53 protein-coding genes and 3 pseudogenes are annotated in these 56,248 nt (G+C 72.8%); 25 read left to right on the forward strand and 31 right to left on the reverse strand.

From position 1 onward, the window contains the following. From AC07DA_RS18530 to AC07DA_RS18550, 5 genes and pseudogenes are all read right to left on the reverse strand, one after another. The coding region (locus tag AC07DA_RS18530) for a universal stress protein (protein ID WP_479129226.1) at positions 1-594 on the reverse strand (594 nt) is incomplete at its 3' end. Positions 595-741: 147 nt separating this feature from the next. Then, positions 742-915 (reverse strand): annotated as a pseudogene (locus tag AC07DA_RS18535) (SPFH domain-containing protein); the annotation flags it as partial. Further along, positions 914-1,096, reverse strand: a pseudogene (locus AC07DA_RS18540) (NfeD family protein); the annotation flags it as partial. The pseudogenes AC07DA_RS18535 and AC07DA_RS18540, both read right to left, overlap by 2 nt. Positions 1,097-1,398: 302 nt before the next feature. Next, positions 1,399-2,571, reverse strand: coding sequence for a WD40 repeat domain-containing protein (locus AC07DA_RS18545; RefSeq protein WP_479129227.1), 1,173 nt, complete (start codon positions 2,569-2,571; stop codon positions 1,399-1,401). Between the two features lie 640 nt (positions 2,572-3,211). Beyond that, positions 3,212-4,813 carry an MFS transporter gene (locus AC07DA_RS18550; protein WP_479129228.1) on the reverse strand — a complete coding sequence of 534 codons (1,602 nt, stop codon included), beginning with the start codon at positions 4,811-4,813 and terminating at the stop codon, positions 3,212-3,214. 244 nt (positions 4,814-5,057) lie between these two features. Here AC07DA_RS18550 and AC07DA_RS18555 point away from each other — a divergent pair, with 244 nt between their 5' ends. The 3 genes from AC07DA_RS18555 to AC07DA_RS18565 all read left to right on the forward strand — a co-directional run bounded on the left by AC07DA_RS18555 (position 5,058) and on the right by AC07DA_RS18565 (position 8,135). Then, positions 5,058-5,654 (forward strand): helix-turn-helix domain-containing protein, encoded by a 597-nt coding sequence (locus AC07DA_RS18555; RefSeq protein WP_479129229.1) that lies wholly within the window; start codon positions 5,058-5,060, stop codon positions 5,652-5,654. A gap of 129 nt (positions 5,655-5,783) precedes the next feature. Continuing rightward, entirely contained in the window at positions 5,784-6,677 is an 894-nt protein-coding gene (locus AC07DA_RS18560) for a class I SAM-dependent methyltransferase (RefSeq protein WP_479129230.1), read from the forward strand. Positions 6,678-6,929: 252 nt separating this feature from the next. Then, entirely contained in the window at positions 6,930-8,135 is a 1,206-nt protein-coding gene (locus tag AC07DA_RS18565; RefSeq protein ID WP_479129231.1) for a GTP-binding protein, read from the forward strand. 27 nt (positions 8,136-8,162) lie between these two features. Here AC07DA_RS18565 and AC07DA_RS18570 read toward each other — a convergent pair whose 3' ends face one another. Both AC07DA_RS18570 and AC07DA_RS18575 read right to left on the reverse strand, forming a co-directional pair. After that, positions 8,163-8,507 carry a hypothetical protein gene (locus AC07DA_RS18570; protein WP_479129232.1) on the reverse strand — a complete coding sequence of 115 codons (345 nt, stop codon included), beginning with the start codon at positions 8,505-8,507 and terminating at the stop codon, positions 8,163-8,165. Positions 8,508-8,695: 188 nt separating this feature from the next. Continuing rightward, the gene (locus tag AC07DA_RS18575; RefSeq protein ID WP_479129233.1) at positions 8,696-9,433 is read right to left on the reverse strand and encodes a VOC family protein; all 738 of its coding nucleotides are present in this window, start codon (positions 9,431-9,433) and stop codon (positions 8,696-8,698) included. Positions 9,434-9,825: 392 nt separating this feature from the next. On the opposite strand from AC07DA_RS18575, the gene uppS reads away from it, so the two are divergent. Both uppS and AC07DA_RS18585 read left to right on the forward strand, forming a co-directional pair. After that, the gene (gene uppS / locus AC07DA_RS18580; RefSeq protein WP_479129448.1) at positions 9,826-10,515 is read left to right on the forward strand and encodes a polyprenyl diphosphate synthase; all 690 of its coding nucleotides are present in this window, start codon (positions 9,826-9,828) and stop codon (positions 10,513-10,515) included. An 80-nt stretch (positions 10,516-10,595) separates the two neighbouring features. After that, positions 10,596-12,011 carry an oxygenase MpaB family protein gene (locus AC07DA_RS18585; protein WP_479129449.1) on the forward strand — a complete coding sequence of 472 codons (1,416 nt, stop codon included), beginning with the start codon at positions 10,596-10,598 and terminating at the stop codon, positions 12,009-12,011. A gap of 36 nt (positions 12,012-12,047) precedes the next feature. Here the strand turns inward: AC07DA_RS18585 and AC07DA_RS18590 are convergent. After that, positions 12,048-12,512 (reverse strand): annotated as a pseudogene (locus AC07DA_RS18590) (M15 family metallopeptidase); the annotation flags it as partial. A gap of 254 nt (positions 12,513-12,766) precedes the next feature. On the opposite strand from AC07DA_RS18590, the gene AC07DA_RS18595 reads away from it, so the two are divergent. After that, positions 12,767-13,336 (forward strand): DUF6328 family protein, encoded by a 570-nt coding sequence (locus AC07DA_RS18595; RefSeq protein ID WP_479129234.1) that lies wholly within the window; start codon positions 12,767-12,769, stop codon positions 13,334-13,336. Between the two features lie 24 nt (positions 13,337-13,360). Here the strand turns inward: AC07DA_RS18595 and AC07DA_RS18600 are convergent, their stop codons facing one another. Together AC07DA_RS18600 and AC07DA_RS18605 are read right to left on the reverse strand one after the other, a co-directional pair. After that, on the reverse strand, positions 13,361-14,338 hold the full coding sequence (locus AC07DA_RS18600; protein ID WP_479129235.1) for a CU044_5270 family protein: 978 nt from the start codon (positions 14,336-14,338) through the stop codon (positions 13,361-13,363). Next, positions 14,335-14,931 carry an RNA polymerase sigma factor gene (locus AC07DA_RS18605; RefSeq protein ID WP_479129236.1) on the reverse strand — a complete coding sequence of 199 codons (597 nt, stop codon included), beginning with the start codon at positions 14,929-14,931 and terminating at the stop codon, positions 14,335-14,337. Before AC07DA_RS18605 ends, AC07DA_RS18600 begins: the two co-directional genes overlap by 4 nt. A 427-nt stretch (positions 14,932-15,358) precedes the next feature. Here AC07DA_RS18605 and AC07DA_RS18610 point away from each other — a divergent pair, with 427 nt between their 5' ends. Then, the gene (locus tag AC07DA_RS18610; protein WP_479129237.1) at positions 15,359-15,739 is read left to right on the forward strand and encodes an ANTAR domain-containing protein; all 381 of its coding nucleotides are present in this window, start codon (positions 15,359-15,361) and stop codon (positions 15,737-15,739) included. Here the strand turns inward: AC07DA_RS18610 and AC07DA_RS18615 are convergent. Beyond that, positions 15,703-16,656, reverse strand: a complete 954-nt coding sequence (locus AC07DA_RS18615; RefSeq protein WP_479129238.1) for a helix-turn-helix transcriptional regulator — start codon at positions 16,654-16,656, stop codon at positions 15,703-15,705. The genes AC07DA_RS18610 and AC07DA_RS18615 overlap by 37 nt on opposite strands. A 557-nt stretch (positions 16,657-17,213) precedes the next feature. Here AC07DA_RS18615 and AC07DA_RS18620 point away from each other — a divergent pair. Continuing rightward, a complete protein-coding gene (locus tag AC07DA_RS18620; protein WP_479129239.1) occupies positions 17,214-18,140 on the forward strand; it encodes an SDR family oxidoreductase in 927 nt (308 codons plus the stop codon). A gap of 233 nt (positions 18,141-18,373) precedes the next feature. Here AC07DA_RS18620 and AC07DA_RS18625 read toward each other — a convergent pair whose 3' ends face one another. Then, positions 18,374-18,508, reverse strand: coding sequence for a hypothetical protein (locus AC07DA_RS18625; protein ID WP_479129240.1), 135 nt, complete (start codon positions 18,506-18,508; stop codon positions 18,374-18,376). Between the two features lie 119 nt (positions 18,509-18,627). On the opposite strand from AC07DA_RS18625, the gene AC07DA_RS18630 reads away from it, so the two are divergent. Next, positions 18,628-18,798 carry a hypothetical protein gene (locus AC07DA_RS18630; RefSeq protein WP_479129241.1) on the forward strand — a complete coding sequence of 57 codons (171 nt, stop codon included), beginning with the start codon at positions 18,628-18,630 and terminating at the stop codon, positions 18,796-18,798. A gap of 98 nt (positions 18,799-18,896) precedes the next feature. On the opposite strand, the gene AC07DA_RS18635 is transcribed toward AC07DA_RS18630, so the two are convergent. Together AC07DA_RS18635 and AC07DA_RS18640 are read right to left on the reverse strand one after the other, a co-directional pair. Continuing rightward, positions 18,897-20,798 (reverse strand): sensor histidine kinase, encoded by a 1,902-nt coding sequence (locus AC07DA_RS18635; RefSeq protein ID WP_479129242.1) that lies wholly within the window; start codon positions 20,796-20,798, stop codon positions 18,897-18,899. Beyond that, entirely contained in the window at positions 20,788-21,549 is a 762-nt protein-coding gene (locus AC07DA_RS18640) for a response regulator (RefSeq protein WP_479129243.1), read from the reverse strand. Before AC07DA_RS18640 ends, AC07DA_RS18635 begins: the two co-directional genes overlap by 11 nt. Before the next feature lie 109 nt (positions 21,550-21,658). Here AC07DA_RS18640 and AC07DA_RS18645 point away from each other — a divergent pair, with 109 nt between their 5' ends. The 4 genes from AC07DA_RS18645 to AC07DA_RS18660 all read left to right on the forward strand — a co-directional run bounded on the left by AC07DA_RS18645 (position 21,659) and on the right by AC07DA_RS18660 (position 25,863). After that, positions 21,659-22,258, forward strand: coding sequence for a hypothetical protein (locus tag AC07DA_RS18645; RefSeq protein WP_479129244.1), 600 nt, complete (start codon positions 21,659-21,661; stop codon positions 22,256-22,258). Beyond that, positions 22,248-23,804, forward strand: a complete 1,557-nt coding sequence (locus AC07DA_RS18650) for an efflux RND transporter periplasmic adaptor subunit (protein ID WP_479129245.1) — start codon at positions 22,248-22,250, stop codon at positions 23,802-23,804. Before AC07DA_RS18645 ends, AC07DA_RS18650 begins: the two co-directional genes overlap by 11 nt. 32 nt (positions 23,805-23,836) lie before the next feature. Beyond that, entirely contained in the window at positions 23,837-24,553 is a 717-nt protein-coding gene (locus AC07DA_RS18655; RefSeq protein WP_479129450.1) for an ABC transporter ATP-binding protein, read from the forward strand. A 140-nt stretch (positions 24,554-24,693) separates the two neighbouring features. Next, positions 24,694-25,863: an ABC transporter permease gene (locus AC07DA_RS18660; RefSeq protein WP_479129246.1), complete on the forward strand. Its 1,170-nt coding sequence runs from the start codon at positions 24,694-24,696 to the stop codon at positions 25,861-25,863. 197 nt (positions 25,864-26,060) lie between these two features. Here the strand turns inward: AC07DA_RS18660 and AC07DA_RS18665 are convergent, their stop codons facing one another. Then, on the reverse strand, positions 26,061-27,494 hold the full coding sequence (locus AC07DA_RS18665) for a hypothetical protein (protein WP_479129247.1): 1,434 nt from the start codon (positions 27,492-27,494) through the stop codon (positions 26,061-26,063). A 553-nt stretch (positions 27,495-28,047) separates the two neighbouring features. Then, positions 28,048-28,953 carry an NADP-dependent oxidoreductase gene (locus AC07DA_RS18670; protein WP_479129248.1) on the reverse strand — a complete coding sequence of 302 codons (906 nt, stop codon included), beginning with the start codon at positions 28,951-28,953 and terminating at the stop codon, positions 28,048-28,050. 148 nt (positions 28,954-29,101) lie between these two features. Here AC07DA_RS18670 and AC07DA_RS18675 point away from each other — a divergent pair, with 148 nt between their 5' ends. Further along, entirely contained in the window at positions 29,102-29,473 is a 372-nt protein-coding gene (locus tag AC07DA_RS18675) for a MerR family transcriptional regulator (protein ID WP_479129249.1), read from the forward strand. Between the two features lie 64 nt (positions 29,474-29,537). Here the strand turns inward: AC07DA_RS18675 and AC07DA_RS18680 are convergent, their stop codons facing one another. Continuing rightward, entirely contained in the window at positions 29,538-30,497 is a 960-nt protein-coding gene (locus AC07DA_RS18680; protein ID WP_479129250.1) for an AraC family transcriptional regulator, read from the reverse strand. Positions 30,498-30,610: 113 nt separating this feature from the next. Here AC07DA_RS18680 and AC07DA_RS18685 point away from each other — a divergent pair, with 113 nt between their 5' ends. Both AC07DA_RS18685 and AC07DA_RS18690 read left to right on the forward strand, forming a co-directional pair. Further along, a complete protein-coding gene (locus AC07DA_RS18685; protein ID WP_479129251.1) occupies positions 30,611-31,291 on the forward strand; it encodes an NAD(P)H oxidoreductase in 681 nt (226 codons plus the stop codon). Positions 31,292-31,942: 651 nt separating this feature from the next. Continuing rightward, positions 31,943-32,821, forward strand: a complete 879-nt coding sequence (locus AC07DA_RS18690) for a LysR family transcriptional regulator (protein ID WP_479129451.1) — start codon at positions 31,943-31,945, stop codon at positions 32,819-32,821. A 46-nt stretch (positions 32,822-32,867) separates the two neighbouring features. Here the strand turns inward: AC07DA_RS18690 and AC07DA_RS18695 are convergent, their stop codons facing one another. From AC07DA_RS18695 to AC07DA_RS18745, 11 genes are read right to left on the reverse strand one after another with little or no spacing between them, the layout of a single operon-like run. Then, positions 32,868-34,448, reverse strand: coding sequence for an AMP-binding protein (locus AC07DA_RS18695; RefSeq protein ID WP_479129252.1), 1,581 nt, complete (start codon positions 34,446-34,448; stop codon positions 32,868-32,870). A 12-nt stretch (positions 34,449-34,460) separates the two neighbouring features. After that, positions 34,461-35,018: a flavin reductase family protein gene (locus AC07DA_RS18700; protein WP_479129253.1), complete on the reverse strand. Its 558-nt coding sequence runs from the start codon at positions 35,016-35,018 to the stop codon at positions 34,461-34,463. Further along, positions 35,005-35,883 carry a hypothetical protein gene (locus tag AC07DA_RS18705; protein ID WP_479129254.1) on the reverse strand — a complete coding sequence of 293 codons (879 nt, stop codon included), beginning with the start codon at positions 35,881-35,883 and terminating at the stop codon, positions 35,005-35,007. The genes AC07DA_RS18700 and AC07DA_RS18705 overlap by 14 nt, the downstream gene beginning before the upstream one ends. Continuing rightward, the gene (locus tag AC07DA_RS18710) at positions 35,880-36,482 is read right to left on the reverse strand and encodes a 4'-phosphopantetheinyl transferase family protein (RefSeq protein WP_479129255.1); all 603 of its coding nucleotides are present in this window, start codon (positions 36,480-36,482) and stop codon (positions 35,880-35,882) included. The genes AC07DA_RS18705 and AC07DA_RS18710 overlap by 4 nt, the downstream gene beginning before the upstream one ends. Continuing rightward, positions 36,479-37,591 carry an acyl-CoA dehydrogenase family protein gene (locus AC07DA_RS18715; protein WP_479129256.1) on the reverse strand — a complete coding sequence of 371 codons (1,113 nt, stop codon included), beginning with the start codon at positions 37,589-37,591 and terminating at the stop codon, positions 36,479-36,481. Before AC07DA_RS18715 ends, AC07DA_RS18710 begins: the two co-directional genes overlap by 4 nt. Beyond that, positions 37,588-37,851: an acyl carrier protein gene (locus AC07DA_RS18720; RefSeq protein ID WP_479129257.1), complete on the reverse strand. Its 264-nt coding sequence runs from the start codon at positions 37,849-37,851 to the stop codon at positions 37,588-37,590. Before AC07DA_RS18720 ends, AC07DA_RS18715 begins: the two co-directional genes overlap by 4 nt. 39 nt (positions 37,852-37,890) lie before the next feature. Further along, entirely contained in the window at positions 37,891-38,742 is an 852-nt protein-coding gene (locus tag AC07DA_RS18725) for a hypothetical protein (protein WP_479129258.1), read from the reverse strand. Continuing rightward, positions 38,739-40,064, reverse strand: coding sequence for a TrpB-like pyridoxal phosphate-dependent enzyme (locus tag AC07DA_RS18730; RefSeq protein ID WP_479129259.1), 1,326 nt, complete (start codon positions 40,062-40,064; stop codon positions 38,739-38,741). Before AC07DA_RS18730 ends, AC07DA_RS18725 begins: the two co-directional genes overlap by 4 nt. Then, a complete protein-coding gene (locus AC07DA_RS18735) occupies positions 40,061-40,342 on the reverse strand; it encodes an acyl carrier protein (protein WP_479129260.1) in 282 nt (93 codons plus the stop codon). The genes AC07DA_RS18730 and AC07DA_RS18735 overlap by 4 nt, the downstream gene beginning before the upstream one ends. 33 nt (positions 40,343-40,375) lie before the next feature. After that, positions 40,376-41,626 carry a glutamate-5-semialdehyde dehydrogenase gene (locus tag AC07DA_RS18740; RefSeq protein ID WP_479129261.1) on the reverse strand — a complete coding sequence of 417 codons (1,251 nt, stop codon included), beginning with the start codon at positions 41,624-41,626 and terminating at the stop codon, positions 40,376-40,378. Beyond that, entirely contained in the window at positions 41,619-42,338 is a 720-nt protein-coding gene (locus AC07DA_RS18745; protein WP_479129262.1) for a thioesterase domain-containing protein, read from the reverse strand. Before AC07DA_RS18745 ends, AC07DA_RS18740 begins: the two co-directional genes overlap by 8 nt. Before the next feature lie 337 nt (positions 42,339-42,675). On the opposite strand from AC07DA_RS18745, the gene AC07DA_RS18750 reads away from it, so the two are divergent. From AC07DA_RS18750 to AC07DA_RS18790, 9 genes are all read left to right on the forward strand, one after another. Then, complete coding sequence (locus AC07DA_RS18750) at positions 42,676-43,992, forward strand: KamA family radical SAM protein (RefSeq protein WP_479129263.1); 1,317 nt, start codon at positions 42,676-42,678, stop codon at positions 43,990-43,992. 8 nt (positions 43,993-44,000) lie between these two features. Further along, on the forward strand, positions 44,001-45,242 hold the full coding sequence (locus tag AC07DA_RS18755) for a pyridoxal phosphate-dependent aminotransferase (protein WP_479129452.1): 1,242 nt from the start codon (positions 44,001-44,003) through the stop codon (positions 45,240-45,242). A gap of 17 nt (positions 45,243-45,259) precedes the next feature. Then, positions 45,260-45,526, forward strand: a complete 267-nt coding sequence (locus tag AC07DA_RS18760; RefSeq protein WP_479129264.1) for a phosphopantetheine-binding protein — start codon at positions 45,260-45,262, stop codon at positions 45,524-45,526. Next, on the forward strand, positions 45,523-46,704 hold the full coding sequence (locus AC07DA_RS18765) for an acyl-CoA dehydrogenase family protein (RefSeq protein WP_479129265.1): 1,182 nt from the start codon (positions 45,523-45,525) through the stop codon (positions 46,702-46,704). Before AC07DA_RS18760 ends, AC07DA_RS18765 begins: the two co-directional genes overlap by 4 nt. Continuing rightward, entirely contained in the window at positions 46,697-48,244 is a 1,548-nt protein-coding gene (locus AC07DA_RS18770) for an amino acid adenylation domain-containing protein (RefSeq protein WP_479129266.1), read from the forward strand. The genes AC07DA_RS18765 and AC07DA_RS18770 overlap by 8 nt, the downstream gene beginning before the upstream one ends. Then, positions 48,238-49,515: an aminotransferase family protein gene (locus tag AC07DA_RS18775; RefSeq protein WP_479129267.1), complete on the forward strand. Its 1,278-nt coding sequence runs from the start codon at positions 48,238-48,240 to the stop codon at positions 49,513-49,515. Before AC07DA_RS18770 ends, AC07DA_RS18775 begins: the two co-directional genes overlap by 7 nt. Next, positions 49,512-50,774 (forward strand): ATP-grasp domain-containing protein, encoded by a 1,263-nt coding sequence (locus tag AC07DA_RS18780; protein WP_479129268.1) that lies wholly within the window; start codon positions 49,512-49,514, stop codon positions 50,772-50,774. Before AC07DA_RS18775 ends, AC07DA_RS18780 begins: the two co-directional genes overlap by 4 nt. Then, on the forward strand, positions 50,767-52,020 hold the full coding sequence (locus AC07DA_RS18785) for an ATP-grasp domain-containing protein (protein WP_479129269.1): 1,254 nt from the start codon (positions 50,767-50,769) through the stop codon (positions 52,018-52,020). Before AC07DA_RS18780 ends, AC07DA_RS18785 begins: the two co-directional genes overlap by 8 nt. A gap of 94 nt (positions 52,021-52,114) precedes the next feature. Continuing rightward, a complete protein-coding gene (locus tag AC07DA_RS18790; RefSeq protein ID WP_479129270.1) occupies positions 52,115-53,386 on the forward strand; it encodes an MFS transporter in 1,272 nt (423 codons plus the stop codon). 49 nt (positions 53,387-53,435) lie between these two features. Here AC07DA_RS18790 and AC07DA_RS18795 read toward each other — a convergent pair whose 3' ends face one another. The 3 genes from AC07DA_RS18795 to AC07DA_RS18805 all read right to left on the reverse strand — a co-directional run bounded on the left by AC07DA_RS18795 (position 53,436) and on the right by AC07DA_RS18805 (position 56,239). Then, the gene (locus AC07DA_RS18795; RefSeq protein WP_479129271.1) at positions 53,436-54,674 is read right to left on the reverse strand and encodes an ATP-grasp domain-containing protein; all 1,239 of its coding nucleotides are present in this window, start codon (positions 54,672-54,674) and stop codon (positions 53,436-53,438) included. Between the two features lie 104 nt (positions 54,675-54,778). Then, a complete protein-coding gene (locus AC07DA_RS18800) occupies positions 54,779-55,228 on the reverse strand; it encodes a VOC family protein (RefSeq protein ID WP_479129272.1) in 450 nt (149 codons plus the stop codon). A gap of 138 nt (positions 55,229-55,366) precedes the next feature. Then, positions 55,367-56,239 (reverse strand): LysR family transcriptional regulator, encoded by an 873-nt coding sequence (locus AC07DA_RS18805; RefSeq protein WP_479129273.1) that lies wholly within the window; start codon positions 56,237-56,239, stop codon positions 55,367-55,369. Positions 56,240-56,248: the final 9 nt, after the last annotated feature.

A 56,248-nucleotide genomic window follows, 5' to 3' on the forward strand; every position in this document is an offset into this window, starting at 1 on the left:
TGGGGCGGGGGGGGGGGGGGGGGTGCCCCCCCCCCCCGGCCCCCCCCCCGGCTGGGGGCCGCCCGGCCCCCCCGGCCCCACACGGTGGTGCGGGGGGGGGGGGGGGGGCCCCCCCCCCCCCCCGACACAGCTGTCCCTCGGCTCCGTGGCTTCGGGGTGCCGCACGACGAGGACTGGACAGCCGGCATGAGTGGCCACGTGCCAGCTGGTCCCCCCGAGCGGCAGCCGGGGCAGGCCGCCCTGGCCACGATGGCCCGTGAGGATCACTTCCGCCCGGGCCGAGCACGCTATGAGCACGTCTGACGGTTCCCCGGTGAGATGCTCAGCCGTCACGGCCAGTTCGGGCACTTCGTCCCGGGCCGCACGGGCGTGGTGCTCCACCAGGCTGTTCCCCGCCTCGTGGGCCGCGCGGGCTTCCACGTCGTCGGTCGGTGAGCCTCCGGGCAGCGGCAGTTCGAGGACGTGGACGATGTGCAGCGGGCGTCCGCGCAATGCCGCTTCCCGGGCTGCGAACCGGACCAGGTCCTCGTGACCCGGGCCCTGGTCGACGGCGACGACAACGGGACGGGAGAGTGCGGGACCATGCATCATCATTGCTCGCTTTGGTGGTTGAAACGGCCCGTTGGGCACATCCGACCGAGTTCCACGCCCGCACTGGGCCGCCAGGCTTTCGCGGCGGCCGTTCGCGAGCCAGGGGCACGGCCCGCGGACCGGCGGCGTGCTGCCCGTCCGGGCAAGGACTCAGTCACCGGACACCTGTCCCCGGCGCGGCACCTGCGATGACTTCGCGGCTTCGGCCTCCGCCTTGGCGTCGCTCACCGCGGCGGCGGCCTGTTTCCCGGCCTCGTCGGCGGCCGCCGCGGCGTCGAGGGAGACCGCCGAACCCGCGTCCAGTTCTGGAACCCGGCTCGTGTGCGAGCCCCACGGCCGCCGCCGCTGCCAGTGCCACGAGCTGACCGAGTACGCCGACACCCAGGCCCGCGACCACCGCGGCCACCACGGCGGCGCCCGCCAGCAGCCCGAAAACCAAGGTCAGCGTGAAGAACTCCGCGACCCCCAGCGCCGCGGCGGCGAGCAGCCAGAACAACCACGACATCGCCTCGCCCTCCTTCCAGGAGTTCCCCACCGAGCTGTCCGTCGTGACGCGGGGCCACCGCGAACCAGGCGCCTTGGGTTCCCTCCCACTGTCACAGACAGCCCGGCGGCTCACCACCGGGCCAAGCACCCATTTCCCCCAGTACCCGACACCCACTGCCGGCCGGGACGTCTGCGCCGGGGCAAGCAGCTGCGTGAACACCGGGCCCGGGGTCCGCGGCACCTCGCGGGCGATCAGGCTGCTCCAACCGGAACTCATCGTCACGGGAAGGACATCACTGACAGCCTGAGACCGGCGGCCTCTCAGGGAACGAGGGCGGTGGTGTCCCACACCAGGAGCAGGGCGCCGTTGTCCAGGGTCATCAGATGCTTCGCGTCCGGCGAAAGGCGGCAGTCGAGGATGGTGTTGGTGTGGACGTCGAGGGTGCTCAGCAGCGCCCCGTCCTGGGTGGACCGTATCTGTGCCCGGTGGGTTTCGTGCGGCTGCTCGGGCAGTTGGGCACGTCGCTCGCCGGAATCCGGGTTCCATAGGGACACTTCACCCCTGGGGTTGGCCATGGCGAGGGTTTCGCCGTCGGCGCTCAGTGCCATCTGAGTCAGGAGCGTCGTCGGGGGAGCCGTCAGTCCACGCCGGCCGGTGAGCACGTTCCCGAGGGCACCGGTTCTCATGTCGTAGAAGATCCAGGCGCCGTTCTCGCTCTGGACGGTGTTCCACACCTCGCCCATGCGGAAGGAACGCCTCTCCTCCCCGCTGGCCGCGTCCCAGGCCCGTACCTCCTGGCCGACCGCTCCGGCCACGAAGAAGCTGCCGTCCGGAGCGACGGCGCAGTGGCTCACCTGGTCGTACGGGCTGTGGATCACCCGGCACACGGTCCGGGTCGCCAGGTCGTAGACGCGGATGAGTCCGTCTCTGCCGGCGGCCACCAGCCAGGCGCCGTCCGGTGACAGGGCGAAGTCGCGCGTGTGGGGCGGCACGCGCAAAACCGCGCGGACCGCCGACCTCGGCCAGGGCACGGGCGGCGCCGGGGCGGTCAGGCCGAGGGCCCGCAGCAGTCTCCGTGTCCGCTCTCGCCCGTCGGGAACGTCTCCGGGCGCCTGCCGGCCGAGGACCGTGCTGATGGTCGAAGCGACGGCCCGGGATTCCTCGGAATCGACCAAGTGCAGGTCCGACAGCAGCCCCCGTACTTCGAGACGCCGGATCCGGGCGGCCTGCCAGCGCGGCTGCGCCACCAGGCTGGCGGCGGCGTCGGGGTCGCTGTGCCGCAGGTGCCACACCAGGTGCCGCCACCAGTACCCTGCGTCGGCGGGGAGGTTCCACCATCCGTCACCGGGACGCACCAGCGCGCGGGCATTGTCGAGGAGTCGGTCGTGCCACCTCCCGGCCTCCTCCGCCGACCAGCGCGACATCAGGCGTTCGTGCAGAGTCTCGGGGACGGTGAGCCGCGACCAGCCGTCATCCCCCGTGGTGATGCTCACCAGGCCGGCCCCCTCAAGGCGCTGAAGCGCACACAGCACCAGTCCGTCCAGCCCTGGTTCGTCGGTCTCGTCGCACTCCCCCCACCCTGGGCCAGGAATTCAGCTTCGCCCTCGTCGACGACCGCGGGCGGCTGCACGGCCGGCTGGAGGGCCTGGACCGGTACGGGGACAGCCCGTTCACCGCTTTTGTACGCGTGGAGCTCCGACGGAACGCTGCGCGCCCGGACCTCCAGCGCGGTCCTCCGCAAGCAGCACCTGCTGCTGCGGGTACCGGTGCCACAGGACCTCAACGACCCGGCGGTGGCCGTGGAGACCGCGCTGAAGGGCTACGGACGCCAACGCGCCGCTCTGCGGAGGCAGTACGCGCCTGTGCAGTGGCTGACCGGCTCGCCACGGATCCGCCGGGACCATCCGGCCGGCGCCGTGGTGGTCGAGAAGGTGCCGGATCGTGGCGGACCGGCACGACGCCGGCGTACCGGTCCGCCGGTGCCGTGGCCACGGTCCACCAGCAGCAGCGGCATGACCGGCGGCATGACCGGCAGTGGACCACGAGGACGGGAGGGGGCAGCGGTCCGGCCGGGGACCAGTCGGACCGCTGCCCCCTCCCGCCAACGGGTCGACGGTGCACCCGGCCGTTGGGTCAGCGGGGCGCCACGGCCTTGGCGGCCTCCGTCTCGTCCGCGGCCCCACGGGGCGGGTCCGCGGGGCCGCGGAAGGCGATGTAGACGAGCAGGACGCCCATGACGGCGACGCCCGCCCACATGGCCTGCTGCCAGCCGTCGACGAAGGACTCCCGGGCCGCGTGGAGCACGTCGGGGGCGTGCGGACCGGTGCTGCCCGCCGCCTCGACGGCGTTGGCGACGCCTTCGCGGGCGGTGTCCGCGGCCTCCTGGGGGATGCCGTGCAGCCTCTCGTCGACGGCGCTGCGGTAGCCGGCGGACACGAGCGCGCCGAGCAGGGCGACGCCGAGTGCGGTGCCGAGTTCGCGGGTGACGTCGTTGAGTGCGGAGGCGACGCCCTGCTTCGCCCGGGGCAGTGAGGCGGTGATGGCCTGCGTGGACGGGGTCATCGACAGTCCCATGCCGAGGCCCATGGCGAGCAGACCGGGCAGCAGGGACGGGTAGCCGCCGTCGACGGAGACGAACAGGGCCAGGCACGCCATACCGAGGGCCGCCGTCGCGGTGCCGACCAGCATCGTCGAGCGAGCACCGTGACGTGCGGCGAGCCTCGGGGCCAGGCCGGAGGCCGCCATCATCATGACGGCCATGGGCATCATCGCCAGCGTGGACAGCAGACCCGACCAGCCGAGTACGGCTTGGAAGAACGGAAAGAGGACCACGCCGACGCCCGCCTGGACTCCGAAGACCACCAGGAGCGTGACCGAGCCGCCCGCCAGCGCGCGCTGACGGAACAGGCGCACGTCCAGCAGCGCGGCGTCGCGGCGGTGCAGTTCCCAGACCCCGAAACCGACGGTGGCGAAGAGGCCGACGGTGAGGCTGACCAGCGTCTCGGGGGCGGTCCAGCCGCGTTCGGGGCCTTCCTGGAGCACGAAGATGAGACCGACCACGGCGATCGTGGAGACGAGCGCGCCGAGGGTGTCGAAGCGGTGTGCCGGCGTCTCGCGGGAGTTGGGCACCGACTTCACCGTCATCGCCAGGGCCACGAGGACGAGGACGAACGGCAGGACGAACAGCCAGCGCCAGTCGGCGACGTCGACGAGGAGCGCGGAGAGGAACATGCCCAGGATGCCGCCGCCTCCCGCGACGCCGGTCCACACACCGATCGCCTTGCCGCGTTGCTCCTCGGGGAAGGTGGAGGTGATGACGGCGAGCGTGATCGGCATGATCATCGCGGCGCCGACGCCGGTGGCCACGCGTGAGGCGAGCATCACCTCCGCCGTCGGGGCGAGGCCCGCGACGACGGTGGCCACCCCGAAGACCCCCAGCCCGGCGATGAGCGTGGGCTTGCGGCCCAGTCGGTCGCCGACGGCGCCGAGCGGCAGCAGCAGCGCGGCCAGGGCGAGGGTGTAGATGTTGATGATCCACAGGACCGTGCCCTGGGAGGCGCCGAAGTCGACGGCCATGTGGGTCTGCGCGACGTTCAGCCCGCTGACGGAGGCGATGACCGCCATGAGGGCCAGGGAGACGGCGATCAGGATCGTACGAAGCTGCCGTGCGTCCGGGACGCTTCCGCCGTCGGCTCGCTCGACCCGGGTGGGCCGGTTCGTGTGGTTCGTACTCATGGTTTCCTCTCGAAGGGACGTGTCGGGTCGGCACCCGGCGCGCTCGGGCGCCCGGCGCGGGGGTGGACCAGGAGTGGGCGGGACGGGACACCCGGGCGTCGCGGGCAGCGCCGGGGGCAGTCGGGTCCGGGCCGGGGCGGTCGGATCCGGGGCCCGAGGCAGACGCCGGGAGGCGGAAGGGCACGCCCGCCGGTCTGCGAACGACGCTAAGCCCGGCTTGCACCGACGGCATACGATGTTGCGCATGACGCAAGAACGTGGGGAGCTGGACAGCCTCGTGCGCAAACGCATCCGTGCTCTGCGGGTGGCTCAGGGGTGGTCGCTGGAAGAACTGGCCGGCCGGGCCCACCTCAGCCAGTCGTCACTGAGCCGCATCGAGAACGGCCAGCGCCGCCTGGCCCTCGACCAGTTGGTCACGCTCGCGCGCGCTCTGGACACCTCGCTGGATCAGCTCGTGGAGACCGACACCGACGACGTGGTGATCAGTCCGACGATCGACAGCGCCCACGGCCAGATGCGGTGGCCCGTCAAGGCCGACCCCGGCATGAGCGTGGTGCGCCAGCGCATGACCGAACCGCCGCCCGAGAATCCTGCGCGCATGCGGGCCCACCCGGGGCGCGAATGGCTCGTCGTCCTGTCCGGCACGGCGATCCTCATGCTCGGCCACCGTCGCTTCCGCCTCGAGACCAACCAGGCGGCCGAGTTCCCGACGATGATGCCGCACGCGATCGGCACCGCGGGCGGGCCCTGCGAGATCCTGGGCATCTTCGACCGCGACGCGCGCCGCGGCCACCAGCGCGACGGGCGCGACACACCCGGCACACCCGGCACGCCCGAGTGACGGCGCAGGTCCGGCCACGGGCTGTCCACCGCGCACATCTTGCGCGGCGGGCAACCCCTCCGACCATCGCCTTGCGGAAACCGGGAGGCCGCATGCCGTAGGCGCATAACCGCCCTAGGGTCATGGGACATGGACACCACCCACAGGCACACGGACACCATCCACACGCACACCCCCCACCGCCACACCTCGCACGCGCCCGGCGCGGCACACGACGGGAACGGCCAGGCGGAGATCCTCGACCTGGACGCCGAGGTCCTCGCCGAACACACGGCAGCCATCACGGCGTGGCTGCCCGTGCGCACCACCCCACGTCACATCGTGGATCTGGGGTGCGGCACGGGCGCGGGCACCTTCGCCCTCCTCGACCGCTTCCCCGAGGCACACGTCACCGCCGTCGACGCGTCCGCCGAACACCTACGGCGCCTGCACGCGAAGGCGTGCGCCCGCGGCCTGCGGGAACGCGTGCACAGCGTGCAGGCCGACCTCGACGAGGCCGACTGGCCCGACCTCGGCTGTCCGGACCTCGTCTGGGCGTCCGCCTCGATGCACCACATGGCCGACCCGGGCCGCGCCCTGCGCACCGTTCGCGAGTCCCTGGCGCCGGGCGGCCTGTTCGCCGTCGTCGAACTGGCCGGCCACCCCCGCTTCCTGCCCGAAGACGCCCCCGAGGACCGGCCCGGCCTGGAGGAGCGCGCCCATGCCGCAGCCGATCGCCTCCAAGGCCGGCACCTGCCCCACCGCGGTGCCGACTGGGGCCCGATGCTGGCCGCGGCCGGCCTCACCGTCGAGGACGAGCGCACCGTCGGCGTCGACATCCGTGGCTCCGGCGGCGAAGCGGTCGGCCGCTACGCCCTCGGCGTCCTGCGGCGCGTCCGCACCGCGGTCGCCGCGGAGCTCTCCCCCGAGGACCTGACCGCGCTCGACCGGCTCCTGGACACCGACGGCCCGCACAGCATCCTGGACCGCGACGATCTGAGCGTACGCACCCGGCGCACCGTCTGGGCCGCCCGGCGGACCTGAGCCGGACACATCGCACCCGCCCCTCTTGCTGATGATGAAAATCATTGTCGTATGCTGTCCAGGCTCCCCCAGGCGGGTCGCCGTGCACACCGGCGAGGCCGTCACGCCATCGTCCCAGCCAGACCGAGAGGTTCTTCCCGTGGCCGTTCCCCAGGGCAACACATCCCGCAGCAACGACGCCCGCCGCCGGGCCCGATGCGGGGCGAGCACACCGAACGCGGTGCCGCTGCCGGGCGAGGAGGGCTGACGGCGATGGCCCCGCGGCGTCTCCCCGTCACCGTGCTGTCCGGCTTTCTCGGCGCCGGAAAGACGACTCTCCTCAACCACGTCCTCACCAACCGCGAGGGCCTGCGCGTGGCGGTGATCGTCAACGACATGAGCGAGATCAACATCGACGCCGCCCTCGTGCGGGGCGGCGAGGCGGCCCTCTCCCGCACCGAGGAGCGGCTGGTGGAGATGACCAACGGCTGCATCTGCTGCACCCTGCGGGACGACCTGCTGGAGGAGGTCGACCGGCTCGCCAGGGACGGTCGCTTCGACTACCTGCTGATCGAGTCCAGCGGTATCTCCGAGCCGATGCCCGTGGCCGCGACCTTCGCCTTCGCCCGCGACGACGGCGCCGCCCTGGATGAGGTGGCCCGGCTCGACACCATGGTCACCGTCGTCGACGCCGCCAACTTCCTGAACGAGCTGGGCACCGGCGACGACCTGGCCGAACGGGGTCTGGCCCCTTACGAGGACGACGAACGCACCGTGAGCGACCTGCTGATCGACCAGGTCGAGTTCGCCGACGTGCTGGTCCTGAACAAGCTGGACCTGGTCGGCGAAGCCGACGCCGACCGGGTGCGCGGTGTGCTGGCCCGGCTGAATCCGACGGCCCGTCTGATTCCCGCGGTGCACGGCCGGGTCGGCCTGCGCGATGTCCTGCAGACCGGACGGTTCGACCTGGAGCGCGCGCAGCAGGCACCGGGATGGGTCAAGGAACTCAACGGCGACCACGTTCCGGAGACCGAGGAGTACGGCATTTCCTCCCTGGTCTTCCGGGCCGCCGAGCCGTTCCACCCGGGCCGGCTGTGGGACTTCGTCACCGGCGCCCTGGACAGCGGAACCCATGGTCAAGTCCTGCGCTCCAAGGGCTTCTTCACCCTGGCCGGCCGTGAGAGCGTGACCGGCCTGTGGTCACAGGCCGGATCCGTCGCCCGCTTCGAACCGTCCGGGGTCCGGGACGCCGACGCGCCCCACGCCCAGGAGCTGGTGTTCATCGGCGTCGGCCTGCGGGAGTCCGAGCTGCGTGCCGCATTGGCGGCCTGCCTGATGACCGAGGGCGAACAGGATCCGGCCGACGACCCCTTCCCCGCGTGGGACACCGGAGACGTCTGCGATCTCGACGGCGAACACGAGCACGGACACGGGCGCCGGCACGGGCTCGAGGACGCGGGAGCGACGACAGCGGTCTGAGACGCGCCCCGTGGGCGACGTGCGGACTCAGCCGCCCGCGGTGGAGAACCTCTGCGCGAGCTCGCGATGCCTGTCCGCGGCCAGTTTCCCCTGCGCGGGGCTGACGGTCGACCCCGGCAAGCGGCTCAAGCGCTCCACCTGCTCCGCGAAGCGCAGGTGCTCGCGTCGCGCGTGCTCACGGCAGGCCAGGCAGGTGACGCGGTCCGGCCGCGAAGAGGTCATCGCACGGGGCACCCGCAGGCCGCACCCCGTGGTGACCAGGCTCGGCAGGTCTCCCACCAGACCGAAGGTGGACGCCAGGATGCCCCGCACAGCGGCGTCCTCGGTCACCACCTTCGACCCGACGTGCACATGCGGATCGCTCCCGCTCATCAGCCCTCCCCTGTCAGGCGCCATCCGGTTCTGCGTCACCGCCGCCGGCCCGAAGTCCGTCCCAGCCGGGCGAAACCGCCGGGTGCGCCTCCCCCGCACGTCGTCCGGTCCGAGGGGTGGGAGGCCGGACGGTCGGCGAGGCGACGCGCACGGCGGCACCGCCTCGCCGACGCCGGCGGAGCCGCTCGTCAGCGCCGGCCGAGGACGCAGAACTCGTTGCCCTCCGGGTCGGTCAGGACGATCCAGGGGACGTCGCCCTGGCCCACGTCGGCCCGCCGCGCGCCGAGACCTTCGAGCCGGGCGACCTCCTTGGCCTGGTCCTCGACCGGGTCGGGCCTGACGTCGAGATGGACGCGGCTCCTGACGACCTCGTCCTCCGGCGTGCGGCGGAACTCCAGGTACGGCCCGACGCCCTCGGCCGAGCGCAACAGGGCGCGGTCGCCGGTCAGTTCGAGGACGGTCCAGTCGATCGCCTCGCCCCAGAACCGCACCATCGTCCGCGGGTCGGCGCAGTCGACGACCACGGCGGCGATGGGCCCGGTGTCCCGGTAGAGCTGTCGGGGCTCCGGAACGCCGAACACGTTGCCCTCCGGATCGGCCCACAGCGAGGACGGTACGTCGCCCTGGCCGACGTCGACCGGCGTCGCGCCGAGGCTTTCCAGGCGGGCGGCCAACTCCGCCCGGTGGGCGTCGGAGGTCGTGGCCAGTTCCAGGTGCACGCGGTACCTCACCGTCTCCGGATCGGGTACGCGGACGAGATCGACGCAGACGGCGGACGGGTCCGGCCAGTCGAAACCCACAGGCTCCAGGTTGGTCACGCCGGGGCCTTCACTGGAGACGTCCCAGCCGAGCACGTCCGCCCAGAACCGGCCGAGCGCCGCGTCGTCCCGGGCCTTGAAATTCACCTGAACAAGTTGCAGCGTCATGCTGCGCACCCTACGTGCTGCCCCATGACCTCTGGCCATGGTTTTGGCGATCCTGGCCTGGCCGGTGTGCTCACGAGGTCCCGTCGTGGCCGGCCTCGTGAGGTCGACTCGCACCGACCCCGGTTCGCACATGTGCACCAAGCGTGAATCCGCGCGATGTGCGGACTGCGCGGCGGTGGACGCTGTCAGGCTGGCTGCCGGTGATCGTGAGACGGTGCCGGCGCCACTGGAGGGTGTCCTCCGGCGCCGCGGGACGGCCTCCGTTGAGGCGGCCGAGGGGGCGGGGCATGACAGAAGAGTGGCGCGTGGGCGACGGGCCTGCCTCTCCCCTTGCCACTGAGGGGGCGCCCCGGCCGGGACCGCGCGAGGTGCCACGGCACGTCGCGTGTGTCATGGACGGCAACGGCCGGTGGGCGGCACAGCGCTCACTCCCGCGCACAGCGGGGCACCGTGCGGCGGAGACCACGGTGATCGACGTCATCGAAGCAGCACGTGCGGCCGGGGTGGGCTGGCTGAGCCTGTTCGCGTTCTCCACGGAGAACTGGCGTCGCCCGGACACCGAGATCGCCTTCCTGATGCACCTGGTGCGCCGGGTGGTGCGCAAACACGCCCCGCTGCTGCACGCGCGGGGCATCCGCTGCCGGTTCCTCGGCATGACCGACCCCCGCATCCCTCCCGCGCTGGGACGGGACATCGCCGACCTGATGACGCTGACCGGTGACAACCGGCGGATGACGCTGACCGTCGCCTTCGACCACGGCGGGCGCAGGGACATCGTCGAGGCCGCACGGTCACTGATCCGCAGCGGCGTGCCGGCCGAGTCCGTGACCGAGGACAGCTTCGCCGCTCATCTCCCCTTTCCCGACACCCCCGATGTGGACCTGGTCATCCGCACCTCCGGTGAACAGCGCATCTCCAACTTCATGCTCTGGCAGGTCGCCTACGCCGAGTGGATCTTCCCTTCGGCGCTGTGGCCCGACTTCCGCGCACCGGACTTCCTCGAGTGCCTCGACGCCTACACGCAGCGCTCGCGCCGCTTCGGCGGCGTACTGCCCAACCAGAACGGAGAATCCCGACCGTGACCACCGCGGACAGCCCTCACTCCCCCACCGCCGACCCGGGCACGCAGGACCCCCGAACCGGGGATCCCCACGCGGCCGGTGTGCCCCTGTTCGGCCCCGGATCACAGTTCCACACGTTCTTCAACGACCCACGCTGGGCCTTAGCCATGATCCGGGCCACCGTGCTCGAGGCCGCGCACCCGCAGATCGGCGCCGCCCTGATCGAGAACTCCACCTTCGTCGTGCATCCCTGGCGGCGCCTGGGCAACACCCTCATCAGCCTGCGGCGCATGTTCGGCCCCGACGACCAGGTGCGGCAGCGGGAGGCGACACGGCTCAACCGCATGCACGCGCGCCTGCGCGGCACCGACGCCCGCGATCGTCCGTACGACGCGATGGACCCGCGGGTGCGCGCCTGGGTCGTGGCGACCTTGTTCGAAAGCACCGTCACGATGTGCCGGCTCGGCGGACAGCCCCTGGAGCAGAAGACCATGGAGCAGCTGTACGCCGAATTCCAGGCCTTCCACGCCGTGTTGGGGGACGACGCCGGTCACCTGCCGCCCACGCTGGACGAGTTCTGGCCCTACTACGACCGGGTGGTCGCGGAGGAGCTGGAGAACACCGAGGCGATGCGGATCGTCCTCTACAAGCTCTTCGACCACCTCCCCGCTCCGCCGCTGCTGAACGGATTCCCGGCCCTGTGGGCGACCGGCCGGGCCGTCGCCGGCCCGGTCATCGGAGCGATCACCGTGGCGTCCCTTCCGGAGCCCTTCCGGCGGCGAGCCGGTCTGCCCGAGATCGCGGGAGTCCAGACCCTGATGCAGGGTACGTACCTGGCGGCCGGTCTGGCCCGGTTCCTGCCCGAGGGGTGGCTCCAGGCCGACAGGATCGCCGAGACGGTGATGCTCTCCCCCGACAGCGACGATCCCCGCGCGAGGACGGTCGCCGCCCTGCGGGATCGGATCAAACGGGCCGGCGCCCTCATCCGCCTCATCACTCCCCTCCCCCCGGAACCCGAACCCGCCGCGGCCACCACGGCCCAGCGCAGCGCGGAGGAGTTCTTCAGGGACGTCCTCGACCAGACCGGGGACGGCTGTCTGGACTGGCCCGACCTCGCCGCCATGGCCCGTGAGATGTCCAGCCGCCTCGATCTCGATGAACCCGAGGAGACCCGGCTCTACAACGCCTACGCCGACTGGTGGCGCGAACTGCAGGCAGCCCTGGACACGGACGGGGACGGCCGCGTCAGCGCCCACGAGTACGCCGCCGCCGTGCCTTCGCTCGCCGGTCCCGCGCTGATCCGGGTCGCCGAAGTCCTCTTCGACGTGACCGACAAGGACGGCGACCAGCACATCGACGCCGACGAATACCGGGCGCTGTTCCGGACCGGGTTCCACCGGGACACCCCCGACGCCGACGGAACCTACAGCCGCAGCGCGTTCATCAACGACTTCCTGTCCTTCATGTCCGCGCGCCGCCGCACCACTCCCTACGACCCCCTCCTCGCCGAGGCCTGACCGCCGAGCAGGGGAACGGAGGGCGACCGGCGCGGCTTAGGGGAGGGGGAAGTCGAAGTAGGTGTCCGGGCAGGGCTCGTCCAGCAGCATGTAGTGCCACCACTCGCGGTCGTACGCGCGGAAACCGCAGGTTTCCATGAGGGACCGCAGGTGTGCGCGGTTGCGCGCCTCGGCTCGTCCTATCCCCGCTGCCCCATGATGGGAACGGGAATCCATCAGGTCGTGGCGGCCTCCCATGGAGGCAAGCTCGCCGCTGTCCAGGTGATACGGCGTCAGGTCGACGGTGCTGCCCCGGCTGTGACCCGACTTGGTGGCCACGTACCCCATCTCGAACATGGCGGACCTGTCGATGTTCGGGTAGTGCCGTGGCTTCGTCCGGCCGTTCTCCGGCTGCCGGGACCAGCGCACGAAGCAGTCCACGGCGCGTTGCGGGCGGTAGCCGTCCCAGAGCAGCAGGCCGAATCCGAGGGACTCGGCCTGCTGCCGCGCCTTGTCCAGAGCCGCGCGCGCCCCTCGCGGCGCAGGTCACCGGCATGGACACCCGGGCGGACTCGGTCGCGGCGTCGTCGGCGTCCTCCCGCGGCGCCCAAGTGGCGCATCCCGAGCGTCTTGGGCAGCCGCAGCACGGACGGAGTCGTCGCACCGGCTCCTCCCATCGGGCGGGCCGGGTGCCCGGCGCAGCCCGCGCGGACCCTCGGCCAGCATGAAAGCGGCTCCGACGGGGCAAACGGACCCTCTGACATGGGAGGGAAGCCGTGACGACGACGCAGCAGCACGCCGGACCGGAAGGCGAGGGCACCACGGGCCGTGAGCAGCACGACGGCCCGGACAGGAGAACCGTCGCCGACGAGGGCGAGAGTCCCCAGGAACGCGTCAACCGACGCTGGAACGAGATACTCCAGGAGACGCGCGTCACCCAGACGGGCGTGCAGATCCTCTTCGGCTTCCTGCTCAGCGTGGCCTTCACCCCGCTGTTCAGGGAGCTGGAGACGCTGGACCGCGCCATCTACGTCACCACCGTGGTGCTCGGGGCGACGGCCACGGGAACGCTGATCGCCCCCGTCTCCATCCACCGCTTCCTGTCCGGTCAGCGCATGAAGGACGAGGTGGTGGAGACCGCTGGACGTCTGATGATGTGCGGCATGGTCCTCCTCGCCCTCACCATCGGCTGCACGTTGCTGCTCATCCTCCGTTTCGTCGTTCCCGGTGTCTTCGCCGAGGTGCTCGCGGGCGGGGTCATGGTGTGGTTCGGGCTGTGCTGGTACGCGTTGCCGCTGTACCTGCGACGCCGGGGCGAGCAGCGCTCGCGCACGCGGAATGGGTGACGCGCCTTCCCTCCCGGTGCAGCCTCACGGGCGGGCGCCGGGCTTGTCGACGACTCCCCAGGCGGCGCGGGCGCTGACCATCTCCCCGTCCTCGCGCGTGTTCCCGAGGTAGGCGTAGCTCTCGGGATCGAAGAAGATCTCCTGCTTGCCCTGCCGGCCCGACGGCGTCCTCTCGGCGTAGGTCACGCTCACGCCGATCGCCGCACGGCCGAGCGGGTCCTTCACGCCCGTCGTCACCCGGGCTCCGGGGATCTTCGCCAGAGCGCGGAACAGGCCCGCCTGGACGCTGGGCGGGATCAGCACCGACCGGTAGAGGACGTTGATCTCCCGCCAGTCGCGTTGTGCGCGTGTCTCGCCCTTGATGTCGCCGATGGCGTGCTCCTGGCGGATGCGTTTCATCATGCGGTCGGGGTCGCTGGGCAGGGTGGCGAGGAAGCGGTAGAACTGCCGCTGGGAGCGGTCGTCGTAGCCCTCCCTCTTCCACCGCTCCTCCTGGTTGGGGCCGTACCAGACCTGGAGCTCGTCACGGTCGAAGTCCGAGACGTCACCGGCCGGGGGGATGCCGGGCAGATTGGCGTGCCCGGTGCCGTCCCAGCGGGTCCACTCCTCGCTGGTTCGCGGCTTGCCCAGGACGAAGACGGTGCTCTTCTCGTACACCCACTGCTTCGGGCCGGGTTCGGTGCCGTCGTGCTTCTCGACGGTCGCGGCGGCCAGTTCGAGGGCGTCGGCGGAGGCACCCGCCGACAGCGCCCGGGGGCCCTCGGGCGCGGAGGCGCGGGTGCTGCCCTCGGGCAGGGTCGCGACGATCCCGGCGGTCACGGCGAGGGCCCCCGCGGTGGCGGCGCCGATCAGGATCGTCCGGCGTCCGGGCAGGGCGGCGCGCTCGGGGCGGGTCCCATGCCGCAGCGCCGCGGTGAGCCGGGCCCGCGGCGCGGCGAGCCGGTCGGCGTCGGGAAGGGGCGCGTCGGCGCGCAGGCCGCGCAGGTCGGAGAGCTCGTTCATGCGGGGTCACCTTCGTGGATGCCGGTTTCGATGAGGGGGCCGTCGGCCGCGCCGGTGGCGGTGCGCAGTTTGCGGCGGGCGCGGTTGAGACGGGAGCGGACGGTGCCGACGGGAATGCCGAGGGCTTCGGCGATCTCCTGGTAGCCGAGGTCGGCCCAGGCGAAGAGCAGCAGGACGTGCCGGTCGCCCGCGGACAGACGGGCCAGCGCCCCGGCCAGTGGGCGGGCGGCGGCCTCGGCGGCGAGGCGGTCGTCGGCGGCGTCGGTGAAGCTGTCGGCGACCGGGTCGCGGCCGGTGCGGGAGAGCAGCCTCAGCGCCCGGACCTCCTGCCGACGGTGCCGGCCGATCTGCTTGGCGGCGATGCCGTACAGCCAGGGCCGTACGCCCGCGCGGGCCGGGTCGAAGCGGGCCCGTATCCGAAAGGCCGTCAGGAACGTCTCGGCGGTGACGTCGTCGGCCGCGTCGCGGCCGAGCCGTCGGGCGACGTACCGGTGGATCGCCGGGGCATGACGGTCGAAGAGCGCCGCGAAACGCTCCGGTTCCTCGAGGGAGGCCGCGATGAGCTCGGCGTCGCCGCCGGCCGGGTCGGTCATGGACAGTCCGTCCGTCGCTGGGGTCGGTGGGTGTCAGGGTGGTGGTGAGTGTTCACACCCTGTACTTGCCGAGTCGCGGCGCACGGGTTCACGCCGCCGGTCGAGTCCCTCTCGTACGGACCGGAACCAAGTCCTGCCGTCCGGCCACGAACGGCTGACACCGCCGGCGCCCCGGGACGAACGGGCCCCCGGTCGGCGTACCGGCCGGGGCCCGACCCACGTGGGGCGTGCCCTGTCCGACCGCACGGGCCCGGCCGGCGTTCCCGGTAGGCGGGTTCGCGCCGCCGGGTTCGCACCGCGGCGTCGATCCTTTTCGTTTTCCGGACAGCCGCCGCCGCGAGGCTTCGTTTCGCGGCGCCCGCGTGATGTTCGCTCCGGGCAGGAGCACAGAGAGACCCCACCCGTCGCGTCAGGAAGCAGTGCCGCCATGCCCGAGCACGAGGATACGAACCGTACGGTCCTCGCCCTCCAGGAAGAGATCGAACACCTGAAGCAGGCGCTCGTCTCGCACGCCGTGATCGACCAGGCCATCGGGATCGTCATCGCCCACGGCAACATGCCGCCCGAGCGGGCCTGGACCGTCCTGCGGGAGGTCTCCCAGCACACCAACACCAAACTGCGGCAGGTCGCCGAGCACCTCGTCCAGTGGCCGCACCGCGGCTGGCTGCCGCCGGCGATCGGCGGCGCGCTGCGCAGCGCACTGGAGCGGCACACGCGCTGTACCGAGCGGCCACGGGCCAGGACGTCCGCGGCGCCGGTGCGCGCGGAGGCTCAGCCGTGCAAGGTGCTGGACGGGCTGGTGCCGTAGGTCTCGCGGTAGAGGGCGGCGAACCGTCCGGCGTGGGCGAACCCCCAGCGCGCGGCGATGTCCCCGACGGTCGTGCCGGCCGGGTCGGCCGCCTGCAGTTCCCGGTGGACGTGCGCGAGCCGCACGCGGCGGAGGTAGGCCAGCGGGGTCGTGTCCAGGTGGCGGCGGAAGGCGTACTGCAGTGCCCGGACGGTGACGTGCGCCGCAGCGGCGATCTCGGCGACGGTCAGAGGCTGGTGCGCGTGATCCTCGATGTGGGCGACGGCCCGCCGCAGCGTCACGGAGTGCGCGTCGGTGCGGTCCTGCGCGGTCGGATCGGTACGGGCGGTGTTCGGAAAGGCGGCGAGGACACTGGCCGCCAGCATCTGGCCGCTGGTCGAGGCGATCAGCGGCTGTCCGGCGACGGCCGGGTCGGCGAGGACGTGGTCACGCAGGTAGACGATCGTGCTCTTGAGGTGCTGGGCCGCGGCCGGGGAGTGGGGCCGGTGGCCGGTCAGCCGCACGGGCTCCGTCACCGGTGCCGGGCCGGTCGCGGCGACCTGGTCCAGCAGGGCGCCGTCGAGCATGGTGATGTTGTAGCGGGCGGTGCAGACCCGGCCGGCGTAGGGCAGCTCGGGTGGCGCGAACAGCACCATGTCGCCGGGACCGAAGTCGTCCCGCACGCCCTGGAAGACGTGGTCCCGGACGGTGCCCTCATGGACCATGCACAGGCAGATCCGGCCGAGCGGGGTCACGGCGTAGCTCATCTCGAAGCCGAGGTCGATCTCATCGACGCTGAACGAGGGCAGGGCGTCGCGCCGGATACGTGCCCTGCTGTCGTTCGGTGTGCTGCTGCCGATACTCATACGGGCGTAGGCCCGGCACAGGAAGTCCTCCGTCTCGGCCAGGTCCCGGCTGTCGAACACCAGCGAGTCCACCACGTCACCGTCCCAGCTCGAAGAACAGGCCTGCGCCTTCCCGACCGCACCCCGCGCGCCCGTCGGCGACCGGGCACACCGGTCGACGGTACCCCGTCACCGGACGGTGAAGCGGCCCGGGGACAACCGCTCGTCTCGTTCCCGGCACGTCCGCGCGGCCCTGCGCGCGACGGGCGGGGCCGGCGGCCGCTCCCGGATCCCAGGCGTCCGCCACGGCCGTCGCCTCCGCCCCACCCGCCATCTCCCCCGTCCGTCCTCCTCCGCCCCGCCCGGTGGGCGGGCACGCCGCGGTTCGTCGGAAGAGGACTACGCCGACGTCGTCCGGCAGGACCGGCTCGCCGACCGCCCGCCCCCGCCTGTGACGCGCCGGGCTGCGGCGCCAATCCTGCGGCTCCGGTCCTGCGGCTCCGGTCCTGTGCGGACACCCAACCGGCGGATCGTCGCGCCCGACCACCGAATGGGCCACCGGTCTCGAACGCATCCGTTCCACCGGGTATGACGGAAAAGGGGTCGAGGGCGCCGTCGACCGGACGGTGCGGCGACGGGAACGAGGACGTATGAGGCACGAGCCCGAGTCCGGACGGCCCCGGGAGGCGATCGGCTCGCCGCTGGCGGGGCGGGTCGCGGTCGTGACCGGAGCGGCCCGCGGGGTGGGAGCGGCCCTCGCGCGGCGCCTGTCGGACGCCGGTATGCCGGTGGCGCTGATAGGGCGTGAGGAGGCCACCCTGCGCCGGGTCGCCGACCGCCTGCCCGGGCGGAGCCTGTGTGTCGAGACCGACGTCACCGACCGGGACGCGCTCGCTCGCGCGGCCCGCGAGGTCAGCGAGGCACTGGGGCCGGCGAGCGTCGTCGTGGCCAACGCCGGGATCGCCACCGGCGGGCCCTTCGTCCACACGCCGGCGGACCTGTGGCAGCGGGTCATCGACGTCAACCTCACCGGATCCGCGAACACCGCCCGCGCGTTCCTGCCCCACCTCACCCGGACCCGCGGCTACTTCCTCCAGATCGCCTCCACCGCCGCCTTCGGCTCCTCCCCGCTGATGAGTGCCTACTGCGCCTCCAAAGCCGGGGCGGAGTCGTTCGCCCTGGCCCTGCGCGGCGAGGTGGAACCCGCCGGGGTCGGCGTCGGCATCGCCTACCTGCACTGGACCGGCACCGACATGATCACTGGCATGGACGACCATCCCGTGCTGCAGGCCCTGCGCCGCAACCAGCCCCGCTTCGCACGCAAGGTGCACAGCACCGACGAGGTCTCCCGGTGGCTGGCCGCCGGCATCACACGCCGCGCCCGGCACGTCTACGCGCCCCCGTGGCTGCGCTGGTGCCAACCGCTGCGGCCCGCCTTCCCCGCCCTCGTCTCCCGCCTCGCCCGCCGGGAACTGCGCCGGCAGTCCCCGAGCCGACTCGCGGCGAGGACCGGCGTCCTGGGGGCGGGCGGCCGGGCGGACTTCGACGCCTCCTTCCCAGCCACCCACCGGCCCTAGATCACGTGCGCGCGCCAGGCCGGCCGGGCGCGTTCGTCGTACCGGGTGGCGCGGGGCCCTGACCGGACCGCGGTGAGTGATGGGGCTCGCGGGCCGCCGCCACCGCGGGTTGGCGCCACCGCGGGTCGGCGCCTGCCCGGGCCGGGGCAGAGGCGTGCGGGGCCGCACTTGAGGGCTGTGCCTGCCGCAGGCGAGCGGGACGACGTCGGGACGCGACCCCGGGGGGACGGCTGTCATGCCGGGATGCGGGAGAGGATCGCCTCCAGGCCGAAGGTGAAGCGGTCCTCGAAGTTCTGCCGCAGGTGGGGCAGGACCCGTCGCAGCGCGGGGTGTGCCGCGGCGTCGACGGCCCGGGCGAGCCTCCACACGGCGGTGCCGCCTGGAGGGCACCGGCACGGCCCGCCGGGTCCTCGACGACGCGGTCCGGGAAGTCCTGGACGCCGGCCTGCGGTCCGAGGGCCACCTCGCATCCGGCACGGTCGGCGAGGTGCCCGGCATCATCACGGGGACGGGGCGGGACCTCGGCGCCGACCTGCTGGTCATGGCCCCGCACCAGCGGAACGTGTTCACCGCCTGGTTCACCCCTGGGGTGAGTGACGCGGTGACCCACACCAGCGCGGATCCCGTGCTGCTGGTGACCGACGGCACCGCGGTGTAGAGGGCGCCGGACGACGTGCAAGCCCTGCGCGGCGGCGCGGGCCGCTCGTCGCCGGACAGGGAGCCCTCGGGGCGAGACCGGGCTGTGATCCGTTCGCGTCAGGGCCTGTCTCCGGGCGGAACCGGCCGGAGGAGCGGTCGGCCCGGAAGGCGGATGGTAAAGACGGAGCCCTCCCCGAGGACGCTGGACGCCGAGACGTCACCGCCGTGTGCCCGGGCGAGCTGGCGGGCGATGGAGAGCCCGAGGCCGCTGCCGCCCGTGCGCCGGGTGCGGGACTTGTCGGCACGCCAGAAGCGGTCGAAGACCTTGGGGAGGTCCTCGGTGGCGATCCCCGTACCGCTGTCCGCGACCGTGATGACGACGTCGTCGTCCTGCTGGTGGCATCGGACGGTGACCGTGCCGCCGGCGGGGGTGTGGCGGACGGCGTTGGAGACGAGGTTGCCGACGGCCTGACGCAGGCGGACCGGGTCGGCCGTCAGAACAGGGTCACCGAGGGTGCACGTGGTCAGGGTGACGTCCGCGGCCTCGGCGCCGGCCCGGTGAGCGGCCGTGGCCTGGAGAAGGACATCGGCGACGTGCACGGGTTCCGGATTCAGGCGCAGGCGGCCCGCGTCGGCGGCGGCGAGGTCCTGCAGGTCGTCGATGACGTGTTGCAGCAGCAGAGCCTCGTACAGGAGCGAGGTGACGAGTTCGGGGTCGGGCGCGAGGACCCCGTCGTCCGCGGCTTCCAGCCAGTTGCGGATGTTGGTCAGCGGAGTGCGCAGTTCGTGGGCGATGTCTCCCACCATCGCCTTGCGCTGGGCCTCGACCCGCTCCCTGCGTTCGGAGAGGTCGTTGAACGCGGCCGCAAGATAGCCGGTTTCGTCCTTGGTGGTGACCGGGACGCGTACATGATCGTGGACCGGGTGCCGTGCCGCGTCGGTCAGCGCCCGCAGCGGCCGGATCAGCCGTACCGCCGTCACCGTGGTGATCACCACGGTGACGGCGAACACCAGGCCGGTCACGCCGGCGATCCGCGCGGTGTTCGCCGGTGACAGGTCGAACACCGGGGCGGTCTGCACGCCTGCGCCGTTCCGTCCCAAAAACAGCAGCGCCGCCGGGGCGACGAACGGTGTCAGCTGCTGCGCGCGGGCGGTGGCCAGGCAGGTGTTGAAGAGCGCGGTGCGCGTGCCGAACGACTTGCCCTCGTAGGAGAAGTCCGGTCTGAGCTCCACGGCGAAGCCCGGATCGAGGCCCTGCCGTCGAAGGCAGGCCTCCACCGCGCCGGACAGCTCCTTCAGCGGTTCTCGCTCGGTCGGGGTGGGCCGGTCGAGTTCCGGGAACCGGCACCCGGCGGCCAGCTGCAGCGTCAGGGGATCCTCTCCCGAGATCCGCACGAGGGGCCGCCCTCGGGGCGTGTCCACACGCCGGGCCTTCACGGCGTTGTTGGCCAGGCACAGCACGCGCTTGTCGGCGAGTACACGCAGGATCACGCGCTCGTCGGCGGGCAGCCGGTACGGGCCCGCGGCCCGCTCGTCGATGAGGTCCGCGTCGTCCGGGGGTCCCTCCGGAATGAGAGCGGGGTCGGTGCGCAGCGGATCGACGACGGCGGCCGCACGGGACGGCAGGCTCCCGGCGAGCCTCCCACCGACGGGCGCGGCCGAATCGGCGATGGGGACGCGGTCCCGGGTGGTCAGCACGATGCGGCGGCCGGTCTTCCGCGCCAGCTCCCTCACGGTGGGCATCACGTCGTCCCAGGCCCGGTGCGTGGCGGCGTGGGCGATGAGGGCGTCGTACACCTCGGTGTCGTCCGCGAGGACCTGGCCCTGCTCCCTTTGGATGGCGCGGGTGGTGACGCTGACGGCGAGCCAGGCCGTGGCGCCGGTGGAGAAGACCGCGATGAGTACCGACGTCAGCAGCATCCTGGCGAGCAGACTGCGGCGCAGCGGCACTCTCGGTGGGCGAGGCCTGCGCTGGTCGGCATGGTGGCGGTCGGTGGCGCGGGGCTGGTCAGGGGACACGGGGGCGCTCTCCGTCATCGGAGCCGGAAGGGGGACGCGGACCGGCGGAGGTGGGCGGTGGGACGCTGCCGCTCGTGAGCTTGTAGCCGACACCGAACACGGTGACCAGGTGCACGGGACGCCTCGGGTCCGCCTCGATCTTGCGGCGCAGGTTCTTCACGTGCACATCGATGGCCCGTTCCATGGAGGCACGTTCGATGCCGCGTGTGTGTACCAGCAACTGCCTGCGTGTGAACACCCGGTCCGGCTGCGCCGCCATCGCCTCCAGGATGCGGAACTCGTCCGGAGTGCATGCCACGGCTCGCCCGTCCACGGCGACCTCGTGCCGGTCGGGATCCACGGTCAGCGAACCGACGCGCAGCAGCCGAGCCTCGTCCGGAGCGGCCGGGCGTGCCCGGCGCAGCAGGGTGCGCACCCGGGCCATCAGTACACGAGGACTGTAGGGCTTCGTCAGGTAGTCGTCGGCCCCCGAGTCGAGGCCGAGCAACAGGTCGTCCTCGGCGGTCCGCGCCGTCAGCATCAGCACCGGCACCTCGCTGTCCCGGCGGATGATCCGGCACACGTCCACGCCGTCCATGCCGGGCATCATCACGTCGAGCACGATCAGGTCGGGCCGACGGCGCCGGATCTCCTCCAGCGCTGCCAGCCCGTCGTGCACCACGGTCGATGTGTGGCCCTCCAACTCAAGGTAGAGACGGACCAGTTCGGCCTGCTTCTCATCGTCCTCGGCAATCAGTACATGTGCGCACACCCCGGCGATGCTAGGTGCGCGAACACCACTTGAGCAGGGGGAAAGCCCTCAGTGAGACTCTTCCGACAGCCTCACGGCTTCCTCACAACCGCGCGCCAGTGTGGGGTGCATGAGCACTTCAGCAATGCCGCGTCGCACCCGGTTGGCGTGTGTCCTCACCGCCGCGGCCGTCACCGCCCTGGGTGTCCTCACCGGCTGTGACTCGTCCGGCAGCGGCACCGACGGCGAGGGCGGTGACGTGGCCTCGATCAGTGGCGCGGGCACCGGCGGCGGCGAGGACGGTGACAAGAGCGCGGACGCGGTCCCGGGACGGCCGCAACTGCGCATGGACACCTCCGACGAGGAGGAGGCGAGGCTGTACCAGGCCTGGTACGCGTGTCTCAAGGACGAGGGGGTGCCCGGGCGGGAGAAGACGGCCGGGGACCCGCGCACCTGGACCCCGGAGTCCGGTGAGGACAAGTACGCGAAGGCGTACAAGAGGTGCGCGGTCAAGCAACCGCTGATCCCGCCGGAGCTCGACCGCGACCGTAACCCCGCCTACGAGGACGACTTCCGTGACTGGGTGAAGTGCATCCAGGACGGGGGCGTGCGGATCACCGCGTTGCCGAACGGCGAGGGCTGGAACTACGACGACCAGTCACAGGCCGGCACCCCGCAGACGGAGAAGATCGTCGCCGACTGCGAGAGGGAGTCCTTCGATGGGAAGTAGGCCGGTCCGGCGCGGCGGCCCCGGCTCCACCCGCCCGGACCCCGCCGACTCGCGGGACCCCGGTGGCACCCAGGACCTCGGAGGCGGTGGTGACCCGTCCTCGGGTCCGGCCCCGGCTCACGACGACAGGCCGCGACGCCGAAGGAGGATCCGCAAGCGGCTCGTGGCCTCGGTGGCCACGCTGGCCGCGGCCGTCGTGGTCGGCACCGTGACGGTCGCCCTGCGGGGCGACGGTGAGGCGGAGGTGACCGACGGCGGACGGAAGGTCAGGACAGTCCAGGTGACCAGGACGGATCTCGCCAATGACCAGACGCTGCACGGCACGCTCGGCTACGGCGCGCCCCGGACGGTGAAGGGCACCGGGGGCCTGGTCACCTGGCTGCCGTCCCCCGGAGACGTCATCCAGCGCGGCGACCAGCTCTACCGGGCGGACGATCGGCCCGCGCTGGTGTTCTACGGGGGCACGCCGCTGTTCCGCTCCCTGGACACCGTGGGCCTGGTCGGTCGCGACGTGCGGGTGGTCGCGGACAACCTGAGAGCCATGGGCTACGACATCGGCCCTCAGCCTGCGGTGGGCACGATGGTGACACCGCGCTCACCGGCCGCGGCGCCCGGGAGCCGGGGCGGCGGGCCCGAGGACGAGGCGAGCCCTTCGGCGTCCGGTACGGCCGGTGCCGGGGCATCCGGTACTGCCGGAGCGGACACCGGGGCGACCGCAGCCGGCACCTCCGACTCGGGGAGCACCGACTCCGGCACGGCGAAGGACGCCCCCGGCGACGCGAAGGCGAGGGACACCGCGGGAACGGTCACGGCCGGGACAGGCACGGACGACGCCGGCTCGGGCGGAGCCGGGGACACCACCCCCGGCTCCGCGGCCGGGAGCACCGGGGTTGCCACCCCCTCCCCCGTTCGTGTCGCCCGCGGAGACGGCGTGCTCACGTCCTCCCTCGTCGCCGCCGTCAAGCGATGGCAGACCGACGAGGGCATGACGGCGACCGGCACGCTCAGCGCCGGTGACATCGCCGTGGTGCCGGGCCGGGTACGGGTGGGCGAGGTCAAGGCACAACTCGGGGACGACGCGTCCGGTGAGCTGATGACCGTCACCACCACCGGCAAGTCCGTCAGCGTGCCGGTCGCCACCCTGGAGCTGGGCGGGATCAAGCGCGGGGACGAGGCCGTGGTGCGGCTCCCCGACAACACCGAGGTCCCCGGGAAGGTCACCTCCGTCAGCACGACGGTCGCCGCCGCCGACGAGGCGGACCCGGCCGCCTCACCCAGGCTGAACGTCACCGTCACCTTCGACGACCGGAACGCTGCGGACGCGTTCGACTCGGCACCCGTCACGGTGCGCTTCACCGGCGAGGTCCACGAGAACGTGCTCGCCGTGCCGGTCGGCGCCCTCCTGGCGCGCTCCGAGGGCGGCTACGCCGTCCAGCAGGAGGACGGCCGTCTGGTCGCCGTCGAGACCGGCCTGTTCGCCAAGGGCATGGTGGAGATCGCGGGACAGGGGCTCGCCGAGGGCACCACGGTGGTGACCGCCTCGTGAGCGCGCCCGTACTCGCCGTGCGCCGCGTCGGCATGGCCTACCCGGGCGGGGTGACGGCGCTGGACGACGTGTCGCTCACCGTCGAGGAGGGCGAGCTCGTCGCGATCGTCGGCCCCTCCGGATCCGGCAAGTCCACGCTGCTCAACATCATGGGCACCCTTGACCGGCCGACCCGCGGCACCGTGGAGTTCGCCGGGCAGGACATCGCCGAGCTCTCCGACCGCCGGTTGTCCGCCCTGCGCGGGCGCCGGCTCGGGTTCGTCTTCCAGCAGTTCCACCTCACCGACGGGCTGACCGCGGAAGAGAACGTGGCCACAGGCCTGCTGTACGCGGGGGTACCGAGAGGGCGGCGCCGGCAGCTGGCGCGCGAGGCGCTGGCCCGGGTGGGTCTGGGCCAGCGCACCGGTCATCTTCCCCACCAGCTCTCCGGCGGTGAGCGCCAGCGCGTCGCCATCGCCCGAGCCCTGGTGAACCGGCCGGCCCTGGTCCTCGCCGACGAGCCTACGGGCGCCCTGGACACCAACAACGGCAAGGCCGTCCTGGAACTGCTGACCGGACTGAACGACGAAGGAACCACGATCGCTGTCATCACGCACGACCGGGGCATCGCCGCGAGCCTGCCCCGCCGGGTCGAGCTGCTGGACGGCCGCCTGGCGGTCGACACGGGCCGCCCGGACGCCCCGACCGCGGCCCCCGTCGCGGCGAGCGGGCCGGTCCCCCCGGACCCGTACCCGGGGGGCACCCGGTGACCGACATGACGCGCGGCACCACAGGGAGTGCAGAAGCGCGGGCATCGTCCTCGCCGCCTGACCACCGCCCCCGCGGTAAAACCGCCTCACCCACCCCGGGCACCGCGACCGCCTTCACCCGACCGGTCCGCCTCGCCCCCGTGGATCTGCTCGAACTGGGCCTGCTCGGCATCCGCACCCGCAAGCTGCGCGCCGTGCTGTCGGCCCTGGGCATCGCCATCGGCATCGCCGTTATGATCATCGCCACGGGCATCCCGGCCTCCAGCGAACGTGCCCTGATGCGGGAACTGTCCGCGCTCGGCACGAACGTGCTGCGCGCCCAGCCGGCCGACCGGGGAGGTGGTCCCGTCAAGCTGCCGGAGGACTCCGTGGCGATGGTGGAGCGGATCGGCCCGGTCACCGTGGCCAGCGCGGTCGCCAACACGCACGCCGCAGTGCACCGCTCCGACCGCATGCCGCGCAACGACTACACGGGCCTCGCCGTCCTGGCCGCGAAACGGAACCTTCTCGAGGCCGTCAACGGCGAAGTGGCCTCCGGCACGTTCCTGACGGAGACCGGAGAGCGGTTCCCCACCGTCGTCCTCGGTGCGGACGCCGCCGCCCGCCTGGGCTTCTCCCGCCTGGACGGGGACGGTCAGCCGCCGCAGATCCCCATCGACGGCAAGTGGTTCACCGTCGTCGGCATCCTCGATCCGGTACGGCTCGCGCCCGACCTCGACCGGGCCGTGCTGGTGGGCTGGGAGGCCGCCCGCGCACAGCTGCGGTTCGACGGACACCCCACGGTGATCTACCTGCAGTCGCGGGACGACGCCGTGGAGGAGGTGCGCGACGTACTCGCCCCCACTGTCAACCCGCAGCTGCCCGGTGTCGTCCAGGTCAGCCGCCCCTCGGACGCGCTCGCCGCGAAACGCGTCACGCAGACGACGTTCGGCGCGCTGTTCCTCGGCCTCGCCTCCGTGTCGCTGCTGGTCGGCGGCGTCGGGGTCGCCAACACCATGTTCGTCTCCGTGCTGGAACGCCGCCGCGAGATCGGTCTGCGCCGGGCACTGGGCGCCAATCGTGGCCAGATCAGAGGCCAGTTCCTCACCGAGTCCGTCGCCCTGTCGTTCCTCGGCGGCGCGGCGGGGACGATCCTGGGGACGGCGGCTGTCGCCGGATACGCGGCCTTCCAGGGCTGGCCCCCCGTCGTCCCGCCGACGGCATTCGTCGGCGGACTCGGCGGGGCGGTCCTGGTCGGTATGGCGGCGGGTGTATACCCCTCCGTGCGCGCGTCCCGGCTGACACCGACGGAGGCACTGGCCTCGGTGTGACGCACAGGCGTTCCCCGACAGGCGGTCCTTCGCTTCGTGGCGGCCCCCTGGTACAGGACCGCCTGTCCACACCGACGACCATGAGGACCGTACGGAGCCGGAGGTCATCGGTCACGTCGATGACCCGCATCGGTGCTCCGGGGTTCCTCGGGAGCGCCCCTGTCACCACGATGTGAGGGATCGACGCGACCGTACCGCTAGCGGGACCGTCTCCTGTCGTGGACGGGCGGGTCCTCGTGCCGTTGCGGTTCGCCGCGGTGCGGGTGCCGGGTCCGTTCGTCGCGAGGGGTGGGCCGGTCACGGTCCCTCGCCCGTTCCGGCCGGTCGTCGCCGCGGCCGTGCTCCGCTCGGCCTCTCGGACGGCGGTCGCCGTCATCCCCGGCCGGGCGCGCGTCCCGGGCCTGTTGACTTCTCCGGCAGGCCGGGCAGTCGGCCGGACTTGACGTGCCGTCGCCCTCCTCGCCCCGCTGGGCACGTCCGGGTGCCGCAGCATCCCCGAGCGCCCCACTCAGAAGGGCGGTCGGCACCGTGGTACCGCTCCCACGTGCGGTAGCGCCCTGGGGCGCGGACGGGGACGAGCTCACGGTCGGCGGGGCGGGCTCCCGCTGCCGTCGCTGCCCGGCTTCGGCGCCGCCAACCGGCGGTGCGAGCCGGGGCGGGACACCGCCCCGGTCCTCCGCCGCTCGTGTCGCCGTTGCGCTGGTGAGGTAGACCGCGATCGTGGAACCCGCCGCGGCCAGGACCAGAACCATCGCCGCGGCCAGCACCGCCGAGCGGCTTCCCGGACGGGAGCCGCGCCTTCGCTCCGCTGGGCCACCGGTGGACGAACGACGGCCCTTCCTGATCCGCTCGGCCGCGTTCGTGTCGTTGTCGCGCGCCGAGAGGTACTCGTGGGCGCGCCAGCCCAGCACGCTTTCGGCGAGCAGCACAGGGAGACGCTGCCGCCAGTCGTGCAGTTGGTCCAGTGCGTGGCGGCAGTGGGAGCACTGGCGGCTGTGGCGGCGGAGATCGGGAAGATGAACCGGATGGCTCGCACGGGTGACGGCTTCGATGAGCCGGTTGTAGCGGCGGCACTGTTCGTCGACGGCGAGCGTGAGATGGGCATGGACGCACGAGGCCCGCAGCGTCATCAACGCCCGGTCCCGTTCATGGCGGGCGCTCTCCGCGTCGAGACCCACCAGAGCGGCCGGGCCGCTGATGTCCTCACCCTCCACGAGCGTGTGCCACAGCAGACATTGGGCGATTTCAGGGAGCTGGTGGTACGCACGGCTCAGGAGGAGACGATGGTCCGGCGGATGAGTCCCCGGCACCACCAGGGGATCGCCACCGCCGGTGCGCAGCTCTGGATGCGCCGCCCTGGCCCTGCCGGTCGCGCCCCACTCGAGCGCGATCCGCTTCACGGCGTGCAGCAGCGCGGGACGCCAGGCGTACACCGGGCCCGAGCGGCGGTGGGCGCTGGCGAACTTCCGCATGAACGCGACCCCGGTGAGGATGCCGGCGTCACGGGCCGAGGATGTGCACAAGGTGGCGTACGTGTGGACCGCCTGCCAATGCCGGTTCATGAGTTCCGTCACGGAGTTGTTGACTTCCGCCGGACTCCGATTTCCCGTGAAGGCTTCAGCCAGGGTCATGTCTGACGGCCAGACGGATCTCTCGTGTCCCGACGAGTGGAAGCCTGCGGGATCGTGCACGATGTCGTCCCCTTTCGTTCTGTGGGCCCATCGGTCCTGCCTGCCGACCGAGGCGGCGACGCACAGGTGCTGACCCGTCCGGGAAGAAGGGTGGGCGAGTCCGGACGCGGCCCCGGTCCGGCTCCTTCGCCGACGGAATTCCTGCTGACAGCAAGAGCGAACGCATGCGGTGATCGCGACGCGTGCACAGAGTGCCCCATGACCTCCCGCGCAACAAGCGAACAAGAGGCCACGCGTTCCAACGATCCAGCTCACGGGCCCTTGGTGACACATGTTCACCTTCGAACCACAGACCCTCGGACCGCTTCGGGCGGCGTGGGATATGACCGCTCTGGGCTGTCTGGCATGAATTCTCGAGCGCCCAACCCCCCTCCTCGATGCGGAGGGAACCAGGAATACTGACAAGTAATCTAGGGAGATTTCTTGCCGGGCGATCGAATCGTTATCGACGGATTCCCCACCCATTGCGTATGACGCAATGAGACGGCCGAACTCAGACGGACACCACGACCTTCCCCCGCGTGTGTCCGCGTTCTGCGTACGCATGGGCTTCCGCGGTCTGTTCCAGCGGGTAGGTCCGCTCGATGCGGGGTGTGTAGTGGCCCTGCCGACCGAGGTCGGCCGCTGCGGCGAGGAGGGGGGAGTCGTTCTCCGCGTTGGCCAGGTGCACCCCGAGGCGGTGCGCGTTGGCGTAGTCGGCGACCGTCGCCACCCGCGCGGGGTCACCCACGACGGCGATGAGATCGGGCAGGGACCCGGAGGCCGCGGTGTCGAGCACGAGGTCGACACCGTCCGGCGCCAAGGTGGCGAGACGCTCCGCGAGGCCAGGGCCGTAGGTGGTGGGGACCGCTCCGAGCAGGGTGAGGAAGGCGTGGTTGCGCTCGCCGGCCGTCCCTATCACTGTGGCGCCCTGGGCCACCGCGATCTCCACCGCGGCACTGCCCACGCCTCCGGCGGCGCCCTCGATGAGGAGGGTGCGCCCCCGCACGGGACCGAGCGCCTTGAGCCCGCCCAGCGCGGTCACGGATGCCAGACCGGCACCGGCGGCCTCGGCGTCGGTCCACGTCGTGGGCGCGTGGGCCCAGGCCGAGAGCACGGCCAGCTCCGCTGTCGCGCCGGTGACACCGCCCAGCCCGAAGACACGGTCGCCGACGTCCACGCCCTGCACGCCCTCACCGATCTCGTCGACCACGCCGACGGCATCACGCCCGGGGATCGCGGGCAGGTCCACGGGCAGGACCGCCTGCACCGCGCCGGAGCGCACCTTCCAGTCGACGGGATTGACGCCGGCTGCCGCGACGCGGACCCGGATCTCGCCCGGACCGGGATGCGGGTCCGGCACCTGCTCGACCACCAGGGTCTCCACACCGCCGTACTCGTGGTACCGGACTGCGCGCATGGCGTTCCGCCTTCCGACGCGGCCTGACCCGGCCGTTCGTCAGTTCTGTGGGCAAGGGGCCGGCGAGTGCCGACGCCCACTACGCTAAAAGCTGACGCCGACGTCAGGTGCAAGTCGGGCGGGCCGCCGCCCGGACCAAGGAGGGCGAATGCGCATCGGTGAAGTGGCGGGCAGGGCCGGGGTGAGCGTTCGGGCGATGCGCTACTACGAGGAGCAGGGCCTGCTTCAGGCGTGGCGCAGCCCCGGCGGCCAGCGGCATTACCCCGACACCGCCGTCGAACGGGTGCGGCTCATCCAACAGTTGTACGCCGCGGGCCTCCCGAGCAGAGTGGTCCGCGAGGTGCTGCCGTGCGTGGACTCGGGCGCGACGCGGGCGCCCCTGGCGCTCCTGGACCGGCTGGCGGCCGAGCGTGCGCGCATCGATCAGCAGATCACCGACCTGCTCGCCGTGCGCGACCGGCTCGACGACGTCATCACCCTCAGCCAGGATCCCACTGCCGACTGCTCTCACCTGCGGTGAGCGGGGCGGCCCGTAGCCGGCGCGCGGTAAGCTTCCCGGCGTATCCCGCTCCGCACGCCGCCGGTTATCCCGGCCGGAGGGAAGTCCGGTCCGCCGAAGCCGCCGCGGTGCGGTACGCGCTGGGGCTCATGCCTTTGTGGCGTTTGAACGCGGCGCTGAAGCCGAACGCGTCGGCGTAGCCGACGGACCTGGCGATCTGGGCGATGCCGAGGTCGGTGTCGGTCAGCAGGGCCGCGGCCTCGTCCAAGCGGCACTCGGTGAGGTAGGCCAGGGGCGGACGGCCCATCAGCTGGGTGAAACGCTTGGCGAACAGGGCCCGGGAGACGCCGGACCGAGCGGCCAGGGAAGCCACCGTCCACGCTTGGGCGGGACGGTCGTGGAAGGACTGCAGGGCGGGGGCCAGGACCGGGTCGGCGAGACCCCGGTACCAGCTGGGCGCGTCGGCGCCCGCCTTGTCGAACCAGCTGCGCAGCGTGCACACCAGGGCCCAGTCGAGGAGCCGGTCCATCAACGCCTGTGAACCGGCCGAGTGGTGGGCGGCGTCGGCGGCGGCCGTCTCCAGCCAGGCGCAGACCTCGGCGTCCTCCTCGACCACCAGGACGGGCGGCAGGGCCCGCAGGAGTCGCTCGTGGCGGTGGCCCGAGGCGCGGTAGGCGCCCACGATCAGCGCGGTCGCCTCCTCGGAGTCGGCGCCCCAGTGGATGCCGCCGAGTTCCTGGGCGGCGCATTCGCTGTCCGTGGTGAAGCAGGCGATCTCGTAGGCGGCGTGAGCGTTGTGCACGGTCGCGGGATCGTCCGCGAGGTGGAACGGTTCGGGGCCGCGCACGATGGCCGTGTCGCCCGCGCCGACGACGCGTCGGGTTCCGTCGGGCAGCAGCAGCGTGCCGCCGCCGCGCAGGACGCTGATCATCGTGAGCGGTGCGGCATCGGCGAAGCGGATGGTCCAGGGCTGTGCCAGTACGGCATGGGTGACGACCGATCCCTCGGCCCGGATGCCGCTCAGGAGCGAACTCAGAGGATCCACGGAGACCACCGTAGACGATCCCCTATGTTTCCGAGCGTTTCTCCCATGGATCATCTATGCCGTCGCGGCTGTACTGGACTCGTCGAACTGACCGAGACCAGCCGGGAGACACCGTGACGCAGCAGGACAGCCAGGGCGGGACAGCCCTCGTCGTCGTCGCACACCACCGCACCGATTCCCTCACCGCGCACACGGCCCGCCGTGCCGCCGACCGGCTCGAAGCCGCCGGTTACCGCGTCGACCTGCTCGACCTCCAGACGGAGGGGTTCGACCCGCGCATGACCGTGGCGGACCAGCCGGACTGGGGCAACCGGGAGAAGAGGTACTCCGACGAAACCCACGCCCACATGCAGCGCGTCCTCGACGCCGATGTCGTGGTCGCCGTCTTCCCGGTGTACTGGCAGAGCGTGCCCGCCCTCCTCAAGGGGTGGATCGACCGCGTGTGGAACTACGGGTTCGCCTACGGCCGCAGCCGGCCCCGCCTCGCGGGCAAGCGCATCCTGTGGCTGGGGCTGGCCGGTGCCACCGCCGACGACCCGGTCGTAGCGGGGATGCAGACCGTTCTCGAGACCAATCTCAGCGAGGGCATCGCCTACTACTGCGGGTTCTCCCACTCCACCGTCGGCCTGCTCACCGACGCCGAGGAGCGCCCGCAGCGCGTCGACTCCGACGGCAACCTCCTGATCGGCGAAGCGGTCGCGGGCGCCGAACGCACAGCGCAGTACGCCGACTTCGACCGTCGTGCGCAGGAGCTCGTGGAGAAGTTCCTCGCGGCGGAACGTGTGGCGGCCTGACCGACAGCGCCCCTCCCGTCTCAGGACCTGTAACCGGCGGGCCGCCGCCCGTGCCGCGTGCGGAAACGAGCCGTGCCGGCAGTGCGGGCAGGTGAGTTGAGGTGGCGCCGCCCCGGGACTGTCGCGGGGGCGACGCCACCTCGGCCTCCGGGGGCCCGGACGAGATCCGTCACGTGAGCCGGTGTCGGCTCCGGACCGTCGGAAGCCAGGCGGCGCATGCCGGCCGCGGTTCCACCGCGGCCTCGACTCGCGAACCCAGCGCAGTGACCGCTCCGCCGCACCCCTCCGTTCGCCCCACGGTACCGGCGGAAAGTGGCCACTGTCGGTGCCGCCACCTCCAGCGCCGCGTGGTGGGTCCCCGCGCGATGCGCCCTCCCCTCATGAGGTCAGTCCTTCGTGCGCGTACCGATGCCTGACATTCCCCACGCCGGTTCCGGAACTGACGCAAAATCGCCCGTCCGGGAAAAGGCACCTCCCCATAATTGTCAGTACCAAACATGTTGATGAAGGGCAAGGGTGACGCTACGCTCGCAACACCGTGACCACATGTATGCCATTCGTCACCGGAATGAAAGGGCGACACAGCGGGGGAAGGAAAAGCCGACGCCTGCCGGCTTGTATTTCGACGGGTCTACTCACACGGGGGAAGAATTGGACACGCGGCATCTCGAAGCATTCCTGGGCGCAGTGGAAGCGGGGAGTGTGACACGGGCCGCGAGCGTGCTCCGGGTGACCCAGCCCACCGTGACCAATCGCATCAAGGCACTGGAACGGTCGCTCGGACTGCCCCTGCTGGAGCGCTTACCCGGCGGTGTGCGGCCGACCAGGGCCGGCCGCTCCATCCTCGAACACGCCCGCGAGATCGTGCGGCTCAGCGGTCACGTCCGGCGCATCGCGGACGCGTCACTCACGCCGCAGGGAAGAATCTGCGTCGGCGCGTCGGAAAGCCTCATCAACCACCGACTGCTCCCGCTCATCGAATACCTGCTCCTGCGCTATCCGGACATGGACGTGTCGCTCCGCCTGTCCACCCCCCAGGAAGCGCTCGTCATGCTGCGCAACGGCCAGATGGACTGCGTGTTCATGATAGGGAGCGGGGCGTCAGACGAGGATGTGGAGCACTGCGATCTCCGTCCCGAGCCGTTCGCCCTGGTGGCCGGAGAACGACCGGGCCTCGGGCGCCGAGGCCCAAAGGAGGCGGGGTCGTCGATCCTCGTCAGTGCCGACCTCGACGTCCGCCACTGCGGCGCGCTCCTGCAGGAGGTCGAGTCGACCCTGCGGGCGGGGCGGACGCTGCGGCTCGACTCCATCACGGCGGTGAAGCGCCTGGCCGAGAGCGGCATAGGCGTGGGGCTGCTCCCCGAGGTCACGGTGGCCGAGGACCTGGCCGACGGCCGGCTCCGCCGGGTCGTGGACTGGCGCCCCGCCACCTCCACCTACACGCAGGCCCTGTGGCGGCGCGGCGACACCGGGCACCCGGCGCTCGACGCCGTGCTCAAAGCCGCCTCCGACGTGGTCAGCGCGGGCTGAGCGGGCCCCGGGCCCCGCTGCGGGAGCCGCGGAGCCCGGGGGCCGCTCAGGCGGCGTCGCTGAGGAGCTGGGCGAGCAGCCGCCGGTGGTCGGTCTTGCCGTGCTGGTTGACGGGGAGGCCGTCCACGATGCGCACCACGCCGGGCGCCATGTACGCGGGCATCGCTCGCAGGCAGAAGGCGCGCAGATCGCTCTCGGCCGTACCGGCCGCGCCGTCCGCCAGCACGACGAACGCGCACAACTCGGCCTCCCCGTCGGCCCCTTCGGACACCACGACGGCCGCCTCGCAGACCTCCGGGTGGGCGAGCAGCCGCCGCTGCACCTCGGCCGGTTCCACGCGGTTGCCGCGGATCTGCACCTGGGAGTCCCGCCGCCCGCAGAAGCGCAGCGCGCCGTCGGCACCCCGGAAGGCCAGGTCGCCGGTCCGCAGCAGGCGCTGACCGGAGCGGGGCTCCAGCGGGTCGGTGACGAGGACCGCGTCCGTGGCCTCGGCGTCCCCCCAGTACCCGGTCATCAGGGCCGGGCTGCGCAGGTACATCTCACCGACGACGCCCTCCTCCCGCACGGGTGACCCCTCGGCGTCCAGCAGGAGGATGTCGGTGCCCCGGTGCCCGTTGCCGATCGACAGGTGCGTCACGTCGTCGGGCAGCGGGTCGGGGACCTCGGCGAAACTGGCCGCCATGGACTCCGTCGCCCCATAGCAGTTGATCAGACGGATGCCGGGCCGCAGCCGCTGCAGGTGGCGCAGTTCGGCCGGCGGGAACTCCTCCCCGCAGAACAGCACTCCGCGCAGATCGGGCAGGTCGGCCAGCCGACCGGGGATGTGGCGCAGCGACTGCCGCCAGATGGACGGCACACCGTTGACGTGGGTGGCCCGGGTGACGCGCAGCACCTTGAGGAACCTCGTCGGCCAGCGCAGCAGGGCCCGGGGGACGGGGGCCACCGCCGCCCCGCTGCCCAGCGCCATGCCGATGTCCAGCAGCGAGAAGTCGAACTGGAGCGGGGACGTCGACGCCACCCGGTCGCCCACCGACACGAACCCCTCGGCGATCATGCCGCGGTAGAAGGCGACGACGGACCGGTGGCTCATCACCACGCCCTTGGGCCGGCCCGTGGTGCCCGACGTGAAGATGATGTAGGCGGTGTCGGTCGGTGTCACGGCGCGCCTCGCCCCTGCACGGCGCACCGGCGGTCGCGGCACCTCGATGGTCCCCCCGCCGAACCGGCCGTGCCCCACGGCCGCCTGCGGCTCCCCGTCGGCGGTCAGGCACAGCGCGGGCTCGGCCAGCCGCTCGATCGTCGCCCGCCGTTCGGCCGGGGTCTCCGGGCTGACCGGGACGAAGGGCAGGCCGCGCGACGCGCACGCCAGGACGAGGGCGACGGCCTCGGCGGACGTGTCCGAGACGATCAGAACGCGTTCGCCGATCTCCAGGCCGAAACGGTCCAGTTGGGCGGCGTACCGCTCGGCGGTCTCCCGCAGGCGGCGGAAGGTCGTCACCCGTTCCGCGCCGTCCGCGTACTCCACCACGGCGGGGTGGTCGGGGTGGGTGGCGGCGGCGGCCAGGAGGAACTCGTCGAAGCGTTCGTCGGGCCGGTGGGTCACCTCGGGTGCGGGAGTCGCTGGCATGGTCTCTCCAGGTCAACGCAGGTTGTCGGTCGCGGCCGGGGCGGGCGGCACGGGTGTGGCGATGTGCGGTTCGCCGGTGACGAGCACCAGCGGGGAACCGGGGGTGGTGCTCAGATGGCGCACGGTGCCGATGACCAGGACGTGGTCGACGGCGGTGAGGGTCTCCGCGACGACGCAGGTCATCACGACGGCGGCGTCGTGCAGGACCGGGACGCCCCGCAGCACGGCGTGCGGCGTGTCACGGAAGCGCTGTGCGGGGGTGCCGGTGGCGAAGCGCCGGACCAGCGGCCCCTGCGTGTGGGACAGCACGTTGACGGCGAAGCGGCCGGCGCCGAGGAGGTCGTCCAGGGTGCGCCCGCCCCTGCCGAAGGCCAGCAGCACGCTCGGCGGCGCCACGGACAGCGACATCAGCGAGGTCGTGGTGCAGCCCACCGGCCCGTTCGCACCGAGGGCGGTCGTGACCGCGACGCACTTGGCCAGACCCGTCATCGTCGCGCGGAAGAGCGCCTCGTCCACCACCGTCCCGGCCGGCGGGTCCGCATGGGCCGTGGTCGTCTCAACCCCGAGCACGGCTCACCTCCCTGCCGGTCGTGAGCGCGGCGAGGGTGTCGAGGGCCCGCTCGACCACACCGGTACGGGGGCGTCCGCGCCGCGCGGAGTCGGCGGCGAAGCGCAGGGCCTTGGGCAACTGCGCCCAGGCGTCGGCCAGTTCCGGGTCGGGGTCCGGCCCCAGGCGGTGCAGCTGGTGCCGGGACGCCGCCCACAGGTCGTCGATGTGCCGCTCCAGCAGATCCCCGTCACAGGTGAGGCGGTCCCGCAGGTGGGTGAAGACCTCCCGCGGCTCGCGCAGCCAGGTGCCCGGCCACCGCGCCGGGACCCGGGCCGGGACGGTGGCGGTCCGGCGCAGCCAGCGGTAGGCGTCCATGGGGCCGGTGTCCACCGGTTCCCCCAAGGCGTGCACCTCCCGGTTGCTGACGGCCGGGTCGAGCCGGCCCACCGGTGTCAGCGCCCGCCGCAGCGAGTCGTCGTCGAGCACTCCGGCGTAGGGCAGTTGCTCGCCGCCGGGCATCAGGGCGTGGAACGGGTCGGCCACCAGCCACCCCCGCGCGTCGTGACCCCGCAGCAGGAACCAGTGGGGGACGGTCCGCACCCCGTGGTGCGGTGACCAGGGCAGGTGGAAGGCGTTGCCCGACACGATCACCTGCCCCTGTTCGGCGAGCAGGCCGGCCAGCGCCGCACGGGCCGACGGCCAGTCCGGCCGGTGGTCGTGGACCAGGGTTCCGCCGTCGATGCGGTCGTGGTGGGAGAAGGCGAGCGCGCCGTCCGGTCCGTCGGTGCGCACCCACAGGTGCACCGCCGCCGCGAGCCGATCGGCCGCCGCGCCTCCCAGGTACTCCACCAGCGTGGTGGAGTAGCAGGACAGGGCAGGTGTCATGGTGTCGCCTCCCAAGCGCACGCCACGGGTACGTCGATGAGGTCCCGCACCTTGCGCCAGCGCAGTCCGCGCCAGTCGCCGTGGTCGAGATGCGGGGGCACGTCGATGCTCCAGGGGAGCCCTCCGATACCGGTCCCGTCGGCTTTCACACAGGCCTCCTGGACCGTCCAGATCTCCGTGAAGACGGTGTGCCGCAGGGACGCCGGCATGCGGTCGAGGTGGGCCGTGTAGCGGGCGGCGCACCGCCGGACCATCGAGTCGCCGACGTGCCGCGGCGGCACCTGCACGTCGACCCCGACGCGGCGGCCGGGCGCGACGGCCACGACGGTGTGGTCCCCGTCGTGCGAGATGCTGATGCCGGGGCGGCAGCGGCCCGCCAGGAGCGGTTTGCCGTTGTGGCCGGGCACGACCGGCTCACCGGCGTCGCCGGGCGCCACCTCCGCGAGCAGGCCGCGCAGGAGCGCACGCCCGGCCAGGATCTGCCGCGCACGCCAGGCCGGCCGGTCGCGTGCCGTGGCGAGGTCGGCGGGGGTCAGGCGGGCGCTGGACGCCTCACCGGTGGCCACCCAGACTCCCGGGCTGGTCTCCAGGGCCTTCACGGCGACTCCCCGGCATCGGTCTGGGAAGCCGTTTCGGCCACGATGCCCAGGACGACCTCGGTCGTGCCGCCGCCGATCCCGAATAGCGCCGCCTGCGCCCGCAGATGCTGCGGTCCACCGGTGCGGAAGCCGTGCGCGCCCTGGAGGTGGGCGCACACGTCGAGGACGTGCTCGACGGTCTCCGCGGCGCTGGCCTTGAGCAGCGCAGCGGCCGAGGTGTCGCGGCGTTCGGCGACCGCCTCGGTGAGGCTCTCGGTCAGGGCGCGGTGCTGGCGGGAGCGCAGCAGCGCGCCCGCCCAGCGCTGGCGTATCGCCTCCCGGTCCCACAGGACCCCGCCGCCGTGCCGGCGCCGCCCCAGGTAGCGGGCGGTGTCGCGCAGCACGCGCTCGCACAGCGCGACCGCCCACAGGGCCCCGGCCAGCCGCTCGGTGGCGATATGGGCCGCGAACGCGCTCAGTCCCCGGCCGGTGCCGCCCACGACGTGGTCGCGGGTCAGCCGGACGTCCTCGAAGGTGAGGTGCCCGGTGCCGGAGCCGTCGAACAGCTCCGTGCCGGCCGGTTCGACGCGCACGCCGGGTGCGCCGGCCGGTACGAGCACCCACGTGAAGTTGGTGAAGTGGGGCCCGGGCCGGTGGCGGGCGAGGACGAGGGCGGCGCCGCACGTCGTCGCGTTGGTGATCCAGCGCTTGGTTCCGTCGAGCCGGAGGTGGTCCCCGTCGAAGGAGACGCGCGTGTCCAGTGCCGCCAGGTCGCAGCCGGAGTCCTCGTCGGTGGCGGCGAGGGCCACGACGGTGCGGCCGTCGAGGCTGTCGGCGAGGGTCCGGGCGGCCGGACCGGTCCCCCGGGCCAGCAGCGGCAGGCAGGTGGCCAGCGGCACGGTCACGGCCAGCGTCGAGCCGACGCCGAAGCGGCGGTCGACGTCCGTGAGCAGGGCGCCCAGCGCGGTCGCGTCGACGCCCCGGCGCGGATCGTTGCCGCGGTAGGCACCGGCCAGCCGGTTCTCCGCGCCGAGCGCGCGCCAGAGGTCGGCGCCGCTCGCGTCGGCGGGCAGTGTGGCGAGCCGGGAACCGGCGGCGGTGGTGGCCTCCCGCGCGGCGGAGACGCTCATGCCGCCGCCCTGCGGTCCCCTTCGGCGGCACCCTGTGCCCGCTGCACCGCGGCCCACAGACTGCCGGCGGTGGCGAAGGTGGTGTCGTTGAGGTCCTCGTCCGGGAGGGAGACCCCCAGTCCGTCCTCGAGGGCGAAGAGCAGGTCGATGGCCTTCATGGAGTTCATCCCGAGGTCGTGCAGGCGGCTGTCCTCGGTGAGGGGACGGTCCCCGAGGTTGGGCAGGAAGGGCGTCAGCAGGTCGATGAAGTGCTGGTTCACGGCTTCTCCGTCGCTTGGGTGTGAGGGGGGATCGGCAGGTCAGGGCCGGTGGTCGCGCAGGGCGAACACCTCGCGGTCGGCGGTGAGCAGGGACGTCAGTTCGGGCAGCAGGGCGTCGGGGACCGGCCTGCCCCGTTCGGCGCGCCGCTGGGCGATGAACGCGGTCGCGGTGAGCCGGTCCCAGCGGCGCAGGTGGTCCCGCGCGTCCAGCCGCTCGCCGAGGTGCTCGCGGTAGGCGGCGTGCAGGTGCCGGGCCCGCGTCAGCAGCCAGGTCTCCGCGGTCAGCCGGCGCAGGGCGGCGAGCCGGTCGGGGTGGGTGGCGTAGGCGTCGACGTAGGCCGCCGGATCGTCCAGGGACAGCTCCGGCGCGGGCGCGCGGTACCCGGGTGCGGGTGACAGGGTGCACGCGAAGGAGGCGGTCGGCAGGCTTTCCCAGGGCAACGTCCACCGGCCGGGCCGGGCCGGGCCCCACGCGGTCTCGTTGTCGTACGCGTCCTCGACCTCGGCGCCGTCGCGGTGGGCGCCGACGAGGAAGCTGTGCTCCATGTGTGCCCGGCCGGCGTAGGGCAGCCACGGCATGTCGTGCGAGTCGGCGACGGCGTAGACCACCGGCGCGCGTCCGGCCAGGGCGCGCAGCCGCCGCGCGGGGACGCGGTGGGCGAAGGAGTCCGGCCGCAGGCCCACGAGGGCGGCTCCCTCGCGCAGGTGCTCCTCCGGCGGCGGGTCGACCGTGGGCAGCCCGTCCGGGCCCGGCCCCGGCCGGAAGCGCAGCCGCGCGCCGAGGGCGAGGTGCCGTCCCGGCCCGTGCCGGCGGTCCGCGAGGAGCGCCAGGTTGACCTGCACGCAGTCGAGGATGCCGGTCCGCACGGACGGGGCCGCGGTGGCCGTCACGAGCCGGTCTCCACCCTCGTCAGCCCGGCCACCGCGCGGGCGAGTGCCTCGTCGGGCGGGGACTGGTCCTCGACCCCGCCGTCGAGGAAGTGCTCGTAGGCCCCGAGGTCCAGGTAGCCGTGGCCGCTGACGCACACCAGGACCCCGCCGGTGGTGCCGGGCGAGGCGGCGATCCGGGCGGCGGCCGCCAGGGCGTGGCCGGACTCGGGCGCCGGCAGCACGCTCTCGTGGCGGGCGAGCAGCCGGCCCGCGTCGAGGGCGTCCGCCTGGCTGACCGCCACGGCCTCGACGTCGCCGCTGTGCCGCATCGCGGAGATGAGCTTCGCCGCGCCGTGGAAGCGCAGGCCCGCGGTGTGCGCGTCCGGGATCCGGTAGTCGCTGCCGATGGTGTACATGGGCTCCATCGGGCCGCTGCCGGTGGCGTCCGTCTTGTCGTAGGCGTAGACACCGCGGGTCAGCTTCGGTGTGCTGCTGGACTCCGCGGCGACCAGCCGGGGCCCCGTGCGGCCCGCCGCCCGGGCGGTGGCGTGGAAGGGCAGCGCGATGCCGCCGAAGTTGGATCCGGCGCCGACGCAGCCGACGACCGCGCCGATCTGGGCGTCCAGTTCCGCGAGTTGCTGCTCCGCCTCCAGTCCGATGACGGACTGGTGCAGGATGCTGTACGTCTCGCCGCTGCCGATGCAGAAGGCCACCCGGTCGTGTTCGGCGGCGTACTCGACGGCCTCCCCGATGGCGAGCGAGAGGCTGTTGCCGACGGCCGGGTCCTCCTTGGCGGAGACCTTGGTCATGCCGCTGGGGCTGGCGTGCACCTCGGCGCCCAGCATCCGCATCAGGACCCCGCGGTAGGGCTTGCGCCGCAGGCTGGACTCGACCATGAAGACCCGGCAGCGCAGTCCGAACAGGGCGCAGGCCGCGGCCATGGCGGTGCCCCACTGGCCCGCGCCGGTGCCCGTCACCAGCTCCTTCACACCGGCCTTGCGGTAGTAGTAGGCCTGTGCGAGCGCCGTGTTGAGCTTGTGGCTGCCCGAGATGTTCACGCCCTCGTTCTTGACGTACACGGGTACGCGGGCGCCGACGGCCTCCTCGAAGCCGCGGGCACGCCACAACGGGGTCGGGCGGTACTGGCGGTAGCGTTCGACGACCGGGGCGGGTATGTCCCAGTACTCACGGGCGGAGACGCTGTGCCGGATCAGCTCGGTCGGGAGGTTGATCTTTATCTCCCCGGTGCCGTCACCGGAGCGGGGTGGTGTGCGGTCGGGCGGCAGGGGTTCGGACAGGTGGGGGAGGATGCTGCGCCAGCGGGTGGGGACCGTGTGCGTCACCGCTGCACCTCCGCGGCCGTCACCACGTCGATCAGGTCCCGGACGGTGCGGAAGCTGCGCCCCACGAAGAGGTCGTCGGGCAGGGTGACGTCCAGCTCGTCCTCGATCCGCACGAGCATGCCGACGAAGCCGAGGGAGTTCACGTTCAGCAGGTCCCCGACGAGCGGTTCGTCGTCGCTGACGCTGCCGGGCGGCAGGGACAGCCGTGATTCGGCGATGACCACCTTCTTGACGACGGTGGCGACGGCGTCCCGGTCGAGGGACAGTTCCTGGGGCATGGCACGCCTTTCGGGGAGGGGGGAGGCCGGGCGTCAGCCGCGCAGCGCGCCGGCGCCGTCGGTGACGTAGCTGTGGGTGACCAGTGCGCCGAGCGTCACGGGACCGCGCACGTGCAGCCGGCCGGTGGCGATGGCGATCTCGGTGCCCAGACCGAGGGTCGGGCCGTCGTGCAGCCGCAGCGAGCCGTTGACCACGACCATCGCGGCGTCGGCGCGGCGGCGGTAGGCGTCGATGACGTGCCGGTCCCGGGCGATGACGCCCTCGGTGTGCCCGGAGCCGTGGCGGCGGACGTGGTCCAGTGCGGCGTTCTCGTCGTCGACCGGCACGACGGCGACGACCGGGTCGAGGAACTCCCGGCCCAGATCGTGCGCGGCGAGGGGTTCGGTCTTCAGCGTGGTGGGGACGAGCGCGTTGAGTTCGGGTGCCGTGTGCAGGGTCAGTTCCGTCTCACGGCCCGCCAGACCGCGCGCCAGGGCCTGGAGGTAGTCGCGGGCGACGGCACGGTCGAGCAGCAGCGTTTCGACGGAGGTGCAGCCGGCCGGCTCGGGCAGCTTGCTGTCCAGCGTGGCCCGCACGGCGAGGTCCAGGTCGGCGCTGCGGTGGACGTAGAGGTGGTTGACGCCGCCGCCGCTGGCGATCAGCGGGATGGCGCTGGTGCGGCAGTACTCGACGAGCGCGGGGCTGCCGCGCGGGATCAGCACGTCCACCTGGTCGGGCCGCTTCAGCAGGTCCCGCAGCAGCCGGCGTCGCGGGTCGTCCAGCACCGTGACGAGGCCCGTGGGCAGTCCGGCCCGGGTGAGCGCGGCGTGCACGACCCGTTCGAGGGCGGCGTTGGTGGCGGCCGTCTCCTTGCCGCCGCGCAGCAGTACGGCGTTGCCGACGGCGACCGGGAGCAGGGCGCCGTCCACGGTGACGGTGGGCCGCGCCTCGTAGACCATCAGGATGACGCCGAGGGGCCGCGGGACGCGGTGGACGTGCCGTGCCGCGCCGGAGACGGGCACCTCGGTCTCGCGCACCTGCCGCAGTTCGTCCCGGGTCATCGCGGTCAGCTCGGCCATCCGGTCCCGGTGGACCTCGGTCAGCCGCAGCCGCTCCACCAGCGTGGGCGGCATGCCCAGTCGCCGGGCCGTGGCGACGTCCGCCGCGTTGGCCCTGGCGATCTGCGGCCAGTGCGCGACGAGTTCCTCGCCGAGGACGCGGCAGTACCGGTCGTAGGCGGGGTCGCCCACGGGCGGGGCCGCGTCGAACGCCGCGCGGGCCCGGCTCAGGAGACCGTCAGGCATGCTGCTCCTCCGTCGTGGTGAGGAAGGCGCCGAGGTGGTCCAGGAGGAGGGGCAGCCGCTGGCCGTCGAAGGCGGTGAAGTGGTCGCCGGGCAGCGGCCGTACGGTCAGTCGCGGGGCGACCTCGCGCCAGACCGCCAAGTGGTCGTCGTTGTCCTCGTCGGCGCACGGCATCAGCAGGGCGGGGCAGTCGTGTCGCGTCCGGGCGCGGTAGGAGAGGACGGCGTCCAGGTGCGCGTCGGCGGTCGCGGTGACCCGGGCGGCGGGAACACCGCTGTCGTCGGCGGCGAGGGAGGCGTGGACCCGCTCGCGCCACCGCCGTGCGGCCGCCGGGTCACGGTCGACGCGGGCGGCGGGGCTGTCGACCATCACGACCCGTGGCCGCCGCCCTTCCTCGGCCAGCCGCGCGGCCAGCTCCCATGCGACGACTCCGCCGAGCGACCAGCCGAACAACAGCCCCGGCGGCTCGGGGAGTTCCGCCAGCAGCGACCAGTACCGGTCCGTCATGGCGTCGACGCTGCGGTCCGGCTCCTCCCCCGGCGCCAGCCCGTACCCGCGCAGGGCGAAGACCGGGCCGGACCGGCGCAGGGCGAACCCGACGCCCGTGTAGGCCCCGACACCACCGCCGGCGGCGTGGACGAGGACGCTGCACCTCCCGGGCCGGGGCCGGCTCATCGGCATGAGCACCGGCTGGGCGACATCCGCGCGGCTCATGGTGTGCGTCCGCGACGCGGGCAACCGATCATCGATGATCTTTCCTTCCACACTCAATGGCATTGACGAGAAGCGACTTCCGCGCCACCCACCTTTCAAACGAATTCCGTTCGCACCCCATAGAGGGGTCTTATCCTCCTTGCCTGTGAGCATTATGAAGGCAGGTCAGGCGGCTTAATTCGGTTTTCTTATCGGCGCCATGCGAAACATGTATGGCTGTGGAAACAAACTCGAATCAACGAATCCCAGCGGGGTAATCGGCGCTCGACGCCACGACCGCCGACAAGGGCCGGCCTGCCGTCGCCCAGCTATTCCGCCGAATTCAGAGGGACCCCGCATGACACTGATGCTCGACCAACCGGTCGGCGCCACCCGCTTCCGTGCCTTCGGTCCGCGGCAGATCGACGACATCGCCCGGCGCTACGGGCTCTCCCCGCAGATCCGGGACGGCATCGCCCTGCTGGCGCACGTCCTGCCGTTCCGCGTCAACGAGTACGTGCTCGACCAGCTGATCGACTGGACGGACCCGGCGCAGGATCCGCTCTTCCGCCTGGTCTTCCCCCAGCGCGGCATGCTCCCCGAGGACGACGAGCGCTCCCTGGAGGCCCTCGTGCGCTCCGGGGCGGGCAAGCGCGAGATGGCCGCCGAGGTCGCCCGGATCCGCGCCGGGCTCAACCCCCACCCCTCCGGGCAGCGCGAGTACAACGTGCCGGTGCACGAGGGCGAGCGGCTGGCCGGCCTGCAGCACAAGTACCGCGAGACGGTGCTGTACTTCCCCACGCAGGGGCAGTCCTGCCATTCCTTCTGCACCTACTGCTTCCGGTGGGCGCAGTTCGTGGGCGACCCGTCCCTGCGCTTCGCCGCCCCCGGCCCGGACCGCCTGGTGCGCTACCTGCACGACCACCCCGAGGTCAGCGACGTCCTGGTGACGGGGGGCGACCCCATGGTGATGAGCACCGAGCGCCTCACCGGACACCTGGAGCCCCTGCTCGGCGTGGAGAGCGTCCACACCATCCGCATCGGCACCAAGTCCCTGGCCTACTGGCCGCAGCGCTTCGTCAGCGACGCGGACGCCGACTCGCTGCTGCGGCTCTTCGAGCGGATCGCGGCCGCGGGCAAACAGGTCGCCGTCATGGCCCACTTCACCCACCCCCGCGAGCTGCACACCGCCGGGGTGACCGAGGCGGTGCGGCGGATCCGGGCCACGGGAGCCGTGGTCTACTGCCAGGCCCCCATGGTCGCGCACATCAACGACGATGCCGACACCTGGGCCGCCATGTGGAAGTCCGAACTGGCCCTCGGCGCGGTCCCCTACTACATGTTCGTCGAGCGCGACACCGGTCCCTACGACTACTTCAAGGTGCCGCTGGCCCGCGCGATGGAGATCTTCCACACCGCCTACCGCACCCTGCCGGGACTCGCCCGCACCGTGCGCGGCCCGGTGATGTCGACCACGCCCGGCAAGGTCGTGGTGGACGGGGTCGAGACCCTCGGCAAGGACCGGTACTTCCAGCTGCGGCTGGCGCAGGCCCGCAACCCCGCCCTGGTCGGCCGCCCGTTCCGGGCGCACTTCGACCCCAGCGCCACCTGGCTCAGCGACCTGGAGATCGCGGCGGACGCGCCGCAGGACATCCGGGAGGCGCTGCGGCCGTGAGCGCCTCGATGTCCCCCAACCTCGCCCTCAACGAAGAAGTCGCGCGCATGCGGGCCGAGGGCCGGTCCGTCGTCCACCTCGGCTTCGGCGAGTCCCGCCTGCCCGCCTTCGCCCCCCTGGTGGAGCAGCTGCGCGCCGGCGCCCACCGCAACGCCTACGGGCCCGTGGCCGGGGCGCCCGACGCACTCGCCTCGCTCGCCGGCTACTTCGAGCGCCGCGGCCTGCCCACCGGTCCGGGGGACGTACTGCTCGGCCCCGGCAGCAAGCCCCTGCTCATGGCGCTGAACCTGGTCCTGCCGGGGGACGTGCTGCTGCCGCGTCCCAGCTGGAACTCCTACGAGCCGCAGGCCCGCATGGCCGGGAAGCGGGTGTACGGCGTCCCGATCCCCGCCGAGTGCGGCGGCGTCCCCGACCCGGACGCCCTGCCGGGGACCATCGAGCGCGCCCGCCGGGCGGGAGGCGACCCGCGCATCGTCGTGCTCACGCTCCCCGACAACCCGACCGGCACGCTCGCCGGCGCCGGGCTGATCGAGCGGCTGTGCCGGATCGCCGAGGCGGAGGACCTGGTCGTCGTCTCGGACGAGATCTACCGCGACGTCATGCACCGGCCGGACGCCCCCTTCCTCAGCCCGGCCGAAGTGACCCCCGACCGCACCGTGGTGACCACGGGGCTCTCCAAGTCCCTGGCGCTCGGCGGCTGGCGCGTCGGCGGCCTGCGGGTGCCCCCCGGCGCCCGGGGGCGCGACCTGCGCGACCGGCTGGTCGCCGTGGCCAGCGACCTGTGGTCCACGCTGTCGGGCCCGATGCAGCAGGTCGCGGCGTACGCCTTCGGCGACCCGCCCGAGATCCGGCAGCGGCTGGCGGCCAGCGCCCGGCTGCACGGGGCCGTGGCCCGCGCCGTGCACGCCGCGGCGATCGCCGCCGGAGCCACGTGCCGGCCGCCCACCGGGGCGTTCTACGTCTACCCCGACTTCGAGCCGCGGCGCGAGGCGCTGGCGCAGCGGGGGGTGACCGGATCGCCGTCGCTGGCCCGCCATCTGCTGGACGAGCACGGCCTGGCCGTCCTCGCCGGGCACCACCTGGGCGACGATCCCGGGGCACTGCGCTTCAAGGCGGCCACCAGCATGCTCTACGGCGACACCGACGAGGAGCAGGAGGCCGCGCTCGCGGCCCCCGACCCGCTCGCCCTCCCCCATGTCGCCGACGCCCTCACCCGCGTCGCAGAAGGCTTCGCCAAACTCGGCGCCTGACCACACCCGGAGACATCATGGAGACACCCGACGTCCGCGCGGTCGTCACCGGCATCACCGCCGAGGTCCTCGGCGTCGACCCGGCCGCCCTGCACAGCGCCGGCGCGTTGACCGACCTGCCCACGTTCAGCTCGTTCCGCATCGTGGAGATCGTCGAGCGGGTCGAGGAGGAACTCGACACCGAGGTCGAGGCGAGCGAACTCACCCCGGACAACCTCAGCCGCCTGGACACCCTCGTCGCCCTCTTCGAGCGGACCCTGCGCACCAGCGGGGTGCCCGGATGACCGTCACCGACCTCCCCCGCACGGCGTGGCGGCCCGCCGACCTGGAGCGTGCCGTGTCCGAGGTCGAGGCGGAGGCCGCCCGGCACGCCGAGGTCTGCGACCGCGAGGCACGCTTCCCGGCCGAGGCGCTGGATGCCATGCGCCGCACCGGCCTCCTCGGCCTGCTGGTGCCCGCCGAGGACGGCGGCCCCGGCGGTGACATGACCGACCTGCTGGCCGTGAGCAGCCGCCTGTCCCGTACCTGCATGTCGGTCGGCATGATCTTCACCATGCACTGCCAGCAGGTGGCCGCCGTCGTCCGGGACGGCGGACCGCTCCGGGAGCGGCTGCTGCCCCGCATCGTCCGCGGCGAGCTCTACCTGGCCTCGGTGACCACCGAGGCCGCCAACGGCGGGCACCTGCTGTCCTCCGGGTCCGCGCTGACGGCCGACGGCGACTCCACCGTCCGCGTGGACCGCTTCGCGCCCGTGGTGACCGGAGGCAGCCACGCCGACGGGTTCCTCATCACCGCCCTGGCCCCCGACGCCACGTCCCCCTCCCGGCTGTCACTGGTCTACGCCGAACGCGACCAGCTGACCGTCACGGTACGGGGCGACTGGAACCCGATGGGCATGCGCGCCACCCACAGCGCGCCCCTGCACCTGGCCGGCGAGATCCCCCGCGACCAGGTCGTCGGAGAGCACGGGGCGTTCCGGGACATCGCGGTGCGCACCTTCGCCCCGCTGGCCCACCTCGGCTGGGCGGCGTGCTGGCAGGGCGCCGCCGACGGCGCGCTCCAGCGCGTCGTGACGCTCCTGCGGGCCGAGCGGCGCCGCTACGACCTGGACTCCCCCCTGCTGCTCGCCCGCCTCTCCCGGGTCCGCCAGCGCCTGGACACCGTCCACGCGCTCATCACGCACACCGCGTCGGTCCTCGCCTCGGCCGAGGACACCACGAGCCCGCCGGTGCAGCTCCTCGTCAACGCGGTGAAGCTGACCGCGTCGGAGCTGTGCCCCGCGGCGGCCGACGAGTTGACGGACCTGATGGGCATGCGCCACGGCTACCTGAAGGACTCGCCGACCGGCCTGGAGCGGACCCTGCGCGACCTGCGGTCCGCCCCGCTGAACTACAGCAACGACCGACTGCACGCGGCGGACGGCGTGCTGGCCCTCATGGACCGGGAGGTCCGCCATGTCTGACTCGCTGTCCGACCTGTTCTCCGCCGGCGCGCGGCGCCACCCGGACCGGCCTGCCCTGGTGGTGGCCGGAGCGACCCTCACCTACCGGGAGCTGGCCCGGGCCGCCGACCGTCTCGCGGCCCACCTCGGCCCGGTTCCGGCGGGGGCGCGCATCGGGCTGCTGGCGTCCCGTTCCCCGTTGGCGTACGCCGGGTACCTGGCGGTCCTGCGCACCGGGGCGACCGTGGTCCCGCTCAACCCGATCTTCCCCGCGCAGCGCAACGCCGCGATCGCGGCCCGGGCCGGCCTGCGGACCGTGCTCACCGACACCGCGCTGCGGGAGCTGATGCGCGAGAGCGCGGTCCCGCTCACCCTGGCGACGGCGGACGGCACCCCCGCGGGCCACCGCGCCCCGGCGGCACCGGCCGGCGGGGACACGGCCGGGACGGCCGAGCCGGTCGCCTCGCCATCAGCCGACGGGTCGCCCGCCTACATCCTCTTCACGTCGGGCTCGACGGGTGTCCCCAAGGGCCTGCCCATCGCGCACGGCAACGTGCTCCCCTACATCGCCCACCAGGTGGAACGCTACGAGGTCGCTCCGGGCGACCGGCTGAGCCAGACCTTCGACCTGACCTTCGACCCGTCGGTGTTCGACATGTTCGTCACGTGGGCCGGCGGCGCCACCCTGGTCGTACCGCAGCGGGACGACCTCGCCGACCCGGCCGCCTTCGCCCGCGCCAACCGGCTCACGCACTGGTTCTCCGTGCCGTCGGTGGTCTCGCTCGCCGCGCGGATGCGCAGGCTGCCCGCCGGGTGCCTCCCCGACCTGCGGTGGGGTCTGTTCGCGGGGGAACAACTGACCCTCAAGCAGGCGGCCGCCTGGCACCGGGCGGCACCGCGGTCGGTCATCGAGAACCTGTACGGCCCCACCGAACTGACCGTCACCTGCACCGCGTACCGGCTGCCCGCCGACCCGGCCGACTGGCCCACGACCCGCAACGCCTCCGTGCCCATCGGCCACCGCCTGCCGCACCTGGAGCACGTCGTCCTGGACGAGACCGGCCGTCCCGCGGCCGAGGGCGAGCTGTGCGTACGCGGCGTACAGCGCTTCGCGGGCTACCTGGACCCGGAGAACAACGCCGGCCGGTTCCTCGACTGGGAGCCCGGCACAGGCGCCCGCGTCCACGACACACACGACGCCCCGGCGCCGCGGCTGTGGTACCGCACCGGCGACCGGGTCGTGGAGGAGGACGGGGTGCTGACCCACCTCGGACGGCTGGACGCCCAGGTCCAGGTCCACGGCTACCGCGTGGAACTCGGGGAGGTCGAGGCTGCCCTCGGCGGCCACCCCGGCGTCGAGGACGCCGCCGTCCTGTTCGACGGCACCGACCTCAAGGCCCTCTACGTGGGCGACACCGTACCGGTGGCGGAACTGGCCGGATGGGTGGCCGCCCGGCTGCCGGCCTACATGGTCCCCGGCCGGTTCCTGCGGGTGGACCGCTTCCCGCTCAACGACAACGGCAAGCTCGACCGCAAGAAGCTGGAGACGCTGGCATGCTGAGGAACGACCACGACGCACTCTGGCACAACTCCCTCACGCCGCAGACCGTCCGGGACGGCGGCTTCGACGCCACCGCCGTCGTGCACGGCAAGGGCTGCCGCCTGCAGGACGCCACCGGCACCTGGTACCTGGACGCGCGGGCGGCGCTGTGGAACACCACCCTCGGCTACAGCTGCGAACGGATCGTGGACGCCGTCACCGAGCAGCTCCGCCGGCTGCCGGTGGCCCAGATGATCCGCTACCAGGAGCCCGCCGAGGTCTCCCTGCGCTATGCGCGCCGGCTGGTCGCGGAACTGCCCGACCCCCTCAACCACGTGCGCTTCGGCAGCACCGGCTCCCAGATGACGAGCGCCGCGGTGCTCATGTCGCGCTTCGTGCGCAAGGTCCGCGGCGAGACGCAGCGCGTGAAGGTCCTCGCGTTCACCAACGGCTACCACGGCACCGGGGGCCTGGCCGGCGCGCTCACCGGCGAACGGCAGATGCACGCGCTGCAGGCGCCGCTCGCCCCCGAGGTGCACCACGTCCGGCCCTGGGACCTGGACGCCCTCGAACGGGCCGTCGAGCGGCGCGGGCCGGAGAACGTCACCGCCGTGATCGTCGAGCCGATCATGGGCACCGATGTCGTACCCGCCCCCGAAGGGGCCCTCGCCCGGATCCGGGCGCTGTGCGACCGGCACGGCATCCATCTCATCGCCGACGAGGTCACCACGGGATTCGGCCGGACGGGCGCGCTGTCGGTGATGGCCGCGCAGGGCGTCCTGCCCGACATGCTGGTGCTGGGCAAGGGCATCACCTCCGGCTACTTCCCGCTGGCCGCCCTGGTCTGCTCGGACGCCGTCTTCGACGAGGCCGTCTCCCGTCCGGAGTACGTCTTCCCGCACGGCTGCACCGCCGACGGCCATCCCGCCGCCATGGCCGCAGGACTGGCCGTCCTGGAGGAACTGGCGGACGGCTCCCTGCTGGAGCGGGTGCGCGCGACCGGGGCGGAGATCCGCCGACGGCTGCGCGCCGCGGCCGGGGAGATCCCGCTGATCCACGACGTGCGCGGCGAAGGCCTGATGATCGGCGTCGAGCTGCGCCGGGATTCGGGCCGCCTGGGCGAGAGCGAGATGGCCGCGGTGCGCGGCGCCTGCAAGGCCGCCGGTCTGCTGCTGACCAGCACCAACAACACGCTCGTGCTGATGCCCCCGCTCGTGCTGGGCGAGGAGGAGGCCGACGAGCTGGTGGAGCGGCTGACGACCGCCCTGGGTTCCGTCGGGCAGGGCTCGTGACCGGGCGTTGCGCCGTCGCGGTGGTCGACGGCTTCGGCTCGGCCGCCCGTCTGGCGAAGGCGTTCGACGCCGCCGGACACGACTGCGTGCGGGTGCAGAGCACCGTCGACATACCGGCCCACTACCGCGAGGAACTGGACCTCGGCCTGTACGCCGACAACCTCGTGCACACCGGTGACGTCGGCGCGACCGCCGCGCGGCTGGCGGAGCACCGGACGATCGCGGTGATCGCCGGAGCCGAGCAGGGCGTCGAACTCGCCGACGCCCTGTGCGAGGCCACCGGCCTGCCGGGCAACGGCACCGCGCTCAGCCACGCCCGGCGCACCAAGGACGTGCAGACGCGGACCGTGGCGGCGGCCGGACTGCCCACGGCACGTCAGCTGACGGTCGAGGACGCCGCGCAACTCAGGGCGTGGCACACGCGGCTGGGCGGGCGGGTCGTGGTCAAACCGGTCCGCAGCGCCCGCAACGACGGGGTGAGCGTCTGCGACAGCCCGGCCGAGTCCGTCGCCGCCTACGAGCGGATCCGCCACGCCGTCAACGACTTCGGGCTGCGCAACGAGGGGGTCGTGGCGCAGGAGTACCTGGTCGGCACGGAGTTCGTGGTCAACACCGTCAGCCGGGACGGGCGCCACCGCGTCACCGACACCTGGCGCTACCAGAAGATCGACGTCAACGGCGTCCGGGACCGCATCAACGGCATCCTCTCCCTGCCGCCCTCGGACCCGCGCTGGAGCCGGCTGCGGGAGTACGCCCTGTCCGTGCTGGACGCCCTCGGCATCGCCCACGGGCCCGCTCACCTGGAGATCATCATGACCTCCGACGGCCCTCGCCTGGTGGAGCTCGGCGCCCGGCTGTGCGGCGCGGACGTGGCCCGGTACGCGGTCCTCGTCACCGGTGAGTCGCAGATCGACCGCACCGTGCAGGCGTACACCGACCCGGAGGCGTTCCTCGCCGACGTCGACGGCCCCTACCGCAGGGACGGGCACGCCGCGATGGCGTTCCTCGCCTCCCCGCTGGAGGGGCGCCTCCGGTCGTACCCGCTGCTCGGCGAGGTGGAACGCCTCGACAGCTACCAGGGCATGGCGCTGCGGGTCACCCCCGGGCAGTGGCTGCGCCGCACGGTCGACGACGGCAGCGAGCCCCTCTCGATCGGTCTGGCGCACGCCGAGGCCGCGACCGTCGAGAAGGACTTCCAGACCGTCTGCTACCTCGACGGGCACGGCTTCTACGAGGTGGAGCAGGGACACCATGGCTGACCCGCGCACGATCGCCCTGGTCGATCCCTACGGAGCCGTCAACAAGGTGGGGCAGGCGTTCCGCGAGGCGGGCCTCGACTGCGTCCGTGTCCAGTCCACACCGCAGGTGCCGCCCTCCTACGGGCCGGCGGACCTGACCGGCTACCGGGACAACCTGGTCCACGACGGGACCTTCGAGCACATGGTCGAGCGACTGGCGAAGGCCGCTGTGGAGGCCGTCGTGGTGGGCAGCGAGCTGGGGGTGGAGTTCACCGACCGGCTCAACGAGGCCCTGGGTCTGCCCGGCAACGGAACCGCCCTCAGCGAGGCCCGCCGCGACAAGTACGTCCAGATCGAGGCGCTCAGGGCGGCCGGGGTGCCGGCCACCCGGCAGGAGCGCGTCGGCTCCCCGCGGGAGCTGGAGGCGTGGCACCGGTCCATGGGCGGCCGGATCGTCGTGAAACCGGTGCGCAGCGCCCGCAACGACGGGGTGTCGTTCTGCGACACCCCCGAGCAGTCGGTCGCCGCGTACCACCGGATCATGTCCCGGGACAGCGTCTTCGACGTCCCCAACGAGGGCGTCGTCGCCCAGGAGTACCTGCGGGGCGTGGAGTTCGTGGTGAACACCGTCAGCTGCCGGGGCCGGCACCGGGTCACGGACGTCTGGCGCTACCAGAAGATCACGGTCAACGGCATGCGCGACCGGATCAACGGCATGACCTCGGTCCCGGGCGACGACGCGGACTGGCACGCCGTCACCGAGTACTCCTACCGCATCCTCGACGCCCTCGGCATCCTCTGGGGCCCGGTGCACCTGGAGGTCATGCTCACCGCCGCCGGACCGCGCCTGGTCGAGGCCGGTGCGCGGCTGTGCGGCGCGGACGTCGCCCGGTACGCCGTCCTGCTGACCGGCGAGTCGCAGATCGACCGCACCGTGCAGGCGTACGCCGAGCCGGAACGGTTCCTCAAGGAGGTGGACGCCCCGTACGCGGTGGAGAACCACGGCGCCATGGCCTTCTTCGCCTCCCCGTACGAGGGTGTCTTGCGCGGCTACCCGCACATCGGCCTGATCGAGGAGCTGGAGAGCTGCCGGGGCGTCACCCAGCGCTTCAGACCCGGCGAACGCCTGGTGCGCACGATCGACGACGAGAGCGAACCGGTCACGGTGGGTCTGATCCATCCGGACCGCGCCGTCCTGCTGCAGGATTTCGCCACAGTCTGCTATCTGGACGGCTTCGGCTTTTACGACGTGGAACCGGGGCACTGAGAAGTCTCACCGCCGTTCCCGGACCCGTCCGTCCGGGGGTGGCGGCGCCGGTGCCGACCGGGACCGGCGACAAAACCGACACCTAGGGAGCATCGTGGCCGAAGGCTGGCGCAGGGACTTCAACTTCGTCTGGGCGGGCGAGACCGCCTCGCTGGTCGGGACCCAGGTGTACCAGCTGGCCATGCCACTGACCGCGGTTCTCACCCTCGACGCCACCCCGGGGCAGCTGGGGTTGCTGGGCGCGCTGACGTTCGCCCCGTACGTCGTCCTCGGCCTGCCGGTCGGCGTCCTGGTCGACCGGTGGCGGCGGCGGGGCGTTCTGATCCTGTCCAGCCTGGGGCAGGCGCTGCCGATCGGCGCCATTCCGCTGCTGGCGGCGCTGGACTTATTGACGTTCGGCCGGCTGCTGGCGCTGGCCTGCGCGGCCGGTACGGCGCGGGTGTTCTTCACCATCGCCTACCGCTCGTACCTGCCGGCGATCGTGCCGCCGGAACACCTGACCGGCGCCAACTCGCGCCTCACGGCGAGCGAGTCGGTGGCGGAGATCGGCGGGCCGGGGCTGGGCGGGGCGCTGGTGCAGGTCGTGGGGGCGCCGTTCGCCCTGCTCGTCGACGCGGTCTCGTACCTCGCCTCCGCGCTGGGCGTCTCGGCGGTCCGCAAGCGCGAGAAGGCCGTCCGCGCCGATCCCGCGCCGTTGCGTTCCCAGGTGACGGAGGGTTTCCGCTTCACCTTCTCCAGCCCCTACCTGCGGGCCACGCTCGGTGAGGCGGCGAGTTACAACCTGTGCTGGCAGATCGTGCTGACCATCCTCACCCTGTTCGCGGTGAAGGAACTCGGCATGAGCCCCGGCACGCTGGGCTTCGTGCTGTCCGTCGGTGCCGTGGGAGCACTGCTCGGCGCGGCGTTCACCGACCGTCTCGCCCACCGGGTGGGCCTGGGCCGCACCCTGGTGATCGCCGCCGTGATCGGCGATCTGGCCCCGCTGCTGCTGCCGGTCGCGCACCGCGGCACCTGGGCGGCTCCCCTGCTCGCCGTCGCCTTCTTCGTGCAGGGCTTCGGCATCACCGCCTGCAACGTGCACACCATGACGATCCGCCAGACGGTGACCCCGGAGCGGCTCCTGGGGCGCACGAACGCCGCCTACCTCTTCGTAGCCCTGGGCATGAAGCCGGTCGGCGCGCTGCTCGGCGGCTGGCTGGGCACCCACCTGGGACTGCGCGGGGCTCTGGTGGTGGGGACCGTGGGGCTGCTGAGCACCAGTCTCTTCCTGATCCTGTCCCCGCTGCGCACGGTCCGCAGCCTCGACGCTGTCCGGCCCGGCCCCCCCGAGGAGGCCCGGGCCACCACGCCGACGAGCACGCCCTGAGCGGGCCGCGGGTCGTGCTCCGGCGGCGGCCGGCCCCGGACCGGCGGCCTCAGCCCACGTCCACCCGCAGTGCGTGCCCCGCCTTGTCCAGCGCGGCGCGGCAGGTGTCCGCGTCGGCGGCCAGGGCGATCGCGTAGGCGACCCGGCCGTCCATCAGACCGCGCGGCGGGGGTGACTTGACGTCTCCCGCCGCCGCCAGCGGGCCGCAGCGCACCACCTGCTCCGGCAGTCCCGCCCGCTCGAAGCGGACGTCGGCGATGACGGAGTCGTCCTCGGGCGGGTAGTAGAAGCGGATGGCGGCGACCCGGCGCGCCGCGGTGGCCGTGCGCAGCCTCGGTGGTCTGCCGCACGCGACGTCGGCGGCGGCGAGCGCGAGGTCCGGGCCGCCGCCCATCAGGTTCAGCAACGGGATCATGCCCCCTCCGATCCGGGCGTTGACCTCGATGACCTTGGGCCCGGTCGGCGTCAGTCTGATCTCCGTGTGGGTCACTCCGTCGGTGAAGTCCAGCGCGGCGTGCGTCCGCGCGACGACGTCGGCCAGTGCCCCATCGGACCACAGCGGGTCCCACGGGTCGACGACGTGCCCGGTCTCCTCGAAGTAGGGCGCGAAACCGACCTCCTTGCGGGCGAGGCAGACGGGGGTCACCGTGCCGCGGTGGACCACGCTGTCGACGCTGATCTCCGGTCCCCGGGCGAACTCCTCGACCAGGATGTTGCGCTCGTGGGTCGGAAGGTCGGGCGCCCACGCGCCGCTCGCGTCCGTGAACGCGACGGCCTCCTCCAGGCCGGCGGGCGAGTCGGCCCGCACCACGCCGAAACTGCCGGCCAGGGCCCGCGGCTTGACGACGACCGGGTAGCCGATGTCCCCGGCCACCGCCAGGGCCTCCTCGCGCCCGGAGACGAGGACCGAGCGCGGCTGGGGCACACCGGCGGCGTCCAGGGCCGCACGGGTGAGGTACTTGTCCCGGCAGCGCCCGACGCACCGCAGGTCGCCTCCCGGCAGTCCGAGCGCGGCGGCCACCTGCGCGGTCTGCTCGATCCAGGTCTCGTCCCAGCAGATGACGCCGTCGAGCGTCTCCTCGGCGTCGACCGTCCGGGCGACCCGCACGAGGCCGTCGACGTCGGCCAGGTCCGGCACCACGGTGTGGCCGGCCGTGTACGCCGGTTCCCACGTGGGCGTCCCGGTCAGCACCAGGTGGACACGGAAGTCGCGGCTGATCGACTGCAGCAGGTACTCGCGGTAGGCCCGGATGCCCGGCGTGACCACGAGCAGGTGTCCCATCGTCATGGGCACCGGATACCCGTGCTCCGCTCGGCGAGTCCTCGGCGGCGGGCCCCTGCCGGCCGGTGCCCTCATGGCCCGCCCGCCGGGTTCCTCACAATCCTCCCGGGTTACGTGTCCCGCTCGGTGACGAAGATGCAGAACGGGTGGCCTTCGGGGTCCCGGTAGACGCGGAAGCGCTCGTCGTCGTCCGGATCCGGCCGGTCCCGGTTGCTGAGCAGCCTGCCGCCGAGGGCGAGCACGCGCTCGTGCTGGTTCAGCAGTTCCTCCAACGAGGCGACGCACAGGTCGAGATGCATCTGCTGGGGCACCGGTCCGTCGGGCCAGTCCGGCTCCCGCAGGCGCTCCACCTGCTGGAAGGCGAGCTGCGGTCCGCCGCCGGGATCACGCAGGACGAGCCAGTCCCTGCCGTGCTCGTCCGGCTCGCCGGGCGGAGGCGGCTCGTCCCCCGGCGCGTAGGCGAGGCCCAGCAGGGACCGGTAGAACTCGGCGAGTTTGCGGGCGTCGGTGCTGTCGAGCACGGTCTGCACCAGCCGGATGCGGCTTGCGTCGTCGTTCATGGACTCCATGTGCCCGGCTCGGCCCCGCCCGAACGGCCCACTCGGGGGAACGCCTGGCGGCGCCACGGGGCGCACCGTGCCCCTCTCGTCTCCCCGCCCGGGAAGGGCCGATGGCCCAGCGAAGGCATGACACCGGGCTCACAGCCGTGTGGCCGTGCGGACCAGTCCCGCCAGGGCGAGGGAGCGGCTGTGCGCCGGCCAGGCGATGTGGGTGACGACGGGGGGCGCGTCGGCCAGCGGGACGGCGGCGTGCTCGGACCACAGCCAGGCCCGGGCGGATTCGGGGAAGACCGCCACGGTGCGTCCGAGGGCGATCAGCTGCGCCAGCTGGGTCTGGTCGTGCACCACCGGGCCCTCGCCGGCGCCGGAGGTGCCGTGGCGGGACCAGCGGGCGAGCGGTAGGTCCGGGATGCTGGTGACCTCGGCCAGGGACAGACTCCCGCGCGCGGCGAGGGGATGCCCGGCGGGCAGGATGGCGATCTGCCCTTCGGTCAGCAGTTCCTCGCTGTCGAACCCCGCGAGGGAGTTGAACGGTGCATGCATGAGCGCCACGTCGGCACGGCCGTCGCGCAGCATGTCCCCCTGCTCGCACATGCCGCTCGGCAGCACCTCGACCTCGACCGCGTCGGGCTCGGCCGCGTAGGCGTCCAGGAGCTTGCGCAGCAGCTCGTGCGACGCGGCGGCCTTCACCGCCAGCACCAGCCGGTTGCGGCGGCCGCCGTCGCTGTCGGCGCCGCCTGCGCGGCGGGTGCGGCGCGCGGCTGCGGTGATCGCGTCGAGGGCCGCACGGCCCTCGTGCAGCAGCATGTCACCGGCACCGGTCAGGGCGACACCCCGGCGGTTGCGCTCCAGCAGGCGGACGCCGAGCCGCCGTTCCAACTGCTGGATGGCCCGGGACAGAGGCGGCTGGGCCATGCCCAGGCGCTCGGCGGCGCGGCCGAAGTGCAGTTCCTCGGCCACGGCCATGAAGTACCTGAGCTCGCGGGTCTCCAGATGCTCCGAGGTCTCCATGGGCGCAGC

This window comes from Streptomyces sp. NPDC044921 (assembly GCF_056432865.1).

Bases quoted from the DNA above. Each gene is read 5' to 3' on its own strand.
- AC07DA_RS18575 (WP_479129233.1), bottom strand. From the start codon at position 9,433: ATGACGCTGCAACTTGTTCAGGTGAATTTCAAGGCCCGGGACGACGCG.
- AC07DA_RS18795 (WP_479129271.1), bottom strand. From the start codon at position 54,674: ATGACGATGGGACACCTGCTCGTGGTCACGCCGGGCATCCGGGCCTAC.
- AC07DA_RS18735 (WP_479129260.1), bottom strand. From the start codon at position 40,342: ATGCCCCAGGAACTGTCCCTCGACCGGGACGCCGTCGCCACCGTCGTC.
- AC07DA_RS18610 (WP_479129237.1), top strand. From the start codon at position 15,359: ATGCCCGAGCACGAGGATACGAACCGTACGGTCCTCGCCCTCCAGGAA.
- AC07DA_RS18570 (WP_479129232.1), bottom strand. From the start codon at position 8,507: ATGAGCGGGAGCGATCCGCATGTGCACGTCGGGTCGAAGGTGGTGACC.
- AC07DA_RS18775 (WP_479129267.1), top strand. From the start codon at position 48,238: ATGCTGAGGAACGACCACGACGCACTCTGGCACAACTCCCTCACGCCG.
- AC07DA_RS18665 (WP_479129247.1), bottom strand. From the start codon at position 27,494: ATGACCCTGGCTGAAGCCTTCACGGGAAATCGGAGTCCGGCGGAAGTC.
- AC07DA_RS18605 (WP_479129236.1), bottom strand. From the start codon at position 14,931: ATGACCGACCCGGCCGGCGGCGACGCCGAGCTCATCGCGGCCTCCCTC.
- AC07DA_RS18745 (WP_479129262.1), bottom strand. From the start codon at position 42,338: ATGAGCCGCGCGGATGTCGCCCAGCCGGTGCTCATGCCGATGAGCCGG.
- AC07DA_RS18695 (WP_479129252.1), bottom strand. From the start codon at position 34,448: ATGCCAGCGACTCCCGCACCCGAGGTGACCCACCGGCCCGACGAACGC.
- AC07DA_RS18670 (WP_479129248.1), bottom strand. From the start codon at position 28,953: ATGCGCGCAGTCCGGTACCACGAGTACGGCGGTGTGGAGACCCTGGTG.
- AC07DA_RS18800 (WP_479129272.1), bottom strand. From the start codon at position 55,228: ATGAACGACGACGCAAGCCGCATCCGGCTGGTGCAGACCGTGCTCGAC.
- AC07DA_RS18765 (WP_479129265.1), top strand. From the start codon at position 45,523: ATGACCGTCACCGACCTCCCCCGCACGGCGTGGCGGCCCGCCGACCTG.
- AC07DA_RS18755 (WP_479129452.1), top strand. From the start codon at position 44,001: ATGTCCCCCAACCTCGCCCTCAACGAAGAAGTCGCGCGCATGCGGGCC.
- AC07DA_RS18750 (WP_479129263.1), top strand. From the start codon at position 42,676: ATGACACTGATGCTCGACCAACCGGTCGGCGCCACCCGCTTCCGTGCC.
- AC07DA_RS18560 (WP_479129230.1), top strand. From the start codon at position 5,784: ATGGACACCACCCACAGGCACACGGACACCATCCACACGCACACCCCC.
- AC07DA_RS18645 (WP_479129244.1), top strand. From the start codon at position 21,659: ATGAGCACTTCAGCAATGCCGCGTCGCACCCGGTTGGCGTGTGTCCTC.
- AC07DA_RS18655 (WP_479129450.1), top strand. From the start codon at position 23,837: ATGGCCTACCCGGGCGGGGTGACGGCGCTGGACGACGTGTCGCTCACC.
- uppS (WP_479129448.1), top strand. From the start codon at position 9,826: ATGGACGGCAACGGCCGGTGGGCGGCACAGCGCTCACTCCCGCGCACA.
- AC07DA_RS18770 (WP_479129266.1), top strand. From the start codon at position 46,697: ATGTCTGACTCGCTGTCCGACCTGTTCTCCGCCGGCGCGCGGCGCCAC.
- AC07DA_RS18650 (WP_479129245.1), top strand. From the start codon at position 22,248: ATGGGAAGTAGGCCGGTCCGGCGCGGCGGCCCCGGCTCCACCCGCCCG.
- AC07DA_RS18740 (WP_479129261.1), bottom strand. From the start codon at position 41,626: ATGCCTGACGGTCTCCTGAGCCGGGCCCGCGCGGCGTTCGACGCGGCC.
- AC07DA_RS18675 (WP_479129249.1), top strand. From the start codon at position 29,102: ATGCGCATCGGTGAAGTGGCGGGCAGGGCCGGGGTGAGCGTTCGGGCG.
- AC07DA_RS18805 (WP_479129273.1), bottom strand. From the start codon at position 56,239: ATGGAGACCTCGGAGCATCTGGAGACCCGCGAGCTCAGGTACTTCATG.
- AC07DA_RS18620 (WP_479129239.1), top strand. From the start codon at position 17,214: ATGAGGCACGAGCCCGAGTCCGGACGGCCCCGGGAGGCGATCGGCTCG.
- AC07DA_RS18550 (WP_479129228.1), bottom strand. From the start codon at position 4,813: ATGAGTACGAACCACACGAACCGGCCCACCCGGGTCGAGCGAGCCGAC.
- AC07DA_RS18555 (WP_479129229.1), top strand. From the start codon at position 5,058: ATGACGCAAGAACGTGGGGAGCTGGACAGCCTCGTGCGCAAACGCATC.
- AC07DA_RS18705 (WP_479129254.1), bottom strand. From the start codon at position 35,883: ATGACACCTGCCCTGTCCTGCTACTCCACCACGCTGGTGGAGTACCTG.
- AC07DA_RS18715 (WP_479129256.1), bottom strand. From the start codon at position 37,591: ATGAGCGTCTCCGCCGCGCGGGAGGCCACCACCGCCGCCGGTTCCCGG.
- AC07DA_RS18600 (WP_479129235.1), bottom strand. From the start codon at position 14,338: ATGAACGAGCTCTCCGACCTGCGCGGCCTGCGCGCCGACGCGCCCCTT.
- AC07DA_RS18785 (WP_479129269.1), top strand. From the start codon at position 50,767: ATGGCTGACCCGCGCACGATCGCCCTGGTCGATCCCTACGGAGCCGTC.
- AC07DA_RS18760 (WP_479129264.1), top strand. From the start codon at position 45,260: ATGGAGACACCCGACGTCCGCGCGGTCGTCACCGGCATCACCGCCGAG.
- AC07DA_RS18565 (WP_479129231.1), top strand. From the start codon at position 6,930: ATGGCCCCGCGGCGTCTCCCCGTCACCGTGCTGTCCGGCTTTCTCGGC.